This window comes from Acidovorax sp. FW305-C-20-28 (assembly GCF_058783375.1).
In genome coordinates, this window is sequence record NZ_JBYSYM010000023.1 from 1 (window position 1) to 56,775 (window position 56,775).

General features: G+C 66.3%; 50 protein-coding genes and 1 tRNA gene (1 of these 51 only partly in view). 32 read left to right on the forward strand and 19 right to left on the reverse strand.

The window, feature by feature from the left end; translation table 11 throughout:
* Positions 1–237: 237 nt before the first annotated feature.
* From AC3WOH_RS23465 to AC3WOH_RS23475, 3 genes are all read left to right on the forward strand, one after another.
* Positions 238–1,005, forward strand: a complete 768-nt coding sequence (locus AC3WOH_RS23465) for a GGDEF domain-containing protein (protein WP_184863674.1) — start codon at positions 238–240, stop codon at positions 1,003–1,005.
* Between the two features lie 10 nt (positions 1,006–1,015).
* Complete coding sequence (locus AC3WOH_RS23470) at positions 1,016–1,870, forward strand: MinD/ParA family protein (RefSeq protein WP_492231737.1); 855 nt, start codon at positions 1,016–1,018, stop codon at positions 1,868–1,870.
* Between the two features lie 284 nt (positions 1,871–2,154).
* A complete protein-coding gene (locus tag AC3WOH_RS23475; RefSeq protein WP_492231739.1) occupies positions 2,155–2,901 on the forward strand; it encodes a sulfurtransferase in 747 nt (248 codons plus the stop codon).
* 1 nt (position 2,902) lies between these two features.
* On the opposite strand, the gene AC3WOH_RS23480 is transcribed toward AC3WOH_RS23475, so the two are convergent.
* From AC3WOH_RS23480 to AC3WOH_RS23495, 4 genes are all read right to left on the reverse strand, one after another.
* A complete protein-coding gene (locus AC3WOH_RS23480; protein WP_492231740.1) occupies positions 2,903–3,799 on the reverse strand; it encodes a pirin family protein in 897 nt (298 codons plus the stop codon).
* Positions 3,800–3,875: 76 nt separating this feature from the next.
* On the reverse strand, positions 3,876–4,433 hold the full coding sequence (locus AC3WOH_RS23485) for a flavodoxin family protein (RefSeq protein WP_492231741.1): 558 nt from the start codon (positions 4,431–4,433) through the stop codon (positions 3,876–3,878).
* A gap of 51 nt (positions 4,434–4,484) precedes the next feature.
* Positions 4,485–4,898, reverse strand: a complete 414-nt coding sequence (locus AC3WOH_RS23490; protein WP_492231742.1) for a DoxX family protein — start codon at positions 4,896–4,898, stop codon at positions 4,485–4,487.
* A gap of 59 nt (positions 4,899–4,957) precedes the next feature.
* Positions 4,958–5,659 (reverse strand): pirin family protein, encoded by a 702-nt coding sequence (locus AC3WOH_RS23495; protein ID WP_492231743.1) that lies wholly within the window; start codon positions 5,657–5,659, stop codon positions 4,958–4,960.
* Between the two features lie 105 nt (positions 5,660–5,764).
* On the opposite strand from AC3WOH_RS23495, the gene AC3WOH_RS23500 reads away from it, so the two are divergent.
* The 5 genes from AC3WOH_RS23500 (at position 5,765) to AC3WOH_RS23520 (ending at position 10,682) form a co-directional block, all read left to right on the forward strand.
* Entirely contained in the window at positions 5,765–6,703 is a 939-nt protein-coding gene (locus AC3WOH_RS23500; RefSeq protein WP_184863687.1) for a LysR family transcriptional regulator, read from the forward strand.
* 210 nt (positions 6,704–6,913) lie between these two features.
* Positions 6,914–7,918, forward strand: coding sequence for an NAD(P)/FAD-dependent oxidoreductase (locus AC3WOH_RS23505; RefSeq protein WP_492231838.1), 1,005 nt, complete (start codon positions 6,914–6,916; stop codon positions 7,916–7,918).
* Positions 7,915–8,832 (forward strand): tRNA glutamyl-Q(34) synthetase GluQRS, encoded by a 918-nt coding sequence (gene gluQRS / locus AC3WOH_RS23510; protein ID WP_492231745.1) that lies wholly within the window; start codon positions 7,915–7,917, stop codon positions 8,830–8,832. Before AC3WOH_RS23505 ends, gluQRS begins: the two co-directional genes overlap by 4 nt.
* A complete protein-coding gene (trmB, locus tag AC3WOH_RS23515; RefSeq protein WP_492231746.1) occupies positions 8,790–9,599 on the forward strand; it encodes a tRNA (guanosine(46)-N7)-methyltransferase TrmB in 810 nt (269 codons plus the stop codon). Before gluQRS ends, trmB begins: the two co-directional genes overlap by 43 nt.
* 36 nt (positions 9,600–9,635) lie before the next feature.
* Entirely contained in the window at positions 9,636–10,682 is a 1,047-nt protein-coding gene (locus AC3WOH_RS23520) for a GGDEF domain-containing protein (RefSeq protein ID WP_492231747.1), read from the forward strand.
* A 39-nt stretch (positions 10,683–10,721) separates the two neighbouring features.
* On the opposite strand, the gene AC3WOH_RS23525 is transcribed toward AC3WOH_RS23520, so the two are convergent.
* Complete coding sequence (locus AC3WOH_RS23525; RefSeq protein WP_492231748.1) at positions 10,722–11,654, reverse strand: dienelactone hydrolase family protein; 933 nt, start codon at positions 11,652–11,654, stop codon at positions 10,722–10,724.
* A 53-nt stretch (positions 11,655–11,707) separates the two neighbouring features.
* Complete coding sequence (gene alaS / locus AC3WOH_RS23530) at positions 11,708–14,341, reverse strand: alanine--tRNA ligase (protein WP_492231749.1); 2,634 nt, start codon at positions 14,339–14,341, stop codon at positions 11,708–11,710.
* Between the two features lie 465 nt (positions 14,342–14,806).
* Here alaS and AC3WOH_RS23535 point away from each other — a divergent pair, with 465 nt between their 5' ends.
* From AC3WOH_RS23535 to AC3WOH_RS23585, 11 genes are all read left to right on the forward strand, one after another.
* Complete coding sequence (locus AC3WOH_RS23535; protein WP_184863702.1) at positions 14,807–15,721, forward strand: dihydrodipicolinate synthase family protein; 915 nt, start codon at positions 14,807–14,809, stop codon at positions 15,719–15,721.
* 48 nt (positions 15,722–15,769) lie between these two features.
* Positions 15,770–16,912, forward strand: coding sequence for a branched-chain amino acid ABC transporter substrate-binding protein (locus tag AC3WOH_RS23540; RefSeq protein WP_492231750.1), 1,143 nt, complete (start codon positions 15,770–15,772; stop codon positions 16,910–16,912).
* A 69-nt stretch (positions 16,913–16,981) separates the two neighbouring features.
* Positions 16,982–17,920 carry a 4-hydroxyproline epimerase gene (locus tag AC3WOH_RS23545; RefSeq protein WP_492231839.1) on the forward strand — a complete coding sequence of 313 codons (939 nt, stop codon included), beginning with the start codon at positions 16,982–16,984 and terminating at the stop codon, positions 17,918–17,920.
* Between the two features lie 4 nt (positions 17,921–17,924).
* Positions 17,925–19,046, forward strand: coding sequence for an NAD(P)/FAD-dependent oxidoreductase (locus AC3WOH_RS23550; RefSeq protein ID WP_492231751.1), 1,122 nt, complete (start codon positions 17,925–17,927; stop codon positions 19,044–19,046).
* Entirely contained in the window at positions 19,043–19,309 is a 267-nt protein-coding gene (locus AC3WOH_RS23555; RefSeq protein ID WP_492231752.1) for a (2Fe-2S)-binding protein, read from the forward strand. The genes AC3WOH_RS23550 and AC3WOH_RS23555 overlap by 4 nt, the downstream gene beginning before the upstream one ends.
* A complete protein-coding gene (locus tag AC3WOH_RS23560) occupies positions 19,306–20,622 on the forward strand; it encodes an FAD-dependent oxidoreductase (protein ID WP_492231753.1) in 1,317 nt (438 codons plus the stop codon). The genes AC3WOH_RS23555 and AC3WOH_RS23560 overlap by 4 nt, the downstream gene beginning before the upstream one ends.
* A 127-nt stretch (positions 20,623–20,749) precedes the next feature.
* Entirely contained in the window at positions 20,750–21,373 is a 624-nt protein-coding gene (locus AC3WOH_RS23565; RefSeq protein WP_492231754.1) for a TRAP transporter small permease, read from the forward strand.
* 15 nt (positions 21,374–21,388) lie between these two features.
* The gene (locus tag AC3WOH_RS23570) at positions 21,389–22,654 is read left to right on the forward strand and encodes a TRAP transporter large permease (RefSeq protein WP_492231755.1); all 1,266 of its coding nucleotides are present in this window, start codon (positions 21,389–21,391) and stop codon (positions 22,652–22,654) included.
* Positions 22,655–22,713: 59 nt separating this feature from the next.
* Entirely contained in the window at positions 22,714–23,712 is a 999-nt protein-coding gene (locus AC3WOH_RS23575) for a TRAP transporter substrate-binding protein (protein ID WP_492231756.1), read from the forward strand.
* A 57-nt stretch (positions 23,713–23,769) separates the two neighbouring features.
* Positions 23,770–24,447 (forward strand): GntR family transcriptional regulator, encoded by a 678-nt coding sequence (locus AC3WOH_RS23580; RefSeq protein ID WP_492231757.1) that lies wholly within the window; start codon positions 23,770–23,772, stop codon positions 24,445–24,447.
* Between the two features lie 8 nt (positions 24,448–24,455).
* Positions 24,456–25,454, forward strand: coding sequence for a hypothetical protein (locus AC3WOH_RS23585; RefSeq protein ID WP_492231758.1), 999 nt, complete (start codon positions 24,456–24,458; stop codon positions 25,452–25,454).
* An 8-nt stretch (positions 25,455–25,462) separates the two neighbouring features.
* On the opposite strand, the gene AC3WOH_RS23590 is transcribed toward AC3WOH_RS23585, so the two are convergent.
* Complete coding sequence (locus AC3WOH_RS23590) at positions 25,463–26,866, reverse strand: aminotransferase-like domain-containing protein (RefSeq protein WP_492231759.1); 1,404 nt, start codon at positions 26,864–26,866, stop codon at positions 25,463–25,465.
* 181 nt (positions 26,867–27,047) lie between these two features.
* On the opposite strand from AC3WOH_RS23590, the gene gabT reads away from it, so the two are divergent.
* The 4 genes from gabT (at position 27,048) to AC3WOH_RS23610 (ending at position 31,011) form a co-directional block, all read left to right on the forward strand.
* A complete protein-coding gene (gene gabT / locus AC3WOH_RS23595) occupies positions 27,048–28,340 on the forward strand; it encodes a 4-aminobutyrate--2-oxoglutarate transaminase (protein WP_492231760.1) in 1,293 nt (430 codons plus the stop codon).
* Positions 28,341–28,498: 158 nt separating this feature from the next.
* Complete coding sequence (locus tag AC3WOH_RS23600; protein WP_492231761.1) at positions 28,499–29,977, forward strand: NAD-dependent succinate-semialdehyde dehydrogenase; 1,479 nt, start codon at positions 28,499–28,501, stop codon at positions 29,975–29,977.
* 151 nt (positions 29,978–30,128) lie between these two features.
* On the forward strand, positions 30,129–30,485 hold the full coding sequence (locus AC3WOH_RS23605) for a hypothetical protein (RefSeq protein ID WP_492231762.1): 357 nt from the start codon (positions 30,129–30,131) through the stop codon (positions 30,483–30,485).
* A 172-nt stretch (positions 30,486–30,657) separates the two neighbouring features.
* Complete coding sequence (locus AC3WOH_RS23610; protein WP_007861428.1) at positions 30,658–31,011, forward strand: hypothetical protein; 354 nt, start codon at positions 30,658–30,660, stop codon at positions 31,009–31,011.
* Between the two features lie 7 nt (positions 31,012–31,018).
* Here the strand turns inward: AC3WOH_RS23610 and AC3WOH_RS23615 are convergent, their stop codons facing one another.
* The 4 genes from AC3WOH_RS23615 to AC3WOH_RS23630 all read right to left on the reverse strand — a co-directional run bounded on the left by AC3WOH_RS23615 (position 31,019) and on the right by AC3WOH_RS23630 (position 35,746).
* Positions 31,019–32,179: an ROK family protein gene (locus AC3WOH_RS23615; protein WP_492231763.1), complete on the reverse strand. Its 1,161-nt coding sequence runs from the start codon at positions 32,177–32,179 to the stop codon at positions 31,019–31,021.
* A gap of 106 nt (positions 32,180–32,285) precedes the next feature.
* Entirely contained in the window at positions 32,286–33,500 is a 1,215-nt protein-coding gene (locus tag AC3WOH_RS23620) for a YeeE/YedE family protein (RefSeq protein WP_492231764.1), read from the reverse strand.
* 74 nt (positions 33,501–33,574) lie between these two features.
* Entirely contained in the window at positions 33,575–34,468 is an 894-nt protein-coding gene (locus tag AC3WOH_RS23625) for a sulfurtransferase (protein WP_492231840.1), read from the reverse strand.
* Positions 34,469–34,732: 264 nt separating this feature from the next.
* Positions 34,733–35,746 (reverse strand): alpha/beta hydrolase, encoded by a 1,014-nt coding sequence (locus AC3WOH_RS23630; protein WP_492231765.1) that lies wholly within the window; start codon positions 35,744–35,746, stop codon positions 34,733–34,735.
* A gap of 123 nt (positions 35,747–35,869) precedes the next feature.
* On the opposite strand from AC3WOH_RS23630, the gene AC3WOH_RS23635 reads away from it, so the two are divergent.
* From AC3WOH_RS23635 to AC3WOH_RS23655, 5 genes are all read left to right on the forward strand, one after another.
* Positions 35,870–36,745, forward strand: a complete 876-nt coding sequence (locus AC3WOH_RS23635; RefSeq protein WP_492231766.1) for an AraC family transcriptional regulator — start codon at positions 35,870–35,872, stop codon at positions 36,743–36,745.
* Between the two features lie 59 nt (positions 36,746–36,804).
* Complete coding sequence (locus AC3WOH_RS23640) at positions 36,805–37,386, forward strand: DJ-1/PfpI family protein (protein ID WP_492231767.1); 582 nt, start codon at positions 36,805–36,807, stop codon at positions 37,384–37,386.
* Between the two features lie 62 nt (positions 37,387–37,448).
* On the forward strand, positions 37,449–37,814 hold the full coding sequence (locus AC3WOH_RS23645; protein WP_492231768.1) for a ribbon-helix-helix domain-containing protein: 366 nt from the start codon (positions 37,449–37,451) through the stop codon (positions 37,812–37,814).
* 35 nt (positions 37,815–37,849) lie between these two features.
* A tRNA-Gly gene (locus tag AC3WOH_RS23650) sits at positions 37,850–37,923 on the forward strand.
* 73 nt (positions 37,924–37,996) lie between these two features.
* Positions 37,997–40,003 carry a DUF6538 domain-containing protein gene (locus tag AC3WOH_RS23655; RefSeq protein WP_492231769.1) on the forward strand — a complete coding sequence of 669 codons (2,007 nt, stop codon included), beginning with the start codon at positions 37,997–37,999 and terminating at the stop codon, positions 40,001–40,003.
* 57 nt (positions 40,004–40,060) lie between these two features.
* On the opposite strand, the gene AC3WOH_RS23660 is transcribed toward AC3WOH_RS23655, so the two are convergent.
* The 7 genes from AC3WOH_RS23660 to AC3WOH_RS23690 form a co-directional block, all read right to left on the reverse strand.
* Positions 40,061–43,180: a type I restriction endonuclease subunit R gene (locus AC3WOH_RS23660; RefSeq protein WP_492231770.1), complete on the reverse strand. Its 3,120-nt coding sequence runs from the start codon at positions 43,178–43,180 to the stop codon at positions 40,061–40,063.
* A gap of 58 nt (positions 43,181–43,238) precedes the next feature.
* Positions 43,239–43,727, reverse strand: coding sequence for a DUF4411 family protein (locus AC3WOH_RS23665; protein WP_492231771.1), 489 nt, complete (start codon positions 43,725–43,727; stop codon positions 43,239–43,241).
* Entirely contained in the window at positions 43,727–44,875 is a 1,149-nt protein-coding gene (locus tag AC3WOH_RS23670) for an ImmA/IrrE family metallo-endopeptidase (protein ID WP_492231772.1), read from the reverse strand. Before AC3WOH_RS23670 ends, AC3WOH_RS23665 begins: the two co-directional genes overlap by 1 nt.
* Before the next feature lie 92 nt (positions 44,876–44,967).
* Positions 44,968–45,687 (reverse strand): hypothetical protein, encoded by a 720-nt coding sequence (locus AC3WOH_RS23675; protein WP_492231773.1) that lies wholly within the window; start codon positions 45,685–45,687, stop codon positions 44,968–44,970.
* 64 nt (positions 45,688–45,751) lie between these two features.
* The gene (locus AC3WOH_RS23680; RefSeq protein WP_492231774.1) at positions 45,752–46,636 is read right to left on the reverse strand and encodes a GIY-YIG nuclease family protein; all 885 of its coding nucleotides are present in this window, start codon (positions 46,634–46,636) and stop codon (positions 45,752–45,754) included.
* Complete coding sequence (locus AC3WOH_RS23685) at positions 46,633–47,952, reverse strand: restriction endonuclease subunit S (protein ID WP_492231775.1); 1,320 nt, start codon at positions 47,950–47,952, stop codon at positions 46,633–46,635. The genes AC3WOH_RS23680 and AC3WOH_RS23685 overlap by 4 nt, the downstream gene beginning before the upstream one ends.
* The gene (locus tag AC3WOH_RS23690; protein ID WP_492231776.1) at positions 47,949–49,694 is read right to left on the reverse strand and encodes a type I restriction-modification system subunit M; all 1,746 of its coding nucleotides are present in this window, start codon (positions 49,692–49,694) and stop codon (positions 47,949–47,951) included. Before AC3WOH_RS23690 ends, AC3WOH_RS23685 begins: the two co-directional genes overlap by 4 nt.
* A 321-nt stretch (positions 49,695–50,015) precedes the next feature.
* On the opposite strand from AC3WOH_RS23690, the gene AC3WOH_RS23695 reads away from it, so the two are divergent.
* The 4 genes from AC3WOH_RS23695 to AC3WOH_RS23710 all read left to right on the forward strand — a co-directional run bounded on the left by AC3WOH_RS23695 (position 50,016) and on the right by AC3WOH_RS23710 (position 56,478).
* Complete coding sequence (locus AC3WOH_RS23695) at positions 50,016–51,098, forward strand: GIY-YIG nuclease family protein (RefSeq protein ID WP_492231777.1); 1,083 nt, start codon at positions 50,016–50,018, stop codon at positions 51,096–51,098.
* 209 nt (positions 51,099–51,307) lie between these two features.
* Positions 51,308–52,090, forward strand: a complete 783-nt coding sequence (gene imuA, locus AC3WOH_RS23700) for a translesion DNA synthesis-associated protein ImuA (RefSeq protein WP_492231778.1) — start codon at positions 51,308–51,310, stop codon at positions 52,088–52,090.
* On the forward strand, positions 52,026–53,342 hold the full coding sequence (locus AC3WOH_RS23705; RefSeq protein ID WP_492231779.1) for a Y-family DNA polymerase: 1,317 nt from the start codon (positions 52,026–52,028) through the stop codon (positions 53,340–53,342). Before imuA ends, AC3WOH_RS23705 begins: the two co-directional genes overlap by 65 nt.
* Before the next feature lie 37 nt (positions 53,343–53,379).
* Entirely contained in the window at positions 53,380–56,478 is a 3,099-nt protein-coding gene (locus tag AC3WOH_RS23710; RefSeq protein ID WP_492231780.1) for an error-prone DNA polymerase, read from the forward strand.
* Positions 56,479–56,487: 9 nt separating this feature from the next.
* Here the strand turns inward: AC3WOH_RS23710 and AC3WOH_RS23715 are convergent, their stop codons facing one another.
* Positions 56,488–56,775 carry the 3' end of an HNH endonuclease gene (locus tag AC3WOH_RS23715; protein ID WP_492231781.1) on the reverse strand. Its footprint extends 336 nt past the window's final position, so the window shows 288 of its 624 coding nt (coding positions 337–624); the start codon falls outside the window, past its right edge; it ends in the stop codon at positions 56,488–56,490.

The window sequence follows — 56,775 nt, forward strand, 5'->3', positions numbered from 1 at the left end:
GGCGTCCAATCGCCCGATTTCGCCCCAACCCTTCGGGCAAGTGCCTTGCCGGGCGGTCTGCGGCGTTGCGGCGCTTGTTGGTAGCCGGGCTATCAACTGCGCACCGCGCCTTGCATCCCATCCCGGCAAGGCTCTTGCGCGGCCCTGAAAAAGCCGTAAACACGTTCTTGCAGCTATCCATAACCATCTGCAATCCCTATCCGCTGCTACACTCAATGAACTCTGCCTAATCCATTTGTGTCTGACTCTGCGGCCTCCCATCTCGTAGACCTGCGCGATCTGCGCCTGGACATTGCACACGCGCTCGTGGCGCAGGCAATCGGCAGCGAAGCGTCCCTGCAACGCGAAGCGCCGTCCCGCTACCTCCAAGGCCTGATCGACGGCCTGTGCGAGCTCTCCCTCAAGGACCCCCTGACCGGGCTGGCCAACCGCCGGCATTTCCGCGCCGTGCTCGAGCGCGAAATCGACCGCGTGACCCGGTCTGGCGAGGCCGCCCTGCTGCTGATGCTGGACATCGACCATTTCAAGGCCGTCAACGACACCCATGGCCACCTGGCGGGCGACGTGGTGCTGCAGTCGGTGGCGCGCACCCTGAGCGCCTGCGTGCGCCCCATGGACACCCTGGCGCGCTACGGCGGCGAGGAGTTCGCCGTGGTGCTGCCCGCCTGCCAGGCCGCCTTTGGCAAGGTGGTGGCCGAGCGCATCCGCCGCGCCGTGGCCAACACCCCCGTCAGGATCTCGCCCTCCGTGGAGCTGAACGTCACGGTCAGCATCGGCGGGGCCTTCGCCCTGCAGTGGATCCGCTCGACCACCCTGCTGTGGACCGACCGTGCCGACCACCAGCTCTACCAGGCCAAATCGTCGGGTCGCAACCGGGTGAGCATCGAAGAGCAGCCCGACAGCACCGTCAGTGCCGAAGAAAAGAGCCTGTTGTTCGGCCCCTTGTACACCCCCTCGGGCTGGGGTGACCTGCCCCCGCTGGACACAACAGGCAGCGCCAACTGAAAGTTAGAAGATGAGCGACGCGCTGTCCCCCCCACCCACATCCTCCGACGCCCCACCCTCGCCCGCGCTGCCACCCGGCGCGGCGGCCACCGGTGCGCGCATCATTGCCATCACCAGCGGCAAGGGCGGCGTGGGCAAGACCTTCGTGTCGGCCAACCTCGCGGCAGCCCTCACGCGCCGTGGCCAGCGCGTGCTGGTGCTTGACGCCGACCTGGGCCTGGCCAACCTGGACGTGGTGCTCAACCTGCACCCCAAGATCACGCTGCACGACGTGTTCACCGGCAAGGCCCTGCTGGAGGATGCCGTCATCCAGGCGCCCGGCGGCTTTTCCGTGCTGCTCGCCGGTTCGGGCATGGTGGAGTACTCGCGCCTCACGCCCGAGGTGCGCAACCAGTTCCTCAACGTGATCCAGGCGATCGCGCCCAACTACGACGTGATCCTGCTGGACACCGGTGCCGGCATCTCCGACGTGGTGCTGTTCTCGATTTCGCTGGCCTCCGAGGTGCTGATCGTGGCCACGCCCGAGCCGACCTCGCTGACCGATGCCTATGCCGCCATCAAGGTGCTGGCCATGCAGCAAAAGCGCCAGCATGTGCGCATGGTGATCAACCAGGCGGCCCGCCCGGGCGACGGCCGGGCCATCACCGGGCAGCTGCAGCAGGTGCTGGACCGCTTCGTGAGCACCGAGACCGGCCGTGGCGTGCGCCTGATCCACATGGGCGACATCCCGGCCGACCCGTCGGTGCGCGACGCGGTGATGCGCCGCCAGTTGCTGCTGCTGCAGACACCGGGCTGCCCGGCGGCACTGGCCATCGCCCAGCTGGCCAACAAGATCGAGACCACGCTGCTCGCCCCTGCAGCCTGAAGTAAAACACCCCCTGAGTCGCTTCGCGCCTTCACCCCTCTCTCATATTGCTTCGCAATCTGGGAGGGGGACGCCCCCAGCGCGGCGGGGCGGCCCTTGCGCGGGGGCACTGGCCTTGGGCGCGCCAGTTTCATGCGTCGCGGGCGGCGCGCAGCGCAATGAATAGCTGATACGAGCGGCCCACCAGCCCGGTTTGCGCGACAATCATGCCCGCCCGGAGCCCGCCTCCGGGCGGGCCATTTCTTTTCTGCCCAGCCCTTGCGAGCGCAACAGCGCCTATCCCCGTGAACGACGTCCTCAATATCTCCTGCTACAAGTTCGTGCCCCTGCCCGATGCCCAGGCGCTGCGCGACCTGCTGCACGAGCGTGCCGTGGCCGCGCAGCTCAAGGGCACCATCCTGCTGGCCGAGGAAGGCATCAACTTCTTCCTGGCGGGTCCGGCCGATGCCGTGCGCGGTTTCGTCGATGCGATGCGCAGCGATGCACGCTTTGCCGACCTCGCGCCCAAGGAGAGCTGGTCGGACACGGTGCCGTTTCGCAAGATGCTGGTCAAGGTCAAGCGCGAGATCATCCGCATGGACCACCCCACCATCCAGCCCTCCACCGGCCGCGCCCCGGCCGTGACGCCAGCCACGCTGCACCGCTGGCTGGCCCAGGGCCGTGACGATGAGGGCCGCGAAGTGGTGACGCTCGATACCCGCAACGCCTTCGAGGTGGACGAGGGCACGTTCGACCATGCCATCGACTGGCGCATCGACAAGTTCACCGAGTTCCCCCCCGCCCTGCGCGCCCACAAGGCCGAACTCGCGGACAAGACCGTGGTGAGCTTCTGCACCGGCGGTATCCGCTGCGAGAAGGCGGCCATCCTCATGCGCGAGGAAGGCCTCGACCACGTCTACCAGCTCGAAGGCGGCATCCTCAAGTATTTCGAGGAGACCGATGGCGCGCACTACCACGGTGGCTGCTTCGTCTTCGACGAGCGCCGGGTGCTGGCGTCCGACCTATCGACCGATACGCCACCCAAGGCCTGACTCAATCCGCGCGGAAGCGGTGCTCCGGCAGCGGGATGAATTCGGTCTCGCCGGGCACGGAGGTCATGCGGCCGGCCTCCCAGTCCGCGGCGGCCTGCACGATGCGTTCCTTGCGGCTGGAGACGAAGTTCCACCACATGTGGCGCGGGCCATCGAGCGCATCGCCGCCAATGAGCATCAGGCGCACGGCCTGCTCGCCCGCCTGAAGCCGCACAGGCGCAGCGGCACCGGCGGGCAGCACCGCCAGGGTGTGGTCGGGCAGCGGCTCACCATCGAGCAGCAGCGCAGCATCCACCGGGTAGAGCGCCATCTCCTGCGCCAGGGCCGGCGGCAGCTCCAGCACACCACCCGCAGGCAGTTGCACGTCCAGGTAAAGCGTGGGCGCATAGGTCGCCACGGGCGAGGTCTGGCCAAAGGCCGTGCCGATCAGCACGCGCACCACGGCATCGCCCACCCGCACTTCGGGAATCGCCGCGGCCGGGGTGTGCACGAAGGATGCGTCAACCTCCTCGGCCGCCACCGGCAGGGCCGCCCACAGCTGGATGCCATGGTTCACATAGGGCTGGTCCGCCAGCGACTCGGGCCGGCGCTCGGAGTGCACGATGCCGTTGCCGGCCGTCATCCAGTTGATGGCGCCGGGCTCGATCTGCTGCACATAGCCCAGGCTGTCGCGGTGCATGATGGCGCCCGAGAACAGGTAGGTCACCGTGGCCAGGCCGATGTGCGGATGGGGCCGCACATCGTGCGCGGCACCAGGCTCCACCGTCACCGGACCGAAATGGTCGAAGAAGATGAACGGCCCGACCGAGCGGCACTGCACGGCCGGCAGCAGGCGCCGCACGGTGAAGCCGCCCCCCAGGTCCTTGGCATGGCCGGACAGGCGCAGGACGGCGCTCATGGGCGTGCTCCAGCGCTGGAGGCGCAAAGGCGTTGGCATCGTTGCATGGTGGACTCCTGTGATCGTGGGGTTGGTGTCAGTTGGGTTGGAACCGGGCAGCCAGTTCGGCCACCCGCTGTCCCAGCACGCGGGCCGTGTCCAGATCGCCCCGTGCCATCTCGCCCGCGGAAGCGTCCGACGGCGACTGAGCCATGGCGCCGCTGTAGGCACCGAGCCAGTTCACGTCGTTGCGCGTGGCGGTCTTGGAGTTGGACGGCAGCACGCCCGCCCCCACCCACAGGCCGCCATGCTGCATGGCCAGGTGGAACAGGTAGTCGAGCGTGATCTGCTTGTCGCCATTGGTGGCGGCGCTGTTGGTAAAGCCGGCGAACAGCTTGTCCTTCCAGGCCTGGCTGAACCAGGGCTTGGACGAAGCGTCGGCAAAGCGCTTGAACTGCCAGCTCGGCCCGGCCATGTAGGTGGGCGAGCCGAAGATGATGGCGCTGGCGGCGGCCAGGGTTTCCCAGCCGCCCTCGGGCAGGCTGCCGTCCGCATCGATGGCGATCAGCTCGGCACCCGCACCATCGGCCACGGCCTGGGCCATGCGCTGGGTGTGGCCATAGCCCGAGTGGTAGACGACAGCGACGTGCGGCATGCGGCGTTTCCTTGAGAGTTCAAAGCGCCATCATGCCGCAGGATGGTGGCCTCAGCGCGAAGAACGGCGCGCGTCCACGCTCCAGCCGCCGGCTCCGAAGGCGGCCAGGGCCAGCAGGCCGCCGACGACGCCCACATTCTTGAAGAACATCAGCTGCTGCATCATCTGCTTGTCGGCCGGCAGGGCCCAGTAGGCATGGAAGAAGAAGCTCGCCACCAGCGTGAAGAACGCCAGGGCCAGGGCCGCAAAGCGGGTACCGACGCCGAAGATCAGGGCCAGGCTGCCCAGCACTTCCACGGCAGCGGCAATCGCAGCGGCCACGGTGGGCATGGGCAGGCCGACCGAGCTGATGTAGCCCACGGTGCCGGCAAAGCCGGTGAGCTTGCCGATACCGGCGGGCAGGAACAGAGCGGCCAGCAGCAGGCGCGAAGCCAGGGCCAGGGGGTTTTGCAGGGAATTGAACATGGTGGACTCCTTCAGGTGACAGGTAAAAAGCGGTGGATGGATGGATGGGAGAAAGCGGGTCAGGGTGCGAGATCGAATACCAGCACCTCGGCATCCTGGCCCTCAGTCAGTGCCAGGGCTGTTTCCTGCTCGATCAGCGCAGCGTCGCCTGCCGACAGGGCCTGGCCATTGGCCTTCAGGCTGCCGCGCACCAGGTGCACATAGGCCTTGCGCGCCGGGTCGAGCACCAGGCTCGCCGACTCGCTGCCGTCGATCAGGCCGGCATAGAGCGTGGCGTCGGCATTCACCCGGACGGAGCCCTCGGCGCCATCGGGCGATGCCACGCGCCGCAACCGGCCGCGCTTTTCGGCATCGGCAAAGGTCTTTTGCTCGTAGCCGGGCGCCACGCCCTGCACGTCGGGCAGCAGCCAGATCTGCAGGAAATGCGTGGTCTGGCCCTCGGCGTGGTTGAACTCGCTGTGCTGCACGCCCGTGCCTGCGCTCATGCGCTGCACGTCGCCGGGCGGAATGCCCTTGACGTTGCCCATGCTGTCCTTGTGGGCCAGCTCGCCCGACAGCACGTAGCTGATGATCTCCATGTCGCGGTGGCCATGGGTGCCGAAGCCCATGCCCGCAGCGATGCGGTCTTCGTTGATCACGCGCAGGTTGCCAAAGCCCATGTGCTCGGGATCGTAGTAGCCCGCGAACGAGAAGCTGTGGTACGAATGCAGCCAGCCATGGTCGGCATAGCCGCGGTCTTGGGATTTGCGAACAGTCAGCATGGTGTGTGCCCCTTTCAAGACTCGACTGTAGGCCTCTGCCCCGGGCACCGGGGGCTGGCGTATTGATGGCATGATTCAAAAAAATTGAATTAACATGGCAACACCATGCAAAACCCACGCGATGTGCTGACCCCGGACAGCCTGACCATGCTGCAGGTGATCGCCGAGGCCGGCAGCTTTGCCGCCGCGGCGCGGCAGCTCGGCCTGGTACCCAGCGCCCTGACCTACCGCGTGCGCCAGATCGAAGACGCGCTCGATGTGCTGCTCTTTGACCGCAGCGCGCGCCAGGCCCGCCCCACCGAAGCAGGCGCGGAACTGCTGCGCGAGGGCACGCGCGTGCTGCAGGAGATCGATGCCGTGGCCCACCGCGTGCGCCGCGTGGCCACGGGCTGGGAGCCGCAGCTCACGCTGTCGGTCGATGGCGCGATCTCGCCGCACACCATGATGGAGCTGGTGGACGCCTTCTACGCCATGGCCCCGCCCACGCGCCTGAAGCTGCGCGACGGCATCATGACCGGCACGCTGGAGGCCCTGACCTCGGGCCGGGCGGACCTGGCCATCGGCGTGACCATTGCCGGCTCCAGCGTGGCAGGCCTGCAGCAGGCGCCGCTGGGCGACGTGCTGTTCATCTATGTCGTGGCGCCCCACCACCCCCTGGCCAACGAACCAGAGCCGATCACCGACGCGACCCTGCTGCAGCACCGCGCCGTGGCCGTGGCCGACTCCGCCCTGCGCGGAGGCGCCACCATGGGCCTGCTGGGCGGGCAGGACGTGCTCACCGTGGACACCATGCAGGCCAAGGTGCGCGCCCAGCTGCGTGGCCTGGGCGGCGGCTTCCTGCCCGAGCCCATGGTCCGGCCCTACCTGGAGGCCGGGCGCCTGGTGGCGCGCAAGGTGGCCCGGCCCGAACGCCTGGTGCGCGTGAACTATGCCTGGGGCGGCCCGGGCTTCACCGCGCCCGGCCGCGCGCTGCAGTGGTGGCTCAACCAGCTGCAAAGCCCTGCCACGCGGCGCGCACTGCTGGAAAACCACCATCATTTCTGATGCGCAGCCCTGTGCCGGGCGTGTAGAGTGGTCCATGCCGGAGTTTTTCAGCCAACCGTTCCCGAAAGGCCTCCCATGAGCAAACCCATCTCCCGCCCCGCCAAACGGCCCCGACGCCCCGCAGCCGCCCCGGCCAAGGCAGCCACCCCCTCCTCCTCACCCGCTGCCGGCGCCCCATCTCCCCGGCATTTCGCCATCATCGGCGCCGGCATGGCCGGCATCGCCTGTGCCCGCACCCTGGTACAGGCAGGGCACCAGGTCACCGTCTTCGAAAAATCCGCCGCCGCCGGCGGGCGCACGACCACCATCGACTCGCCCTTCGGCGGCTTCGATGCCGGCGTGCAGTATTTCACCGTGCGCGACGCCCGCTTTGCGCGCGCCATCGACACCGTGCCCGGCCTGTGCAAGCGCTGGAGCGCCAATTCCGTGCGTGTGCTCGACGCGGCCGGCCGCGTGACCGCCGCCGGCCTGCCCACGCGCGAGGCCCACTGGGTCGCCAGCCCCGGCATGCAATCGCTGGTCACCGCCTGGGCCGAGCCGCTGGCCCAGGCCGGCCGGCTGCTCACCCACACCCGCGTCACGCGCATCGAGCACGACGCCCTGAATGCCACCGGCTGGCAGCTGCGCACCGAAGACCCCGATGGCGGCCAGCATGTGTACGCCGGCTTCGACGCCGTACTGCTGGCCCAGCCCGCCACGCCCGCGCAGGCCTTGCTGTCCACCTCGGGGATCGACAGCAGTCTGTCGCCGGCCCTCTCCAGTGTGGCCATCGCCCCCTGCTGGACGCTGATGCTGGCCTACCCGCAGGCCGTGCGCCCCGGCCTGACCACGCTGGGACCGCAGTGGAATGCCGCACGCAGCACACACCACCGCATTGCCTGGCTGGCGCGCGAATCCTCCAAGCCCGGCCGCCCCAGCGTGGAGCGCTGGACCGTGCAGGCCAGCCCCGCTTGGTCGGCCGAACACCTGGAAGACGATGCCGAGCGTGTGCAGGCCAAGCTGATCAAGGCCTTTGCCGAGGTGACCGGCATCCGCGCCCAGCCTGCACACGCTCAGACCCAGCGCTGGCGCTATGCGCAGACCACGCACCCCCTGGGCCGCAGCCATCTGTGGGATGCCCAGGCCGGACTGGGCGCCTGCGGCGACTGGTGCCTGGGCCACCGCCTCGAAGATGCCTTCGTGTCCGGACTGGAGCTGGCCCTGGCCGTGGCATGACGGGAGGTGGCGCCCCGGCGGGGACCTATGTCGGTCGTTTCGCCCCCTCGCCGACGGGCCCGCTGCATGCGGGCTCGCTGGTGGCCGCCCTGGCCAGCTGGCTCGATGCCCGTGCTGCGGGAGGCCGCTGGCTGGTGCGCATCGAGGACGTGGACACGCCGCGCTGCATCCCGGGCGCGGGCGAGTTCATCCTGCAGCAACTGGCCACCTGCGGCCTGGTGCCCGACGCTCCGCCGCTGTGGCAATCTGCACGCGGCACCATCTATCAGCAGGCCCTGGACCACCTGGTGGCCGAGGGCGCTGCCTACCCCTGCGCCTGTTCGCGCAAGGACATCGAGGAGGCCCAGCTCGCGCTCGGCCATGCGCGCGAGCGCCATGCGGCCCTGCCCTATCCCGGCACCTGCCGCCATGGCCTGAACGGGCGGGCAGGCCGCTCCTGGCGCTTTCGCGTCCCGGCGGGGCTGCCCCCGACGGAATGGACCGACCGGCGCCTGGGCGCCCAGCGGCAGGATGTGGCCTCGGACATCGGCGACTTCGTGCTGCGCCGCGCTGATGGCCTGTGGGCGTACCAGCTGGCCGTGGTCGTCGATGACGCGGCCCAGGGCATCACCCACATCGTGCGCGGGGAGGACCTGGCCGACAACACGCCGCGCCAGATCCTGCTGCAGCGTGCGCTCGGCGTGGCCACGCCGCAGTACCTGCATACCCCTTTGGTCTGCGGTGACAATGGCGAAAAGCTGTCCAAGCAGAACGGCGCCCAGGCCCTGGACCTGGGCCAGCCCGTGCGGGCGCTGGAGCAGGCTGCACGGGCCCTGGGCCTGCCTGCGCTGGCACATCCACACAACACTTGCAGTGGCGATGCGCTGGCGCAATGGGTCAGAGCGTGGTCCAGAAACTACAATGGCCCATCGTGACCGAACTGCAACCCCTTTCTCCCGCCGCTGACAAGGCGGCCCCCGCGGCCAAGGCGCCACGGCAACCCGGCGATGGCGCTGTGCCCGCCGGTGTGACCCACCCCAAGACCATCAAGAGCTTCGTGCGCCGCGCTGGGCGCACCACCACAGGCCAGGCCAAGGCCTTCGAAGACCTGGGCCCGCGCTTCCTGCTGCCCTATGCCGCCGCCCCGCTCGACGCCGCTGCCGCCTTCGGCCGCACGGCCCCGCTGATCCTGGAGATCGGCTTCGGCATGGGCGAGGCCACGGCGCATATCGCGCGCGTGCGCCCGGACGACAATTTCCTGTGCTGCGAAGTGCACGAGCCCGGCGTGGGGGCCCTGCTCAAGCGCATCGGCGAACAGGAGATCGGCAATATCCGCATCCTGCAGCACGATGCCGTGGAAGTCATCGACCACATGCTGGCACCGGCCAGCCTCGATGGCGTGCATGTCTTCTTTCCCGACCCCTGGCACAAGACCAAGCACAACAAGCGCCGGCTGATCCAGCCGCCGCTGGTGGCCAAGCTGGCCGCCCGGCTCAAGCCCGGCGGCTACCTGCACTGCGCCACCGACTGGGAACCCTACGCCCAGCAGATGCTGGAGGTGCTGGGTGCCGAGCCGCTGCTGGCCAATACCGCCGAAGGCTTTGCACCGCAGCCCGACTACCGCCCGCTGACCAAGTTCGAGAACCGCGGCCTGCGCCTCGGGCATGGCGTCTGGGACATCGTGTTCGTACGGCGCAACTAGCTGCGCCCCCTTTACCGGACCGCCACCACCCCGCCTATGAAGCCCATTCTGCAACACCTGGTTGAAATGACCGGCCACCGCGACCACTTGCGGCTGGAGGTGTCGGTGCTCTCCACCTTGCAAAAGCTCAGCGGCATCAAGGCGGTCCGGGCGCTGGAGCTGTTCACCGACAAGGGCGTGGCCCATGTGCGGCCTCGCACCTGGGTCGAAGAGGGGCAACTGGTCTCCACCGATTCCGAGGCCGCGGCCGACCCGCGGCGCGAACTGCTGGAGCAGTACTCCGAGCTGTGCGAATGTGTGAAAAACCAGGGCGACAGCGCGCTGGCGCACCGCCCCGGGCGCCACACGCTCTGGCTGCCGGTGTGGATGCACGAGAAGGTCAGCACCTGCCTGGAAGTCACCCAGTCGCGCCCCTTCTCGGCGCACAAGCTCGAGGTGATCAAGGGCGTGTTCCTGGTCTACCAGAACTACCAGAACCTGCTGGACTACAGCGAGCGCGACGCGCTCACGGGCCTGTTCAACCGCAAGACCTTCGACGAGCAGTTCTCGCGCAATGCCGCCAGCGGCCTGAGCAGCAGCCGCCCGCAGGGCGCCGAAGCGCTGGTCAACGAGGAAGTGACGACCGACAGCGAGCCCGCACAGAACTGGCTGGCCGTGGTGGACATCGACCATTTCAAGCTGGTCAACGACCGCTTCGGCCACCTCTACGGCGACGAGGTGCTGATCCTGATCGCCAACATCCTGCGCAGCTCGTTCCGCTCGCACGACCGCATCTTCCGCTTCGGTGGCGAGGAGTTCGTGGTGCTGCTGCGCAACATCACGCTGGCACGCGCGCACAAGGTGTTCAACCGCTTCCGCGAGACCGTGCAGGAGTACGACTTTCCGCAGGTGGGCCGGGTAACGGTCAGCCTGGGCTTCGTGGGCACCTCGCGCGGCTCGCCGGTCGAGATCCTGGGCCAAGCCGACCAGGCGCTCTACTACGCCAAGGAGCATGGCCGCAACCAGGTCTGCTTCTACGAAGACCTGGTGGCAGGCGGGCACCTGACCGCCAAAGTCGCCAACGACGACGTCGAATTGTTCTGACCGACCCGCCCGGCCCACTACAGGCGACCGGTGCACGCATCAACGGCTGAACGCCTTGTTCAACGCCGCCAGCAACTCCTTGCGCGACTGCTCGCGCGCTACCGGGTGGCCGCCCACATGCACGCCCTGCCCCGGATACACCCCATTGGGCACATCGGTGCGCAGGCGCAAGGGCACGGTGCTGTCGAAGCCGTGGTAGGCCCCGTCGTAGGCCACGACCCGCACCTCGCGGCCGCCCGAGGCATCGCTGCGCGGTGCGGCCAGGGCCTGGCAAGGGGCGGCGGGGGTCCAGTCGTCCGCCTTGCCCACCAGCATCAGCGTGTCGGTCGCCGGCCGGTAGCCGCCGCGCAGGTCGGAGCCGCAGCCCGGGTAGAAGGCCACCGACAGGCGCGGCAGCACCTTGGTGGCCGCCACGTCGGCATGGCGCAGGTTGCTGGCGGCCAGCACGGCACTGCCGCCGTGCGACCAGCCCAGCAGCGCCAGGCGCTGGCCGTCCACGCCCGGCTGGGCCGCCAGCCACTGCAGGGCGGCCAGGGCATCGCGCCGCCGGTCGTTTTGGTTGATCTTGCGCGTGCCCACGCGCTGGGTGCACAGCTCTTTTTCGCCGCGCGGCGTCAGGGAATCCACGGCCAGCGCATGCCAGCCCTGCTCGTTGAGCAGGGCCGCATACTCGCGCATGCGCTCGGCCGGCTGGCCGCGCCGGTTGAGCATGCCACCACAGCCGTGCAGCAGCAGCACGGCCGGCTGGGGCTTGAGGACGTCCTTGCCGCCCACCGGGGCCAGCGCCGCCGGCGGGCGGTACCACCAGGCCTGCAAGCTCACGGTGCCGCCGGAATCACCGGCGGGCGCCGGAAACTGCACCCGCTCGACCGCCTCCAGGGAAAGCTGCGCCCGGGCCGGCGATACCAGCCCCAGCAGGCCGATCAGCCCCAGTGCACCCGCACGCCAGGCCGCGATGAAAGGGGTTGGCACGGGGCGGCCCATTCGATGTGCCTGCTGTCCGTGCCCTGGCCCGGTCCGTGGCCTCAGGCGCGTTCGCGCACCCAGGCCTCGACGCTGGCCAGCGCGGCCGGCACGCCCGCAGCGTTGGTGCCGCCGGCCATGGCCATGTCGGGCTTGCCGCCGCCCTTGCCGCCGACCTGCTGGGCCACGAAGTTGACCAGTTCGCCGGCCTTGACCTTGCCCACGCTGTCGGCCGTCACGCCCGCAGCGATCTGTACCTTGTCGCCGTCGATGGCGGCCAGCACGATGGCCGCGGTCTTGAGCTTGTCCTTGAGCTTGTCCATGGTGTCGCGCAGGGCCTTGGCGTCGGCACCGGGCAGGGCCGCGGCCAGCACCTTGATGCCGTTCACGTCCACCGCCTGGTTCACCAGTTCGTCGCCCTGGCTCGATGCCAGCTTGCCCTTGAGCGCGGCGATTTCCTTTTCCAGCGCCTTGATGCTGTCCAGGGTCTGGCCAATGCGGCTGTTGAGCTCGGCCACGGGGGTCTTGAAGCTGCCGGCCGCCTGGGTCACGGTGTCTTCGAGCTGCTGCAGGTAGGCCAGCGCATTCGTGCCGGTTACGGCCTCGATGCGGCGCACGCCAGCGGCCACGCCACCTTCGGCCACCACCTTGAACAGGCCGATGTCGCCCGTGCGCTGCACGTGCGTGCCACCGCACAGCTCGCGGCTGGTGCCGATGTCGAGCACGCGCACGGTCTCGCCGTACTTCTCGCCGAAGAGCATCATGGCGCCGGTCTTCTGGGCCGATTCGATGTCCATCACGCGCGCCTGGGTGGGCACGTTGGCCAGCACTTCCTCGTTCACCAGGCGCTCGATCTCGCGCACCTGGGCATCGGTCACGGGCGCGTTGTGGGCAAAGTCGAAGCGCGTGCGCTCGGCGTTCACCAGGCTGCCCTTTTGCTGCACATGGCTGCCCAGCACTTCGCGCAGGGCCTTGTGCATCAGGTGGGTGGCCGAGTGGTTGCGCACCGTGGCGGCGCGCAGGGCCGTGTTGACCTCGGCCTGCACCGTGTCGCCCACATTCAGCGTGCCCTCTTCGAGCGTGCCGTGGTGGCCGTACACGTCGGCCTTGATCTTGAGCGTATCGCCCACCGCAAAGCGCGCCGAGCCGCTGGTGATGACGCCTTCGTCACCCACCTGGCCGCCGCTTTCGGCATAGAAGGGGGTGGTGTCGAGCACCACCACGCCATTCTGGCCGGCCTTGAGGGCCGCGGTGCTGGTGCCGTCCACGTAGATGGCGGTGATCTTGGCGCTTTCGGTCAGTTGCTCGTAGCCGGTGAAGCGGTTCACCTCGCCCGTGTACTCCAGGGCCTTGTCCATCTTGAACTTGCCGGCAGCACGGGCCTGGGCCTTCTGCTTTTCCATGGCGACCTTGAAGCCGGCTTCGTCCACTTCGACATCGCGCTCACGGCAGACGTCGTTGGTCAGGTCCAGCGGGAAGCCATAGGTGTCGTGCAGCTTGAAGGCCACGTCGCCAGGCAGCACCTTGGCACCGCCGGCCAGGGCGGCGTCGAGGATTTCCATGCCGTTGGCCAGGGTCTCGAAGAAGCGTTCTTCCTCGGCCTTGAGCACTTCGGTGATGCGCTGCTCCTGCTCGCGCAGCTTGGGATAGGCGTCACCCATCAGGCGCACCAGTTCGGCCACCAATTTGTGAAAGAACGGGGTCTTCTTGCCCAGCTTGTAGCCATGGCGGATGGCGCGGCGCACGATGCGGCGCTGCACGTAGCCGCGCCCTTCGTTGCTCGGGATCACGCCGTCGCTCACCAGGAAGGCGGTGGCGCGGATGTGGTCGGCGATCACGCGCAGGCTCTTGTTGTTCAGGTCGGCCACGCCGGTTTCGCGGCCGGCGGCCTTGATCAGCGCGTCGAACAGGTCGATCTCGTAGTTGCTGTGCACGTGCTGCAGGATGGCGGCCAGGCGCTCCAGGCCCATGCCGGTATCCACACAGGGCGCAGGCAGCGGCGTGACCGAGCCGTCCTCGGCCATGTCGAACTGCATGAACACGTTGTTCCAGATCTCGATGAAGCGGTCGCCGTCTTCATCGGGGCTGCCTGGAGGGCCGCCGGGGATGTGGTCGCCGTGGTCGTAGAAGATCTCGCTGCAGGGGCCGCAGGGGCCGGTGTCGGCCATCATCCAGAAGTTGTCGGACTTGTAGCGGCCGCCCTTGTTGTCGCCAATGCGGATCACGCGCTCGGGCGGCAGGCCGATTTCCTTGGTCCAGATGTCGTAGGCCTCGTCGTCCTCTTCGTACACGGTAGCCAGCAGGCGCTCGGCCGGCAGCTTGTACACGGTGGTCAGCAACTCCCAGGCCCACTTGAGCGACTCGCGCTTGAAGTAGTCGCCAAAGCTCCAGTTGCCCAGCATCTCGAAGAAGGTGTGGTGGCGTGCGGTGTAGCCCACGTTCTCCAGGTCGTTGTGTTTGCCGCCGGCACGCAGGCAGGCCTGCACCGACACCGCGCGGTTGTAGGGGCGCTTGTCCGTGCCCAGGAACACGTCCTTGAACTGCACCATGCCCGAGTTGGTGAACATCAGCGTGGGGTCGTTGCCGGGCACCAGCGAGCTCGAGGCCACGATGGTGTGGCCCTTGGAGGCAAAGAAGTCCAGGAAGGACTTGCGGATGTCGGCAACCGAGAACGATGGCGTGGTGTTGTTGGTCATGTGCGAAAAGGGGCAACAGGCCTGGATCAGTGAGGGGCCTCGCGCACGCGGCGCAGCCACCCGGTTTATGGGGAGAACCCACGATTCTATCGAGACCGCGGGGTGAAACGGCCTGCCAGGCCCAGAGACACCGCACGCCACTGTCGCGCGGGCGCGCCAGCGGAGCTTGCGGCGGCATTTCGCCCCCGGCATTCGGGCCTGCACCAGCCGCGCCTGCAACGGCATGCCCTGCCCCTCCTGCAGCGCTTCAGCATGGTGCCGGTTGCCCCGCAATGGGGCGAACGCTCCCGGGAATCCCGTCTTTTGAGGGCTTTTTGCACCTCCAAGCGCAAACCTGGCTGGCACGCAAGCTGCTAAATACCCTGACAAGATATTTCAAATATTTTCTTAATATATTTATTAACCCTCTCGCATCAGCTTTCTTCCCGTTCTTTGTCCTTCCTCTTTTTTCCCAGGAGTCCATCCATGAGCAATCCCCGCTGGCAAGGCATCTTCCCCGCCATCACCACCAAGTTCCACGCCGATGAGAGCATCGATGCCGAAGGCACGGCGCGCCACATCGACTTCCAGATCCGCAACGGCATCCACGGCCTGGTGACCTGCGGCTCGCTGGGCGAGGCCAGCACCCTCACGCTGGAAGAAAAGCTGCAGGTCGCCAAGATCGCGCTGGAAGCCGCCGACGGCCGCATCCCCGTGCTGGCCAACGTGTCGGAAACCAGCACCCGCGAGGCGCTGCGCTACATCGATGGCGGCAACAAGCTGGGCGTGGCCGGCTACATGGTGATGCCCTCGGTGATCTACGTGGCCGATGCGCGCGAGGCCATGGCCAATGTGCGCGCCATGGCCAAGGCGGCGCAAAAGCCGCTCATGGTCTACAACAACCCGGTGGCCTACCGCGTGGACCTCAAGCCCGAACACATGCTGGAGCTGGCCGACTGCGAGTGGATCGCCGCCATCAAGGAGAGCACGGACAACATCCGCCGCATCACCGACCTGCGCAACACCGTGGGCGACCGCTACCAGCTCTTCCTGGGCGTGGACGACCTGGCCTACGAAGGCCTGGCCCTGGGCTGCGATGGCCTGCTGGCCGGTGTGGGCTGCGCCTTCCCGCGCGAGACCGTGGCGCTGTACGACCTGATGAAGGCCGGCCGCTTTGCCGAGGCACTCAAGCTCTACCAGTGGATGACGCCCATGCTGCACCTCGATGTGTCGACCAAGCTGGTGCAGAACCTCAAGCTCATCGACCTGCTGGTGGGCGTAGGCACCGAACACATGCGCCGCCCGCGCCTGCCGCTGATCGGCGAGGAGCGTGCCTTCGTCGAGCGCATCGTGAAAAAGGCGCTGGAGACGCGCCCCACCGAGTACCAGTCGGTCGCCTGAGCGCCGGCTGTCCCCTCACCCCCCTCCCCTTCATCGAAAAGGCTTCCCATGACAGGTACATCGACTGGATTCATGACCCCCGTGGCGCTCGCAGCCGCATTGGCGCTGCTGTCGGCCCCGGCATCCGCGCAGGAGCAGGTGGTCAAGATCGGCCACAGCGGCCCGCTGTCCGGCCCCAACGCGTTCGCGGGCAAGGACAACGAGAACGGCGTGCGCCTGGCCGTGGAGGAGCTCAACGCCAAGAAGATCGTGGTGGGGGGCAAGACCCTCAAGTTCGAGTTGGTCTCGGAAGACGACCAGTGCGACGCCCGCACCGGCGTGAGCGTGGCGCAAAAGCTCGTGGACAGCGGCGTGAAGTTCGTCATGGGCCCGTACTGCTCGGGCGTGGCCATTCCGGCCTCGCGCGTCTACAACGAGGGCGGGGCCATGGTGTCCACCGTGGGCACCAACCCCAAGGTGACCGAGAACGGCTACAAGAACCTGTTTCGCATCATCGCCAGCGACACCCAGATCGGCTCGAACATGGCCGTGTATGCGGCCAAGGAACTCAAGGTCAGGCAGGTCGCCGTGATCGACGACCGCACCGCCTTCGGCCAGGGCGTGGCCGAGCAGTTCAGCAAGGAGGCGAAGAAGCAGGGCCTCACGGTGGTGGGCCAGGAATTCACCACCGACAAGTCCACGGACTTCCTGTCCATCCTCACCAGCCTCAAGGGCAAGCAGCCCGAGGCCATCTTCTTCGGCGGCTACGCCCCGCAGGCCGCGCCCATGGCGCGGCAGATGAAGCAGCTGGGACTGACGGCCAAGCTGCTGGGTGGCGACACCCTGTGCAGCCCCGAGGTCGGCAAGCTCGGCGGCGAGGCCGTCAACGACACCGTGGTCTGCGCCCAGGGCGGCACCATGCTCGACAAGGTGGCCGCGGGCCCGGCCTTCAAGGCCAAATACAAGGCACGCTTCAAGCAGGACGCCGATGCCTATGCGGCCTCGTACTACGACCAGGTGATGTTCATGGCAGAGGCCATGCAGAAGGCTCAGTCCACCGACCCCGCCAAGGTCGGCGCACAGATGGGCCAGCTGAGCCACCAGGGCGTGGCCGGCACCTACGCCTACGACGACAAGGGCAACCTCAAACAGGCGCCGATCACGGTGCTGACCTTCAAGAACACGGCCCCCGTCCCCCTCGCCAGCTATTGACACCGCGCGGGGATCGCTACGATCCCCGCATCCAACCCTCAGCGACTGACCATGACCCCCAACCGCGCCATGCAACGCATCCAGATCCTCGACTCCCACACCGGGGGGGAACCCACGCGCCTTGTGGTCGGCGGCTTTCCCGACCTGGGTGCAGGCAGCATGGCCGAGCGCCGCGCGCTGCTGGCCAGCCAGCACGATGCCTGGCGCGCCGCCACGGTGCTGGAGCCGCGCGGCAACGACGTGATCGTGGGGGCCTTGCTGTGCACTCCACAGGACCCGGCCAACGCGGCGGGCGTGATCTTCTTCAACAACACCGGGTACCTGGGCATGTGCGGCCACGGCACCATCGGCCTGGTGGCCTCGCTGGCCTACCTGGGCCGCATCCAACCGGGCGAGCATGGCATCGAGACGCCCGTGGGCACGGTGACGACCACGCTGCACGAAGATGGTTCGGTCAGCGTGCGCAATGTGCCGGCCTACCGGCTGCACCAGGGCCTGTCGCTCACGGTGCCGGGCATCGGCACCGTCACGGGCGACGTGGCCTGGGGCGGCAACTGGTTCTTTTTGATGAGCGAGCATGGCCAGCGCGTGGCCAGCGACAACCTGCAGGCCCTGACCGACTACACCTGTGCCATCCAGCAGGCCCTGAAGGACCAGGGCATCCGCGGCGACAACGGTGGCGAGATCGACCACATCGAACTGTTTGCCGATGACGAGGTGGCCGACAGCCGCAACTTCGTACTCTGCCCGGGCCGCGCCTACGACCGCTCGCCCTGCGGCACGGGCACCAGTGCCAAGCTGGCCTGCCTGGCGGCAGACGGCAAGCTTCAGCCCGGCCAGGTGTGGCGCCAGGCCAGCATCATCGGCAGCAGCTTCGAGGCCAGCTACCAGCCCGATGCCACGCCGGGCCGCATCATCCCCACCCTGCGCGGCAGTGCCCACATGAGCGCCGAGGCCACGTTGCTGATTGCACAGGACGACCCGTTTGCCTGGGGCATCCGTCTCTAAGGCCATGCTACAAGCTGCGGATGTGATCGTCGTCGGTGCCGGCATGGTGGGCGCGGCCTGCGCCCACCTGCTGGCCAACGCCGGCCTGTCGGTTCTGGTGCTCGATGCGCGCCGCGGCGGCGCCACGCAGGCCGGCATGGGCCACCTGGTGGTGATGGACGACAACGCCGCCGAGCTGGCGCTGAGCCAGGCCTCATTGGAACAATGGCACATCTGGGGCCCGCGCATGAATGCCGACCTGCCGGGCTGCGCGTATTCCAACTGCGGCACGCTCTGGATCGCTGCCAACGCCGAGGAAATGGCTGGCGCAGAAGCCAAGGCCGCGGGCCTGCGTGCGCACGGCATTGCCTGCGAACTGCTGGACGCCGCCACACTGGCCCGGCTGGAGCCGGCACTGCGCCCCGGCCTGCACGGCGCGCTCAAGGTGGGTGGCGACAGCGTGGTCTATGCGCCCAATGCCGCGCAATGGTTGCTCGCGCACGCGGCCCGGCCCATCACCGTCGAACATGCCCAGGTGGAGCGCATCGAGGGCCGGCGTGTGCACCTGGTCGATGGCAGCGTGCGCGAGGGCGGCACCGTGCTGCTGGCCGCGGGCATCCACGCCACCGACCTGTGCCCCGGCCTGCCGATACGCCCCAAGAAGGGGCACCTGGCCATCACCGACCGCTACCCCGGCACCGTGCGCCACCAGTTGGTGGAGCTGGGCTACATCATCAACGCGCACCAGAGCGATGGCACCTCGGTCGCCTTCAACCTGCAGCCGCGGCCCACGGGGCAGTTGCTCATTGGCTCCTCGCGCCAGTTCGACACCACCGACCCGGCCATCGACAACGCGGTGCTGGCACGCATGCTGCAGCGCGCGCTGGCGTATGTGCCGGGCCTGGCCGAGCTCAACGCCCTCCGCACCTGGACCGGCTTTCGCGCGGCCACGCCCGATGGTCTGCCCCTCATCGGCCGCCACCCCCACCACAGCGACCTGTGGCTGGCCGTGGGCCACGAAGGCCTGGGCGTGACCACGGCGCCGGCCACGGCCCAGCTGCTGGCCGCGCAGATCACGGGCGCCACGCCGCCACTGGACCCGGCGCCCTATTCCCCCGACCGCTTCGACCTGGGTACCCCGGCATGAGCACCGCCCCCACCCTCCAGATCCATGCCGATGGCGTGCGCCTGCAGGTCGCCAGCGGCACCAGCGTGGCGGCCGCGCTGGCCCAGGTGCCGCCCGGGCGCACACGCACCTCCGTCACCGGCCAGCCGCGCGCACCGCTGTGCGGCATGGGCGTGTGCCATGAGTGCCGCGTGCGCATCGACGGCCACGTGCGCCTGGCCTGCCAGACCCTGTGCACCGAGGGCATGCAGGTCCATACCGATACCGGAGCCCCCAGGCCATGACCGCTTGCACTCCACTCCAGGCGCCCACGCGCTGCGACATCCTCATCATCGGCGCCGGCCCTGCGGGCATGGCGGCGGCGCTGGCCGCCGCCCCCAGCGGCGCAGCCATCACCCTCGTGGACGACAACCCCGAGGCCGGTGGTCAGATCTGGCGCGATGGCCCGGGCGCCAGCCTGCCCCCGCTGGCCCGCGCGCACCGCGAGGCGCTGGCCCGGCACGCCAACATCACCCTGCTGCTCGGCACGCGCGTGGTAAGCCTGGGCGATGCGCCAGCCCATGGCGAGGCCCCCACCCTGCTGCTCGAAGATGCCGAGCGTGGCTGGGCCCAGCACAGCCACAGCCTCATCCTGTGCACCGGCGCGCGCGAGCTGCTGCTGCCTTTTCCGGGCTGGACGCTGCCGGGCGTGACCGGCGCGGGCGGCCTGCAGGCCCTGGTCAAAGCCGGTCTGCCGGTGAAGGGCCAGCGCATCGTGGTCGCAGGCACCGGCCCGCTGCTGCTGGCGGCGGCCGCCACCGCCGCCAAGGCGGGCGCCCAGGTGGTGCGCGTGGCCGAGCAGGCGGGCTGGCGCGCACTCGCGGGCTTTGCTGCGCAACTGCCGCGCTGGCCCGCCAAGGCCGTGCAGGCGCTCACGCTGCTGCAGCCGCAACTGCGCGCAGGCAGCCATGTGCTCGAAGCCCAGGGCGATGGCCAGGTGCAAGCCGTGCGCCTGCGCATGCCCTCGGGCGAGGAAAGCATCGCCTGCGAGCGCCTGGCCTGCGGCTTCGGCCTGGTGCCCAACACCCACCTCGCGCAGATGCTGGGCTGCGCTTTGGGCGGGCCACTGAGCCATGGCCTGGGCCTGCAGGTCGATGCCCAGATGCGCACCAGCGTGGCCAATGTCTACGCAGCCGGCGAATGCACGGGCTTTGGCGGCAGCGAGCGTGCACTGGCGCAGGGCGCCCTCGCCGGCCATGCCGCTGCGGCTGACACCACGCCGGTGCACGCGCTGCAGGCCACGCTGCGCCGCTGGGAAGGCTTTGCCCGGGCGCTGCAGCATTCCTTCGCACTGGACGAGTCCCTGAAAACCCTGGCACGCCCAGACACGCTGGTGTGCCGCTGCGAAGACGTACCCCATGCAGCGCTGGCCGGCTGCGGCGGCTGGATCGACGCCAAGCTGCACACGCGCTGCGGCATGGGCGCCTGCCAGGGCCGCATCTGCGGGGCCGCCACGCAGCAACTCTTCGGCTGGACACCGGCGCCAGCGCGCCACCTGCTCGCACCAGCACGCATCGCCACGCTCGCCGCGGCCCCTGGCGGCGACCCGCCGGGCTGACGCACGCCCTTGGTGGGCGCTTACGCCCCCAGGCCCGGCATCCATTTTGCTTCTACATATATCAGCAGCATATTTATCGCACCCGTTCCGGTCTCCCGTTCACAAGCATCCACAACAAACCGACGCCATGGCCACTGATTTCACCCTCCCCGCCTCCCCGCGCGCGCCCGTGCGCTGGCTGCTGGATTTCTCCGGCTGGCTGCTGCGCATGGAACGCCATGCGCTGACGGCCCTGATGGCGCTGTTGATCCTGCTGATCCTGCTCAATGTGGTGACGCGCTACACCGGCATGCCCATCTACTGGGTCGACGAGGCGGCGGTGTACACGGTGGTGTGGCTGACCTTTGTGGGTGCCTCGGTCATGACGCGGCTGCGCATGGACTTCGCCGTGACCATGCTCACCGACCAGTTGGGCGCGCGCGGCGCACGGGTCGCCAAGTCGGTGGCCACCCTGGGCGTGACGGCCTTCGGCGCGGCCATGCTGTGGATGTGCTGGCTGTGGATGGACCCCATCGGCATCGCACGCTACGGTTTCGATGCCAAGGAGTACGCGGCCGAGAGCTTCAATTTCCTCTACACCGAGCGCACGCAGACGCTCAACTGGCCCACCTGGGTGCTGCAGCTGATCCTGCCGGTCTTCTCGGCCACCTTCAGCGTGCATGCGCTGGCCAACCTGCTCGAAGACCTGGGTGCGGCCGAGCGGCGCACGCACCCCGGCTTCGACGTGGTCAACGCCGACGCCGTGAACTGACCCCGGAAGCGCCCCATGATCACCACCCTCTTCTTCACCATCGCGCTCCTGGTGGGCGTGCCCATCGGCGTGTGCCTGTGCCTCTCGGGCATCGTCTACATCGTCGCCACCGGCGGCACGGTGCTGTTCCAGTCGTTTCCCATGCAGATGTTCGCGGGGGTGGACAGCTATGGGCTGATCGCCATCCCGCTGTTCATCCTGATCGGCGAGATCATGAACAGCGGCGGCATCACGCGCCGGCTGGTGGACCTGTCCATGGCCTTCATCGGCTCGGTCAAGGGCGGCCTGGCCTACGTGAACATCCTGGCCAACATGCTGGTCTCGTCCATCATCGGCTCGGCCACGGCGCAGGTGGCCATCATGTCGCAGGTCATGGTGCCCGAGATGGAAAAGCAGGGCTACGACAAGACCTTCGCGGCCGGCCTCACGGTCTACGGCGGCATGCTCGGGCCCATCATCCCGCCCTCGGTGATGTTCGTGGTGTTCAGCGTGCTGGCCCAGGTGGCCGTGGGCGACATGCTGATCGCCGGCATCCTGCCCGGCGTGCTGCTCACGCTGCTGTTCTTCATCGTGATCGCCCTCATGGGCTTCATCTACGACTACCCGCGCAGCGAAAAGCGCACGCTGGCCCAGCGCGCACGCACCATCGTGCAGGCCAGCCCCACGCTGCTGATCCCCATCGTGATCGTGGGCTCCATCCTCGGTGGCATCGCCAACCCCACCGAGGCTGCGGCCGTGGGCGCCCTGGCGTCGGCGCTGGTGGGCCGCTATGTGACCAAGGAATTCCGCTTCAACGCCATCCCGGCCATCCTGCTGCGCTCGGCCATCTACTCGGCCATCGTGCTGTTCCTGGTGGCGGCGGCAGCCGTGTTCTCGTGGCTGCTGATCTACGGCAAGGTACCGCAGATGGTGGCGGCGTGGATACAGACCGTGGCGCACGACCCCGTCACCTTCCTGCTGCTGGCCAATGTGATCCTGCTCATCATCGGCACGGTGATCGACGGCATTCCGGGTCTCATCATGACCGTGCCCATCCTGCTGCCGATCGCCACCGAGGTCTACCACATCGACCCGCGCCACTTCGGCGTGGTGGTGGTGGTCAACCTGGTGCTGGGCCTGATGACGCCACCCGTGGGCCTGAGCTTCTTCGTCGCCTCGGCCGTGACCGGGGCCAAGCCCGGAAAGATGTTCATCGTCACGCTGCCCTTCTTCCTCATCAGCTGCGTGGCGCTGGTGCTGCTGTCGCTGTTCCCCAGCCTGTCGCTGGCGTTGCTCGAGTAGCGCCGCCCTTCCCCCATCCCGTTCCCGCCTGTCCCTTCCCCGACCAAGGAGAGTCCACCATGACCACCACCCGCCGCCAGTTCATCCAGCGCCATGCCGTGGCCGCTGCCGCCACCGTCGCCGCCCCGCTCGTGTTCGCACAGGGTGCGGGCGCCAAGGAATTCCGCCTGGGCCTGATCACCCCGGCCGGCCACTCATGGAACCGCGCCGCGCTGCAGTTCGGCGAGGCGCTCAAGAAAGAAAGCGAAGGCCGCCTGAGCGTGACCGTGTTCCACTCGGGCCAGCTCGGCAACGAGGCGGCCATGATGCAGCAGCTGCAGTCGGGCGCGCTGGACATGGGCTGGATCCAGGCGGCCGAACTGGGCTCGCGCGTGGCCAGCGTCGCGGCCATCAACGCGCCCTACCTGGTGCGCTCCACCCCCAGCGTGGCCAAGCTGGTCAAGCACCCGGCGGCCACCAAGCTGCTGGAGGTGCTGCCGCGCGAGACCGGCACCATCGGCCTGGGCTGGGGCATTACCGGCATGCGCGCGGTGTTCTCCACCAAGGACATCGCCAGCCCCACCGACCTCAAGGGCATGAAGCTGCGCATCAACCCCACGCCGGTGTACCGCGACTTCTACCAGATGCTGGGCGCCGCGCCCACGCCCATCCCCACGCCCCAGGTGTTCGACGCCATGAGCAACGGCCAGGTGGATGGGCTAGAGGCCGACATCGAGTTCTCGTGGAACCAGCGCTTCGACAAGGTCGCCAAGACCCTGCTGCAGATGAACGCGCTGTTCATGCCCTTCGCGCCGCTGGTCTCGGGCCGCATCTGGCAGGGGCTGGACGCCAAGGACAAGGAGCTGATCCGCAAGCTCGTGGCCCAGTCGCTCGATGCGCAGATCAACGACATCGTGACCACCGAGGCCGGCCTGATCGACAAGTTCAAGGGCACCTCCATCGCGTTCAAGACCGCCTCGTCCTTCAACCCCGATGCCAGCATCCAGGAGTTCGACAAGCTGTGGCTGCCCAAGGCCCCGCAGATCGCCGAGTTGCGCAAGGCCGGGGCCACGCTGTGAATTAAGATCGGCACAGGGCGCCCTGCCATGGGACCGCCTCCCACCTGAACGCCCCCGATGACCTTGAGCAGCAGCCCCTCCTCCCGCAAAGACACCGGCCCCAAGCGGCGCGCGGCGGACGTGGCCTACGAAGCCATCGAGGCCATGATCGCCACCCTGCAGCTGCAACCCGGCAGCCCGGTGGTGGAGGCCGAGATCGCCGAGAGCACGGGCCTGGGCCGCACGCCCGTGCGCGAGGCCCTGCTGCGCATGGTGTCCATCGGCCTCATCGTGCAGCAGCCGCGCCGCGGGCTGCAGGTCTCCAACATTGACCTGGCGGACCACCTGGACGTGATCCAGACGCGCCGCGTGCTGGAGCGCCTTATCGCATCCTGCGCCGCGCGGCGCGCCACGGCGCCGCAGCGCCAGGCCATCGTGCGCTGCGCCGAGGAGATGGTGCGCGCCGCCGAGCGCGGCCACCTGGACGGCTACATGCTGGCCGACCACGAACTCGACAAGATCGTGCACCTGGCCAGCCAGAACCAGTCGGCCGTGAAATCCGTGGCACCGCTGATCGTGCAGTGCCGCCGCTTCTGGTACGCCTACCAGCACGAGGGCGATGTGAGCGAAGGCGCACGCGCCCACATGCACCTGGCCCAGGGCATCGCCAGTGGCGACGAGGACCATGCCGTGGCCGGTGCCAACCAGCTCATGGACTACCTGGAGCAGTTTGCGCGGCGCATCATCGACCGGTGAGCGCGGCCATGTTCACCCTCACCACCATCGCGCAGCTTCCCGGCGCCTTCACCGCACCATCCTGGCTGCGGCCCACAGACCCGGTGCTCCTGCACACGGGCGACCTGGCGATGGAGGGCGACCTGCCGCTGGACTGGAGCGCCGGTTGGGAAAGCGGCAGCATGGCAGCTGCCCTTGCAGGCCTGCCAGGCCAGGCCCTCTGCGGCCTGTGCGTGCAGGGCGACCTGCACCTTGCCGGCGCGCTGGTGAATGCCGATGGTGACTCCGGCGCCCTGCTGCTGGTGACCGGCGCGCTGCATGCGCGCCAGACCAGTTGCGGCGGCGCCTACATCCACGTGGGCGGCGATCTGTGCGTGCAGGAAGTCGTCTACGGCCACTACAACCATGGCCAGCTGGTCGTGGGCGGGCAGGTCATCGCCCAGGCGCTGGTCAACGATGACCATGGCATCGACGTGCGGGGCCAGCCGGCCAAGGGCGGCAAGCTGATGCGCATCGACCTGTCCGAAGGCCGGGACCCCGACGACCCGGAGACCCTGCCCGCTGCGCTGAAAAAGCTGCTCAAGAAGTCGCCCCTGTCGCTGGAATCGGTGCGTGCCGGCCTGCGCCAGGGGCACAGTCTGGCGTCCATGGCCACGCCGCAGACGGTGCAGGAGTGGCGCGACGTGGTCTGGAACGACTATTCCCGCATCGCCAAGATCCCCAAGGAGCTGCGCACCGAGGCCATGTACCTGGCCCTGCTGGCGCCCGGCTGCCCCCTGCCGCGCCCCGAGGTGCACGAGCTGTTTGCCAAGATCCCTGCCAAGGAGCTGACGCCTGCCGTGCGCCAGGCGGCCTTTGCGCTGGCGCCCAAGAGCCTGTTGATGCTGCCGCCGAAGTTCGACCTGCAGCGCGAGTACGAAGCCTGCTTTCTCGCACTGGACGATCCGCAGATGCTGGCAGCGGAGATTCCGACGCAGTTCATGAGCCCGGCCATGGTGGCGCACCTGGAGGCGCACGGCGCTGCGTAAGTAAACGTCTACGGGCTGCCCAGCGCGATGCGCTGCTCCAGGAAGCGCCACAGGCGCTCATCGCCGCAGAATGCCACGTTGAAACGCAGCCAGCCCGTGGGCCGCGGCTCCACCAGGAACAGGGCGCCCGGGCCGAGCATGATGCCCTCGCCCGTGGCCTCCCGGGACAGCTCGGCACTGTCGGGCAGGTCGGGATGCCGGGCCCACAGGTACATGCCGGCCTCGGGCTCGTGGAACAGTTCGAAGCCCAGGGCCTGCAGACGCCGGCCCACCGTGCGGTGCGCCTCGGCCAGGCGCTCGCGCAGCGACTTGAGGTGCTTGCGCCAGCGGCCGTCGGTCACCACGCCGAAGGTGATGCGCTCGGTGATGTCCGAGGAGGTCAGGCCCGAGACCATCTTGAGTTGTACCAGCTCGTCGAGCAGGTCGCGCCGCGCCGCCAGGTAGCCGGTGCGCAGGTTGGGCGAGATGGTCTTGGAGAAGCTGCCCAGGTAGACCACGCGGTCGAGCTGGTCCAGGCTGGCCAGCGAGGGGCGCGCGCCGGCCTCCATGTCGGCGTAGATGTCGTTTTCCACCAGCATGAAGCCATGCTGCCCGGCCAGCTGCAGCAGGCGGTGCAGTTGCGCCATGGACGCCACCGAGCAGGTGGGGCTTTGCAGGCGCGGCTGGGTGAAGAACACCGTGGGCCGGTGCTGCGCCAGCAGCGCCTCCAGCGCGGCCAGGTCGTAGCCCGTGGCCGTGCGCGGCACGCCCAGCGCATGGGCGCCGGCCAGGCGCAGCATGAAGTGCAGATTGGGGTAGCCCGGGTCGTCCACCAGCACCAGGTCGCCCGGCTTGACCAGGCGGCGCATGACCAGGTCCAGCCCCTGGCTGGAGCCCTGGGTGAGCATGATGCGCTCGGCATCCACGGTGATGTCGCGCTCGGCCATGGCCTGGGCCACCACGGTGCGCAGCTCCAGATAGCCGTGTGGCAGGCCGTAGCCGTCGAGCTCCGCCCCCTCGGCGGACAGGTGGCGCATGCTGCGGCGCAGGGCGTCGCCGAACAGCCAGTCCTGCGGCAGCCAGCCGCAGCCCGGCTTCATGGGCAGGTTGCGATTCTCGAAGATCTGCTTGAGGTACCAGCTTGCGTCGAAGGTGGGGGCGGGCTTCTCGGGCGCTGAAGCACCGGGCATGGCCGCGTCGCGCCGCTTCACAAAAAAGCCGGCGTTGGCACGCGAGACGAGCCAGCCCTGCGCCACCAGCCGGTCGTAGGCCTCGACCACGGTGAAGACGCTCACGCCATGCGTGGCGGCAAAGCTGCGGATGGAAGGGAGCTTGCTGCCGGGCTTGAGCGCCTGGCTGGCGATGAGGCCCCGCAGGCCTTCGACGATCTGGCTGACCAGGGGGGTCGCCAGGTCGGGGCGGAGTGTGAGCATCACGTGGGCGAAAGGGGCACGCAGCAGGCGCCCCGGAGGTGGGTGGAATGGCGTGTACTGGATTCTAGACCTGCACAGTGCACCCAAAACAGCAGGCCGGTGTACATGGACGCTGCGCGGGCCGGCTTCCAGAATGGCGCCATCCTTTTCTTCCCCATCACCACGCTTGCATTTCCACACCATGCAGAACGACCGCCACTTCACCAATGCCGCCCTCCTCGCCCGCCGCCATGCCGCCATCGCCCGAGGCGTGGGCCAGACGCACGAGATCTTCGTGCAGCGGGCCCGCAACGCCGAACTGTGGGACGTGGAAGGCCGCCGCTATATCGATTTCGCTGGCGGCATCGCCGTGCTCAACACCGGCCACCTGCATCCCGGCGTGGTCGAGGCCGTCAAGGCCCAGCTCGACCTGTACACCCACACCTGCTTCCAGGTCGTGGCCTACGAGCCTTACGTGGAAGTGGCCGAGCGCCTCAACACCATGGCACCGGGCGCCTTTGCCAAGAAGACGCTGCTGCTCACCACGGGCGCCGAGGCGGTGGAAAACGCCGTGAAGATCGCGCGCGCCCACACCGGCCGCCCAGGCGTGATCGCTTTCACGGGTGGCTACCACGGCCGCACGAACATGACGCTGGGCCTCACGGGCAAGGTCGCGCCCTACAAGATCGGCTTCGGCCCCTTCCCGGGCGAGGTCTACCATGCCCAGTTCCCGAACGCACTGCATGGCGTGAGCGTGGAAGAGGCCCTGCACTCGGTGGAGCTGCTCTTCAAGAACGACATCGAGCCCCAGCGCGTGGCAGCCTTCATCGTCGAGCCCGTGCAGGGCGAAGGCGGCTTCTATATCGCGCCACCCGAATTCATCAGCGGCCTCAAGGCGCTGGCCGACCGCTACGGCATTTTGCTGATCGCCGACGAAGTGCAGACCGGCGCCGGCCGCACCGGCACCTGGTTCGCCTGCGAGCAGTGGCCTGTGGCGCCCGACCTGATCACCACCGCCAAATCGCTGGCCGGCGGCTTCCCATTGGCCGGCGTGGTGGGCCGCGCCGAGGTGATGGACGCCCCCGCCCCGGGCGGCCTGGGCGGCACCTATGCCGGCAGCCCCGTGGCCTGCGCTGCGGCGCTGGCGGTCTTCGAGGCCTTCGACAAGGAAAAGCTGCTGGCGCGCAGCCAGGACGTAGGCGCCCTGCTGGTGCGCGGCCTCAAGGACATGGCGGCCAAGGTGCCCGCCATCGGCGACGTGCGCGGCCTGGGCGCGATGGTGGCCATCGAGCTGTTCGAGGGCGGCGACCTGCAGCGCCCCGATGCCGCACTGACCAGGAAGGTGGTGGCCGAGGCCGCACGCCGCGGCCTGATCCTGCTGTCCTGCGGCACCAACGGCAATGTGGTGCGCATCCTGGTGCCGCTCACGGCATCCGACGAGCTGCTGCAGGAAGGCCTGGCCCTCCTGGCCGACAGCTTCGCCGCCGTTGCGTGACTGTAGTAACCCTTCGATACCGATGACGCTGTCAGGGAGGTGACTGCGCTGTGTGCAGCGCAGCCACCCCACGTGTATATTCATTTTCGACATCCCAAGTCCCGCCGGCACAGCGCGGGCCCGCCCCTCACTACCGGCACTCCGACGAGACAAGCACCATGGACATGAAGACCTCCCCCCTTTCCCTGCTCAACGACCCCAGCCTTCTCAAGACCGACGGCCTCATCAATGGCCAGTGGGTGGCGGGCAGCAGCCGCTTCGACGTGAACGACCCGGCCACGGGCCTGAAGCTCGCCGACGTGGCCAACCTGGGCCCGCAGGATGCCGAAGCCGCCATCGCCGCCGCCAACGCCGCCTGGCCCGCCTGGCGCAGCAAGACGGCCAAGGAGCGCAGCATTATTTTGCGCAAGTGGTTCGACCTGCTCATGGCGAACCAGGACGACCTGGGCCGCCTGATGACCGCCGAGCAGGGCAAGCCCCTGCCCGAGGCCAAGGGCGAGGTGGCCTACGGTGCGAGCTTCGTGGAATGGTTCGCCGAAGAGGCCAAGCGCATCAATGGCGAGACCCTGCCCCAGTTCGACAACAACCGCCGCCTGCTGGTGCTGCGCCAGTCCATCGGCGTGTGCGCGGCCATCACGCCATGGAATTTCCCGCTGGCCATGATCACGCGCAAGGTGGCGCCGGCCCTGGCCGCAGGCTGCCCGGTGGTCATCAAGCCGGCCGAGCTGACCCCGCTGACCGCGCTGGCGGCGGCCGAACTGGCGATCCGCGCCGGCATCCCTGCGGGCGTGTTCAACATCCTGCCGGCCGACAGCGACAACTCGATCGCCATCGGCAAGATGCTGTGCGCGAGCGACGTGGTGCGCCACATCAGCTTCACGGGCAGCACCGAGGTGGGCCGCATCCTGATGGCGCAGTCGGCCCCCACGGTCAAGAAGATGTCGCTGGAACTCGGCGGCAATGCGCCCTTCCTGGTGTTCGACGACGCCGACATCGACTCCGCCGTGGAAGGCGCCTTCGCCAGCAAGTACCGCAACGCCGGCCAGACCTGCGTGTGCACCAACCGCTTCTACGTGCAGGAAGGCGTGTACGACGAGTTCGTCGCCAAGTTCGCCGCCAAGGTGAAGACGGCCAAGGTGGGCAACGGTTTCGAGGACGGCGTGAACCAGGGGCCGCTGATCGAGGAAGCAGCACTCGTGAAGGTGCAACGCCATGTGGACGACGCCCTGGCCAAGGGCGGCACCGTGGTGGCCGGCGGCAAGCGCCTGGCGGGCCAGTTCTTCGAGCCCACGGTGGTGGCCAACGCCACGCCCGACATGCTGTGTGCACGCGAGGAAACCTTCGGCCCCTTCGCCCCGGTCTTCAAGTTCAAGACCGAGCAAGAGGCCATCGACGCGGCCAACGCCACCGAATTCGGCCTGGCGAGCTATTTCTACACCCGCGACGTGGGCCGCATCTTCCGCGTGAGCGAGGCACTCGAATACGGCATGGTGGGCGCGAACGTGGGTCTGCTGGCGACCGAGCATGTGCCGTTTGGCGGCGTCAAGCAGTCGGGCCTGGGCCGCGAGGGCTCGCACCATGGCATCGACGATTATGTGGAAATCAAATACCTGTGCATCGGAGATGTTCAGAAATAAGCAGCTGAACCCATGGAAGGCAGGGCAAAATCCCTGCTCCCAGCCGACATGCACAAGCAGCCCCCACGGGGGCTGCTTTGCTTTTCAATCAACCAGAGGCGCGCATTCCGAGCGGGCCCACCGGCTGTGCACACAGAGGGAACCAATTCACATGAAAGCCTTGATCCTTGCGTTGCTGACCGCAGCGACTTCTACCGCGCACGCCCAAACACTGGAGGTCTTCGAATCCCACGGCAACATGCACTACGCCATGGTGCCCACCGACAAGGCCCGGGACACCCAGTACATGGAAAGAGCGGCCTACAAGTTCTGCCAGGACCAGAACAAGGGCAGTTGCAGGGTGATGATCTGGTCCGACAGCCTGGACAAGCCCACGGGCAACCCCTTCCACACACGGTACGACGAGAACAAGCTGGCCGAGTACATGCGCAACTACAGCGGCATCGCCGATGGCATCCGTTTCAATTGCAAGCTCGTGACCACCGCCAGCCGCTGCTACCAGCAGTGAGCGGCCGCCGGTGGCCGGTGGACAATTCGTCCAGTCGGGCAGCACTTCATCAATGCAGAATCCCCGAGGCCGGCCGGCCACCGTGCGCAGCCCACAGGGGGTTGCGCGCATCCATCACCGCGGCACGTGGCAACTTGCCCGCCGGCCGCGAGCACACTGGAGAGAACCCACCATGAAAGCCTTGATCCTTGCGCTGCTGACCGCAGCAACCGCAGTTGCCCACGCACAAACGCTCGACGTCTTCGAGACCCACGGCAATACGCACTACGCCATGGTGCCGACCGACAAGGCACAGGACACCGACTACATCGGCCGGGCCGCGTACAAGTTCTGCGCCGACCAGAACAAGGGCAGCTGCCACATCAAGGTCTGGTCCGACAGCCTGGACAAGCCCACGGGCCAGCCCCACCACACTCGCTACAACGACAACCAGCTTGCAGACTACACCCATGGGCCCATGGGCGTCAGCGCCACCCTCTTCAACTGCAAGATCGTGAAGAACGCCAGCCGTTGCTACCAGCGCTGAAGGTTCTTCACTCCTGCCCTGGCGCGTCGCGCCGGTTGGTGAAGCTGGCATTGCCCAGCCCCGTGCCCACGGTAAGAATGGCCCAGCGCTCCACGTCGTTGGTGAAGGGCATCTCCGAGAGGCCCTGCACGACGGCGTCGTTGTGCAGGCAGACCTGGGTGCGGCCATCGCCGATGTGCGGCAGGCGCTCGCACAGGTCGCGCGGCAGATGAAAACGCGTGCTCTCCCAGTTGCCCGGCAGGTTCTGCGTGCCACCGGCGAGCGAGCCGTCCTCCACGATCAGCCCCGGGCAGGCCACGCCGATGTAGGGCGCCAGGCGGATCTTCTTTTTCTCGGCGTGGGCGATCAGGTCTTCGAGGATGGTGGCGATGCCCTCCACCAGCTCGTCGCGCTTGGGCTCGTCGTCGGCATGGGCCCACTTCTCGCGGCGCGGCACCTCGGCCAGTGACATGTCGGGCGCCTTGTGCAGGTGTGTCTGCACGATGCCGCAGCGCACATTGGTGCCGCCGATGTCCACCGCAAGGATGGCGTCGTAGCTCTGCAGCAGGGCCGGCGGCGCCAGGTGCACCCAGCCGATCAGGCCGCCCTCGTCCGCATGGTGGTGCAGGGTGCGCAGCTGCACGGGCACCTTCTCGGCTTGGAGGATCTTGCCGGCGCGCGCGATGGCCATGCCGCCGACTTCGCTCTGGTGGAAGCCCCCGCCGATGATGATGCGCTCCACGCCCTTCCAGGTCTTGTGCTTGAGAAAGCGCTGCACCACATGGGCGAGCTGCAGCGCATAGTCCTCGGTGGCCGCTTCGATGGCCTGGGCGGCGATGCCGTCCTTTTCGAGCATGGCATCGAGCTGGTGCTTGCTCAGCTCGCGCGTGGATTTGCGGCCCATGGGGTCCTTGCCATCCATGGCAGTGAACAGCTTGCGCCAGGCGTCGAGCATGTGGCGAAAGGCCGTGCGGCTGGCCACGTCGCCCACGAAGCCGTCACCATCGCGCAGCTCCAGGCTGTAGCCCTCGATCACGACCGAGGCCAGGCGCATGTCGCCATGCGGGCCGACGATGCCCAGCTCGCGCTGGGCCTTGGCCTCCTTGTCCTCGCGCGCAGCGCTGGGCTTGGCGGCGTCGGCCTTTTTGCCGGCTTTCTTCGTGTCCTTTTCCTTGTCCTTGGATGCCATGCAGTCCCTCGTGCGATGAAGGCCCGCAGACGGGACCATCGCTGCATGGTGCCGCAGCCGGCGCGCAACCGGCGTCAGCCAATGCCTTGACATGGCCCCACGGTGCTCAGGCCTTTGGCGTGAACCAAGCCTTGGTCCGCAAGCCGCCCCACACCGCAAAGAAGAGAGCCGCCGCGAACACCCAGCCCGACAGCGCCCCGGCCATGCCGCCCGACAGCAGCGTGCCGATGGTGCAGCCCAGCCCCGTCATCGCACCCCAGCCCAGCAGCACGCCGCCCGAGAGGCCGCGCACGGCGTCGCGCCAGGTTGGCCAGCGCGGCGCGAACTGCCGGCTGGCCAGTGCGGCAATGAAGGCCCCGGCCACCAGGCCCGCTAGCAGCAGCGCATTGGGCGTGAACCAGGTGGACTGCGGCACCGTGGCGCAGCCCGCAAAGCCGTCGAGCCCGTCGAGCCGCTCGGGGATCCAGCCCTGGCCTTGCGCCCACTGGCGCGCCGCACTGCCCAGCGTGGCCGTGACACCCAGCGGGCGCATGCGCACGATGGCTAACGCACCGATGAGCCCCACGGCCAGGCCCCCGATCCAGTAGCTCCAACGACCTACCCACAGCTGGCGCCACACGGCATGCAGGCCGGGAACGCCCGTTGCCGGGTTCCCCGCCTTGGCGGAGTCGCGCGCAAACCCGCGCCACAGCCAGGCCGCCACAACGGCCAGCGCGGCCAGTTGCACCAGCAGCGCCCCGCCATAGCCCAGGTGCGCGGGCAGCCAGACCACCGGGGCATCGGCCACGCTCATGCTGTACAAACCGTTCCAGGTCTTGAACCCCAGAATGAAGCCCAGGGCCGATCCCAGCAATGCGAAGGGCGACACGGCCGAACCTTCGGCCAGCCGGTACCAGTGCGCGCTGATGCACGAGCCCGAGACCACCATGCCCGCGCCAAACGACAGGCCCGCCGCCACCAGCACCCAGCTCACCGGGCCGATGTGCATGTCCGGCGGCAGCTTGCCCGGCTGCGGCACCGGCAGCCAGCCGCCCAGCACCACGGTATACCCCACCAGGCCCACGGCCAGCGCCAGCACGATGGCCAGCAGGCCGCGCGGGTTGCCGCCCTCGAACCAGTCGCGCGCATGGCAATAGAAGCAAAAGCGCGAGCGCTGCAGGACCAGGCCCAGCACGGCGCCGGTCACCAGGGCGAACACCAGCGTGCGGCCACCGGCCAGGGTTTCGATCCAGCGCGTGGACAGGGCCAGTGCGGCCAGCAGTGCCACGGCGGCTGCGGGGGAAAGGTAGTTGCGAAGTGGATGCTGCTGTGTCGTCGCCATGGGCTGCCCAACGAAAAAAAGCCCGCCGAAGCGGGCTGTAAATGAGACCCCCTACCAAAAAACTGCGCGCCCGGCTACTTGGCGGCCCAGACGGTGCCGGCCGGGTTGTTGATGGGCACGCCCACGGCATTGCCGTATTCGGTCCACGAACCGTCGTAGTTCTTCACGCTGTAGCCCAGGATCTTGGACAGCGCGAACCAGGTGTGGCTGGAACGCTCGCCGATGCGGCAGTAGGTGATGACCGGCTTGCTGCCGTCGATGCCCACATTGGCATAGAGCTTCTTCAGGTCTTCGGCCGACTTGAAGGTGCCGTCTTCCTTGACCGCCTGGCCCCAGGGCACATTGGCGGCGCCGGGGATATGGCCGGCGCGAATGCTCAGCTCGGGCACACCGGCCGGCGCAAAGATCTTGCCGCTGTACTCATCGGCCGAGCGGATGTCCACCAGCTTGGCATTGCTCTTGCCCTCGGCCGCGGCCAGGGTGTCGGTGAGGCGGGCACGCAGCTGGGTGTTGACCTGTGCGACCTTGTAGCTGGTGGCTGCGAACTCGGGCACGCGGTTGTTCAGCGGCTGGTTCTCGGCCTCCCACTTCTTGCGGCCGCCATCGAGCAGCTTGACGTTCTTCACGCCGTAGATGTCAAACACCCAGGCGCCCCAGGCGGCAAACCAGTTGTTGGTGTCGCCGTAAAGCACCACGGTGGTGTCCTGGCCGATGCCGGCCTTGGACAACAGGGCCTCGAAGGCTTCCTTGCCGACGATGTCGCGGCGCACCTTGTCGTTGAGGTCCTGGTGCCAGGAGAAATTCACGGCGCCGGGCACATGGCTGCGCTCGTACAGGCCCGGGTTCACGCTGACCTCGACGATGCGCACCTGGGTGTTGTCCAGGTTCTGCGCCAGCCACTCGGTGCTGACCAGCGGGCCCGCCGGGATGGGGGTGGCGGCCCAGGCCAGAGATGCGCCCAGCGCCATGCCGGCGCCCAGCACCCATGCGCCGAGGCGGCGGCCCAGGGACTGGGTGGGGTGGATCGTCGTCGTGTGCTGTGGCTGGCTCATGCGGGTCATCCTTTCATTCGGGTGGCCGGTGCTGCAACCATTGCGGCAACCGATGGAAGAAATTTACGGGCAGCCGGGAGCCAGCGGAACAAAGCAAAACGCGCTTGGATATGCGAAAAAGGCGCGAGCATGACCGGATGGACCGAATGGGATTTGCCGGCCCGCGCGCGCCCCGCCCAATCAGCGCAGGCGCAGCTTGAGTTCCTCGCTGGCCTGGTGCAGCGCCGCGCGCGTGGCGGGCAGGTCGGCCAGCGCGTTGAGCAGGCCGAAGTCGTGGATCATGCCGTTGTAGCGCGTCACGACCACGTGCACGCCCGCCGCGTCGAGCTTGCGCGCATAGGCTTCGCCCTCATCGCGCAGCACGTCCTTCTCGGCCGTCTGGATCAGCGCAGGCGGCAGGCCCTTGAGCTGCTCGGGCGTGGCCAGCAGCGGCGAGGCGTAGATCTGCTGGCGCTGCTGGGCGTCGGTGGAATAGGCGTCCCAGAACCACTTCATCATGCCTTTGGTCAGGAAGTGGTCGTTGGCGAACTCATCGTAGGAGGCGTTCTCGAAGTTGGCGTTGGTCACGGGCCAGAACAGCACCTGTGCGCGCAGCGCGGGCGTGCCCTTGGCCTTGGCCATCAGCGCCACGGCGGTGGCCATGTTGCCGCCCACGCTGTTGCCCACGATGGCCAGGCGCTTGCCGTCCACCTGGATCTGCGCGCCGTTCTCGGCCACCCACTTGGTGGCACCATAGATCTCGTTGATGGCCACGGGGTAGCGTGCTTCAGGCGAGGGCGTGTAGTTCACGAAGATGGCGGCAGCGCCGGAGTCGGCCACCAGGTCGCGCACGAAGCGCTCGTGCGTGGGGAAGTCCCCCAGGATCCAGCCGCCGCCGTGCACGAAGACAAAGGCCGGCAGCACACCCTTGGCGCCGGCCGGGCGCACGATGTGCAGGGCGACGGGCTTGCCGTCAACGGTGATGGTCTTTTCGCTGACATCGGCAGCGGGCAGCCGCGCGCCCTTTTGCGCGCCCACGAGCACCTGGCGCGCATCGGCCGGCGACAGGGTTTCGAGCGGCTGGCCGCCGCCCTTGGCCAGGGCTTCGAGAAAGGCCTGGGTGTTGCGCTCGACCCCGGGGCTGCCGGCGGCCAGGGACAGGGTGGACGCCAGGGCCAGGGCGGAAGCGGCGGCGAGACGGTGCGTGAACTGCATGGTGTGGATCCTGGGTAACGAGGTGGGTGGAGTGGACTTGCCGTGGAGGCAGAACGAACTTTAGGCCCCGCATAAAAACTATTTATCACTTAAAATTTTAAATACTTGATTGAAAGTATTGAATTGAACGCCTCCTGCCCTGACCGCCTCGATGCCTTGCTGCAGCATTTCCCGATCCGGGCGCGCATGTTCCAGGCCGGTGCGCTGTGCGGCATCACGGACTTTGCGGGCGCTGGCGAGGGCGGCCAGATGCACCTGGTCCGGGCCGGATCGATGGAGCTCATCCACCCCGGGCGCCCTGCGCTGCGGGTGGAGGAGCCGAGCCTGCTGTTCTACCCACGCCCCATGGCGCGCCGCTTCGTCACCGACGCCGAGCGGGGCGCCGACCTGGCGTGCGCGGAGGTGCGCTTCGAGGGCGGCGCCGACAACCCCTTTGTGGCGGCACTGCCCGACTTCGTCTGCCTGCCCCTGGCCCGGATCGACGGCGCCGAACGCGTGCTGGCGGTGCTGTTCGAAGAGGCCTTCGGCAGCAACTGCGGCCGCCACGCGCTGATCGACCGGCTGTTCGAGGTGGTGGTGATCCAGCTGCTCAGGCAGGTGATGGTGGACGACCAGGTGCAGGGCGGCATGCTGGCCGGGCTGTCGCACCCACGGCTGCGCAGGGCGCTGGTGGCCATGCACGAGCGCCCTGCACAGGATTGGCCGCTGGAGGCCCTGGGCGAGCTGGCGGGCATGTCGCGCAGCGTGTTCGCCAACACCTTCCGCGATGTGGTGGGCTGCACGCCGGGCAGCTACCTGCAGGGCTGGCGCGTGCGGCTCACGCAGCAGGCGCTGCGCCAGGGCCGGCAGCTCAAGATGATCGCGGTGGACGTGGGCTATGGCAGCGAGGCGGCACTGTCCCGGGCGTTCAAGTCCCAGTGCGGGGTGACGCCGCGCGAATGGCGGCAGGCCCGGGCCGCTGGCGATGCCGATGCATCGGGGCATGTAGTAGCCGGCTAACACCCACCGCCGCCAGCACCGCCCAACAATGCGCTCTCCCAACCCCCAAGGAGACAAACATGGCGGCAAAAAAGATACTCATGCTGTGCGGTGACTACTGCGAGGACTACGAGACCATGGTGCCCTTCCAGGCGCTGCTGGCCGTGGGCCACACGGTGCATGCGGTGTGCCCGGACAAGAAGGCTGGCGACCACATCAAGACGGCGATCCACGACTTCGAGGGCGCACAGACCTACAGCGAAAAACCGGGCCACAACTTCACGCTCAACGCCACGTTTGCCGACCTGGAGGTGGCCAGCTACGACGCCCTGGTGATCCCCGGCGGCCGCGGCCCCGAGTACCTGCGCACCTACCCGGCCGTGGTGGCTGCGGTGAAGCATTTCTTCGACACCCACAAACCCGTGGCCGCCGTGTGCCATGGCGCGCAGCTGCTGGCCGGTGCCGGTGTGCTCAAGGGCCGCACCTGCTCGGCCTACCCGGCCTGCCGGGCCGAGGTGGAGCTGGCGGGCGGCACGTACGCCGAGATCGCCATGGACGCCGCGGTGACCGAAGGCAACCTGGTGTCGGCCCCCGCCTGGCCGGCGCACCCGGCCTGGATTGCGCAGTTCCTGGCGCTGCTGGGCACGCGCATCAGCCTGTAAGGCAATTTGACGCGGCCGGGGCGGTCCCCGATGATGGGGGCTGCATCCGAAAGGCCAGAACCATGTGCGAGGTATTCATCAGTGCCGACCCCACCCTGTACGAAAGCCGCGCCCGCTCGGTGCGACTGCATGGGGTGGCCACCAGCATCCGGCTCGAAAACCTGTTCTGGCAGGTGCTCGGCGAGATCGCCCGGCGCGACGGCATGGGCGTCCCCCAGCTGTGCACCAAACTCTATGACGAGCTGGTGGCGGAACGCGGCGAGGTGGAAAACTTCGCCTCCTTCCTGCGCGTGTGCTGCGGCCGCTACATGGCCCTGCAACTGTCCGGCGGCATACCGCAGGATGCGTCCATTCCCATCCGCAGCCTCAATGCCCAGCAGGTGCTGGCCACCGAGGGACGCCGCACGGTGCTGGCACGGGCGGCATAGTACCCCTCGGCTCTGCCCCTATAATCCTGCGCAACGCGGGTGTAGTTCAATGGTAGAACGGCAGCTTCCCAAGCTTCATACGAGGGTTCGATTCCCTTCACCCGCTCCATAGTTTTGTAAGTGGTTGATCCACCTACAATCGCATCCCAAGCTTGAGCTTGGCACGCAGACCCACTACGAAAGTGTGGTACGACGTGTCAGGCTCTTTGTATTTGCAGCGTCGCAACAGCGGCGTGTACTTTATCCGTCTGTGCGTGCCCCGGCGCCTTCAGGAGGCGGTCGGGAAACGCGAGATCCATCGAAGCACTGGCTGTCGAGACCTGCGCGCCGCCAAGATCGTGGCGGCGGACCTGGCGGCTGAGTGGCACCGGGCCATCGAGACGGTCGATCTCATGGACTTATCTGCCATTGCCGCCGGGTCTCTCCAACTGCTAGGAGATGGACACCTCCCGCTTGTCGAAGCCGCGCTCGCCCTGGGTACGACCCCTGTTCTGCTCGCCGAGCGACTGATCACGCGCCGCGCGCCATTCTTCGTGCATGCAGATGGATGGCTGGGCTGGCAGGTACACGACTATGAGCAGCAACTCGAACACTTGCGCGACGTGCAGGGCCTTGTCGAGGTTGTCATCGACGAACACAAGCTGGGAGGTCTCGCTGCACGCACGCGGTACACCGGCCGCCTACGCATTCGCTTTGACGAGGAGATTGGAGCCATCGCACGCGCCGATGCGGCCGTACCGGTGAGCCAGTTTCTTCACTGGCCCTCTACCGAGAATGGCTTCGTATGCGATGTTCCGGGCCCGGGCATCACAGCAGCCATGCTGGAAGTGCGTCGAGGGGATGTTGAGGCTCTGCGGACTTCGCTTGCAGCGTTGCTGGCCCCCGAGGTGCGTGCCGCAGCTACCCTGGGCGCGGTGACGAAGGCGGCGTCAGCTCCCCTTCCACCAATGGGCAAGGAGAGGACGGTGACAGACTTGACGGTTGAGTACCTCCGCAGACACGAGGGCGCATGGAAGCCAGACCAATTGCGACGGCGCAAGGACCAGTGCGACTTGCTCGTCGAGCTTGTCGGCGATGTCCCGCTGGCCAAAGTAGATCGTCTTGCGCTGCGGGAGCTCGCCGACCAGATTGCACGCATTCCGGACGAACGCCACAACGTCCGGAGAAAGTACAAGAGCCCTGCCGCTAAGTTCCCCGAACTCATTGCATTGGCTGACCAACATGATCTGCCTCGCCTGACCACTCAGGCCCAGGCACGACTGCTGGACAGCCTGGCAGAGATTTTCGCCTGGGCCGTGCGCGAGACGATGATGATTCAGAACCCGGCGACGGGGCTCGGCGGCGAGTTGCTGAAGAAGGCAGGTGGGCCCAAAGCAAAAGCCAGTCAACAACGCGATGCATTTTCATCCGCGGAGTTGGACCTGATCTTCAGCGTGCCCTGGTTTCAGAACGGTGTGGGGCAGCGCACGCCCAAGGGCAAATTTTACGCCTACCGACCCCACTACTACTGGCTACCGTTGCTCTCGCTTTTCGGGGGTGGCCGCCTCAACGAGCTGTCGCAGTTGTACCTCAACGACATCCGACTGGACGAATCTGGCATTGCCTACTTCGACTTCAACCTTGAAGGCGAGGGCAAGATGGATCTGGACGGCATGGAGAAATCTGCCGGCACCGACAAATCGCTGAAGACCATCAACTCCCAGCGCATGATCCCAGTGCACGCCTACCTTCTCGAACGTGGATTTATGGAGTACGTGAACGCGCTACGAGACGCGGGGCATACCAGGCTGTTCCCGGAATTGAGCTTTGACGAAACCAAAGGCTATGGAAAAGCAGCCGGCAAGTGGTTCAACGAGCGCTATTTGGGAACCGAGCTGAAGATCCCCCGTGATGGCCGCAGAACCTTCCACTCTCTACGCCACAATTTCGCCACTGCACTCGGCGCATCAGGTCTCCGAACGACACTCAAGTCGGACTTAATGGGCCACTCGCGTTCAAAGACGTTGGTCGAAAGCCGGTACGACAAAGGCGCATCGATGAAGGTACTCGCGGATAGCATCAACGGGCTTTCCTACCCCCTCCCATCCATTGCAACATTCAAGGTCCAAGACGGCCTTGAGGCCATCCAGCACGCGCTGGAGCTGAAGGCGGTGCATGGGAAGAAGCCCAGGCTTGAGGCGTCGATCTAAGCTGACGCAGCCGCCGGCAGGAGCTCGAATGCGCGGAGACCAGTTGGATAGCTACGCTTAGCCTCCGCGCTCCCTCAATGCCTCGTAAAGCTGCCCCGGCCCCAGCAGGATGGACTTGAGCCCCGCGCGCACGCGATCACTGTCCAAGGCCTGCTTGCTCATCGACGTGTACGCATCGAACGCATCGATGATGGCGTCAGTCAGCGCGCTGTCCAGGTCAGGGGAGTTGTCGAACTGCCCCTTGCTGTTGCTGCTGGCCTGTTGCACCAGAATTTCGGACTCCAGCAGCTTGCCCTTGACGTGGTTTACGTAGACCAGCCGGTCGTCGTCGCTCAACTCGCCGTCAAACAGGTCATTCACCTTCGCTAGGATCTCTGACAACAGCACCTTCTGCTTTTCTTGCACTGCGCCGCCGCCGGTATCTGTCAGGGGCTGCAGCTTGTACTCGGCACCAGCCTCGTGCAGCGGCAGGTGGCGCAGCCCCTGGTCTTTCAGGCGGTGGTGGGTCAGCACCACCTTGGACAGATCCACCCCCTCGCGCTCGCGCCCAAAGTCCAGCAGCGGCAACAGGCGCTTGAAGAACAGGGCGCGCTTCTCGATGGCGGTGTTGCCGTAGTCGAACACCTGCCCCAAGAATGCGTACACCCGAACGAAGGTGCCCACATCGCGCTTGAAGAGCAGCAGCGCCTCCAGCTCGTCCTTGGCAGCCTGGGTTACCGGCCCCTGCGATGCGGATGCCAGCGCGAGCTGCGCCGCCTTGTAGCGCTTGAGCAGCCGGTCCGCCACGGGCTCGATGGCGGCAGCCAACATGGCTTGCGTGGCCTTGAGGTTCATCTCGGCCAGCACCACGCGCTCTACCTCGAACTCGTCGTAGTGACCTGCACCATCGAGCTTGGCACGCAGGTCGTACACCAGGTTCGGGTCGGTCACGCCGGCCAGTTCGGCGGTTTCGTAGTAGGTCTTGAACGCCGCCAGCACATCGTCCGGCTCGTTCACAAAATCGAGGATGTACGTGGTGTCCTTCAACCCAAACGAGCCGTTGTAAGCCCGGTTCAGCCGGCTCAGCGTCTGCACCGCCTGTATGCCGCCCAGCCGCTTGTCCACGTACATGCCGCACAAGAGCGGCTGGTCAAACCCGGTCTGGAATTTGTTGGCCACCAGCAGGATCTGGTACTCGTCGGTCGCAAAGGCCTCGCGCATGTCGCGCCCCTTGAGCAGGGGATTGAGCCGTGCGCTGTTCTCCGTGAGCGATTCGTCCACTTCCTCTGGGTCCTTCACCTCGCCAGAGAAGGCCACCAGTGAGCCCAGCGTGTAGCCGTTCTCCCCGATGTACTTCTGCACGGCCAGTTGCCAGCGCACCGCCTCCTGGCGGCTGCCCACCACCACCATGGCCTTGGCATGCCCCTGCAGCAGCGGCTGCACGTTCTCGCGAAAGTGTTCCACCACCACAGCCACCTTCTGGCTGATGTTGTAGGGGTGCAGGCGCACCCAGCGCATCAGGCCCTTCATGGCCTCGCTGCGCTCCACGGCCTTCTCGTCCCACTCCTTGCCGTTGTTCGCCAGCTTGAAAGCCAGCTTGTACGGCGTGTAGTTCTTGAGCACGTCGAGGATGAACCCCTCCTCTATGGCCTGGCGCATGGAATAGACGTGGAAGGGCTCCGGGTAGTTGCCCGGCCCGGCGGGCTGCTCGGGCTGCGGGCGCCTGCCAAACAGCTCCAGCGTCTTGCCCTTGGGCGTGGCGGTGAAGGCCACGTAGGTGATGCCGACATCGTTGGCGCGCGCCGCCATCTGTGCGGCCAGCAGGTCTTCGGTGCCTACTTCGCCGCCATCGGCCAGGTCCTTCAATTCCTCGGCGCTCAGCAACTGCTTGAGCTTGGAGGCTGCCTCGCCCGTCTGGCTGCTGTGCGCCTCGTCGGCAATCACGGCAAAGCGTTTGCCCTGCGTGGCTGCCAGTTCTTGAACTGCCTTGAGCGCGAATGGAAAGGTCTGGATGGTGCAGACCACGATCTTCTTGCTGCCCCCCAGGGCCTCGGCCAGCTCGCCGCTCTTGCTGCCGCCTTCGCCCTTGATTGTGGCCACCACGCCCTTGGTGCGTTCAAAGTCAAAGATCGCTTCCTGCAACTGGGCATCCAGCACATTGCGGTCGCTCACCACCAGCACAGTATGGAACAACTTGTTGTTCTGCGCATCGTGCAGGTCGGCCAGGAAGTGCGCCGTCCACGCAATCGAATTGGTCTTGCCCGAGCCCGCGCTGTGCTGTATCAGGTACTTCTGGCCAGCTCCCTCCTTGAGGACAGCGGCCTGCAGCCTGCGCGTGGCATCAAGCTGGTGGTAGCGCGGGAAGATGAAGCCCGTCACCTTCTTCTTGCTGTCGCGCTGCGTGACAAGGTAGCGCCCCAGAATCTCCAGCCAGCTGTCGCGCTGCCACACTTGTTCCCACAGGTAGGCCGTGCGGTGGCCTGCCGGGTTGGGCGGGTTGCCCGCACCGCCGTGGTCGCCCAGGTTGAAGGGCAGGAAATACGTGCTCGGCCCCTGCAGCCGGGTCGCCATCATCACCGTGCGGTTGCTCACCGCAAAATGCACCAGCGCGCCACGCGGAAAATCCAGCAGCGGCTCGGCAAACGGCCGGCCCTTGGGTTTGGGAATGCGGTCAAAGCGGTACTGGTCCACCGCTGCGTTGATGTCCTGCGTGAAATCGGTCTTGAGCTCCGCCGTCGCCACCGGAATGCCGTTGAGGAACAGCACCAGGTCGATCACATCGTCATGGTTGGTGCGGCACTGGCGCACCACGCGCAGGCGGTTGGCCGCGTAGCGGGCCTGCAGGTCCGGGTTCATGGCCAGAGCGGGCTTGAACTGCGCCAGCTTGAGCGGCGCCTTGAGCCCCAGCAGGTCAATGCCCACGCGCAGCACCTCCAGCGTGCCGCGCTCGTCCAGCGCCTTGCGCAGGCGGTCCAGCAGCATGGCCGGGGCAGCGGCGCCGTGGTTCTTGGCAAGGGCCTCCCAAGCCTCTGGCTGGGTGGCCTGCACCCAGGCCAGCAGGTCGGCGGGGTACAGAGCGCGCGGGGTGTCGTAGCCGCTGGCGTCACCTTCGCTGCCCACGGGGCCATACAGCCAGCCATGGGCGGCCAGGTGGTTGCAGATGTCGAGCTCGAATTGGACTTCGTTGTGCAGACTCACCGCTTACTTCCTCCCTCAATGCGATCAATTCTTTTGTTTGTATTGGATGGCCTGTCAGTCACACCTGCAAGACAAATCGTGCCCTCTCCTTGCGCAACATCTGGTAGGGGTTCACAAACTCGACCCCCAACCCGACGCACACATTGGGAATCTTGATGCGCTTGAGCGTGGGCGACGCGACCTCATGGGTCACCACGGTGTGATGGCCCGCCAGTGCAGCCGCGATAAGCCAGAAATCGGCGACCTGTAGAAAGGTATTGATGGCCGCCGGCTCGAAGCCTTGCTGCAGAACCCAGGCGCTCACTGCCGGGGCTGCCGCGAGCACGCCCGCATCGGTTGGCACAAAGAATCCATCGCCTTGCGCATCGGCCCAGGCCGCCAACTCGTCGGCCCCTGACGTCAACTCGTCGCCCACCTGCCGGATGCTGCGCAGCTTGCCTGCGCCGTGAGCCACGCCAAGCCAATCCCAGAATGCCGGGCAGAAGTCGAACCCGTACTGCAGGTTCTTGGCCTGGATAAACACATTGGCGTCAAGCAGGTAGGCCATCAGGTAGGGAACCCCAACGTTCTGCCCAACTCATTGAACGTGCCAGGCTTGGCAATGCCCAGCATGCGGAAGGCATCACGGTACAAGGTGCGCCCCTCCAGGGTGCTGGCCACCAGCGTCTGCGCAAACCGCTTGCTGACACGGGCGACCGTGGTGCGGTAGAAGTCCCCCCCACCCGTGGCGCGCGCGGCCAGTGCCTGCAACCGGGCTTCCTCCGCGCGATAGGCCTTCCAAAACGCATCCCTGTCGAGCCAGCCCACGTCCAGCATGCGCCGCAGCAGCACCAGCGTGCTCACCTTGAAATGCCGAGCCAGGCGCTGCAGGGCCACGTCCAGCGCTTCGTCGCGCCGCAGCGCTGCGCGAAAGTCCGTCTGCGGTACCAGCAGCTCTGCTGCCACCTGATTGCACCAGGCCTCCGTTGCGTGGTCCGATGCCTGGGCCATCGCCGCATCGGACAGCGCCGTCTGCCCCAGCCAGAGGTGCGCCAGTTCATGCGCGAGTGTGAACATCTGTGCCGCCTTGCTGTCAGCGCCATTGATGAACACCAGCGGGGCAATGGCGTCGGCCAGTGCAAAGCCCCGGAACTCCTGCGGGTCCAGCAGGCGATTGTTGTTGTTCAACACCACCCCGCTGACCATCACCATCATGCCCGCCTGCTCCGCCTGCGCGATGAACATGCGCAGCGCATCCGCCCAGCTCGGGCACTCCCGCCGCGCCTCTACACTGAAGCCGAGCTTCTGGCGAATGGCGTCTGCCACATCTTTGGGTGGCGTGGCCAGCGTTGTACTGCCGATGAAGGGCAGCGGCGTTTCGCCGTTCACCAGCGCCTCATCCCGGTACCAGGCCTGTCGATTCAGGCAGGTGTAGATGACATCAAGCAAGTCCGCACTCAGCCGCGGCACACCCTGGCCCATCGTCCGAAAATCGGGGATGGGAACGGCCTCTTGCGGTGGTGCAGGCAGAAAGAAATAGCCCATAGGGGCATGGGTTGCCTGGGCAAACTGCTCCAGTTGCCGCAAGGTAGGCTGAACCTCACCAGCCTCCCACTGCGCCAGATGGGGGAACCGCGCCGCCAACGCAACCGTATCCAGCCGGGCGCGCTGGCGGGCCCATGTGAACAGTGCGGGTTGGACGGGGACGCGGGTCATGGTGGTAGAGCTTATCGCAGGGATCGTTTGTGCGCGCCGTTGTCAACCCTCGGTGCGTACAGTCTCAACACCTGCCATGCAACATGCCCTTGTCACGCGAGCTTTGCGATCGCCGCCCGCAGCGCCATGGACGCAACGGCCGCGTCACCCTCACGCATGACGATGGCCAGCTCATGGGCGACTTGATCGAAGTCCTTGGCATGGCGGAAGCTGAGCAGAAACTCATCTTCGTCCTGCAGCAACCGGGCCTGCTCCACCGCTCCCCGCCAGAACGGCTGCTCGTGCCATTGCGGCTCCGTACCAGGCACCACATAGCCAGGAGGTGGGAGCAGTGTCTCACCAAGCTGTCCTCCTGTCGCCCATAGATGCCATTGCGAGTAGTCCTCGGTCTCTGCATCGAAAGCGGCGGGCAACGCCCCCCGTTCAAGCTGGGCACTGAGCCCATCAAGCCACCGCTGCAATTCTGGTGAACACCGCCCCTGGCATTGCTCGCGCACCTCATCGGGTACTGATTTGACGATAGCCCGAGCCAACTGTTCTGCCTTCATATTGCGCCGGACGCTGCCACCGCAGTGGTTCTCCAGGAAGCGAAACACGGAGCTGCTGGAGTACCGAAAGAACTCGCGGCTCGGCTTGCCGAGCGGATGGAACGCACAACGCCAATGCCCGCTGGGCGCGATGTACGGGAGCATGAGCATATTCCCCCAGCCGTTGAGCATGAGCCAGCGCCCAGCTTGAAGAACCGACCTGGCCGCAGCAAACATCTCCGCTTGAGCGTCAACCTCCTGCACATCCACCGACTCTTCCATCATGTATCCCCCTCGCATCACCCGTTTTGCCGGGCTCTTGTTCTGTACCCAATCTGCGAATTGTTGATCAAGCCCCAATCGCCTGGCGCTTCACCGCATCCAGCGTCTTGCCGTCCTTGTCCCTCCATTCCAGCCAACCATTGGCCGTGCGTCCCAGCACTGCCACAGCCGCCGTGCTCGGCGAGCGGAACTGGTGGTCCTTGGTGAACACCACCGTGGCCCCATCGACTTTCATCACGCCATCGCTGATGAGCTTTTCGCGGAAGTTGGCATCGCTGGTGTCCACAATGGACTGCACGTTCTCCCGACGCCCCACGGAGCCTGCCAGCACCACAAAGCCCTCGGTGGTGTAGACCCCCCGGGCGTTGGTGCCACCAGCGGTGCAATGGAAGACCTCCGCCGGCTGGGTGGCTTCCACAGCAGCCGGTGCCATGGCGTTGAACAGCGGGTGCCCCAAGGTAGCCAGCAAGGCCTTGCCAGTCTCGAAGATCTCGTAGCAGTCTGCCTCCATGGGCGCGGGCGTGTAGGGTCGGCTGCCGCTGTTGGCATTGGCGTCCTGGTAGCGCCCGGCCTGGCGCGTGGCCTGGATGCTCAGCCACTCCAGAAACAGCGCATGGGTCTGGGTCAGCGTTTGGGTACGCGAGATTAGCACCAGCGCACGCTCCCAGAACTCCTTCTTGCTGTCCGCGTCGTGTTGCTTCAGGCGCCCGCGCAGGTCGCCCGTCTGGCCGATATAGACCTGGGGCTCGCCGCCATCCTCAGGCACAGCCACCAGGTAGTACACCCCCACCTGCGTGCTCTCGGCCATGGCAAAAAACTCGGGCAGCAGCTTGCGCGGCACATCGATGACCTGGACGATGCGCGTGGTGATCTCGGCCACGCGGATGCCGGTGGGGTCACCACCGGGCAGGAAGATCTGGATGGTTTTGGGTGTGGAGGCTGTCGTGGTCATGCTGCTTCCATGGGGAAAAGACCGCGCACGTCGATTTGGCCGGTGACAGCGGCGGAGATCAGAGCAGTGCGGCGCTCCTGCAGGAGGGTGATGGCACGGTCGAGTTCGCCTCTAGAGGCGTCCAAGTCATCGCAGACTTGCCGCAGGTGCGCCGCGATTTCCTTTTGCTCTTCAAGTGGAGGAACGGGGAGCAGCATCGCGCCCCATGCATCCATCCGGAGAGCTTTTGTGCCGTGGCCGGCCTCGTCAAGCCGGTTCAAGGTTTCAACTTGCGATCCTCGAAGCAGGGCCGCAAGGTAGTCAGCCCTTACACCCTGTCGGGGTAACAAGGCTTTGAGGTCCTGATTGATTGCCATGGGCACGCGCGCGGTCACAACCGGAAATGTGCGCGCCAGAATCATTCCCCGCACTACCACCAAGACCGAGCCAGCCGGCATCAGCGAAGCAGCTCCAGCCTCAAGCGCCCAGTCAGTGATGTGGTCTACGGTGTCATGGAGATCTTCCACTTTCAGGTCCTTGGCAGACGCCCATGGCACTTCGCCATCCCAATAGTCGAGTGACCCTTTGTTGGGCGTGCCCCCGCTGCGAAACTCGGCCAAGTGTTTGAGAGGACGAACCTCCCAATGCGCCGGCACCTCCCCCAGCCACTCCGCCCGAGAGTCCTTCATCGGCACACTCGGGTCCAGCCCCTTGGTCACGGCGTGGGAGATGACCGCCTGGCGCTTTTCCTGCAGCAGGGCGATCAGCTTTTCCTGTTCTGCCACCAGCGTGTCGATCTTGGCGGTTTCGCGGTCGAGGAAGGTGGCGATGGCAGTTTGTTCTTCGGATGGCGGGATGAGCGTTGGCAATCGCCTCATGTCCGAGAACTTCATCGATTGCCGGAGCCCTCCCCCCATCGAATAGAACACCTTTGTGGTGTCATAAAACCTGTAAAGATGACTAAGGTAGCGTGCGTTGGCAAGAAGTGGTCGAATCGCGACGTATGCCGATGTAATGATCCCATCTTGGGTTACCAAGGCGGACCGTAAGCTACGTTTATCGTTCTGGAGATCAGTGAGGCGAAAAACAATGTCGTCGCTTCGTACTATTTGGTAAGTTTCAAACGATTCTGGCAACAACCCATCGTTGGAACTAATGTCCTTGTTGACTATGCGCCCGTAGCTCAGCGACAAAAGATTATCCTCAAGCATTCCTGCATTGGATTCGTTGCGCTCTACTGCAATAGAGTACAAGGGCATGATTTTCCAATGCGCTGGAATCTTTCCCATCCACCCTGCCTCACTGTCCTTGTACTCCGGATACCGCGCAAAGCTCATGCCGACAGCCCCTTGATCATGTCCAGAATGCGGTCGGTGGTCTGCTTCAACTCGGCATCAATCTCCGCCAGCGGGCGCGGCGGCTTGAACACATAGAAGTGCCGGTTGAACGGAATCTCATAGCCCACCTTGGTCTTGTCGGGGTCGATCCAGGCATCGGGCGCGTGGGGAAGCACCTCGCGCTCAAAATACTCGCCCACGTCTTCGATATAGGGCACGTTCTCGATGTCGCGCAGCGCGCTGTCGGGCTGGGGCTTGCCCTTTTGCTTGCCCTTGGCGCCCAGCACCGGGTTGCCGGCTTCGTCGCGCAGTGGGCGTTCCACGGTGATGCTGTGGTAGCCGAAAGCCTCGTTGTCGAAGATGCGGCTGATGGGCGCGCCGTCGTCGTTCTGCGCCTCCACAAAGCTGCCGAACAGGTGGGTGATGCGTTCGATGTGGGCGTCGCTAAGTTCCTTGCGCTTGCTGCCCAGGCTCTTGCGCATCTTCTGCCACATGCCGCTGGCGTCGATGAGCTGCACCTTGCCCTTGCGCGCGGCGGGCTTGCGGTTGCTGATGATCCAGACATAGGTGCTGATGCCGGTGTTGTAGAACATGTCGGTGGGCAGGCCGACAATGGCTTCGAGCAAATCGTTTTCCAGCACGTAGCGGCGGATCTCGCTTTCGCCGCTGCCCGCGCCGCCCGTGAACAGGGGTGAGCCGTTGAGCACGATGCCGAAGCGGCTGCCACCCTCGGCCACCGGGCGCATCTTGCTGAGCAGGTGCAGCAAGAACAGCATGGAGCCGTCGGACACGCGGGGCAGTCCGGGGCCGAAGCGGCCGTTGTAGCCCTGTTGTTCGTGCTCCTTGCGCACTTCCTTCTCGACCTTTTTCCACTCCACGCCAAAGGGCGGGTTGGAGAGCATGTAGTCGAAGTGCCTGGGGCCATGCCCGTCGTCGCTCAGGGTGTTGCCAAAGGCGATGTTGGCCACGTCCTGGCCCTTGATCAGCATGTCGGCCTTGCAGATGGCGTAGGACTCTGGGTTGAGCTCCTGCCCAAACACGGTAAGGCGGGCCTTGGGGTTGTGTTCGGCCAGGTACTCGCCCGCCACGCTGAGCATGCCCCCGGTGCCGGCCGTTGGATCGTAGATGGTGCGTACCACGCCTGGCTTGCTCAGGATGTCGTCGTCTTCAATGAAGATGAGATTGACCATGAGGCGGATGACCTCGCGCGGGGTGAAGTGCTCCCCGGCGGTCTCGTTGCTGATTTCTGCAAACTTGCGGATCAGTTCCTCGAACACCAAGCCCATCTGCATGTTGCTGACGGCCTCAGGGTGCAGGTCGATGTTGGTGAACTTTTCGGTGACCCGGTACAGCAGCCCGGCCTTGGCCAGGCGTTCCACCTGGGTGTGGAATTCAAAGCGCTCGAATACATCGCGCACTGCGGGCGAGAACGCCTGCACATAGCTGTAGAGGTTCTGGGCAATGTGGTCGGCGTCGCCCAGCAGCATGGTCAGGTCGAGCGGGGAGGCGTTGTAGAAGCCAAGGCCCGTGATCTTTTGCACAAACTGGTCTGGATTGATCCCCTGCTTTTCTTTCGCAGCGAGTTCGGCCAGCACGGCCGGCTTGGTAGCTTCGAGTACGCAGTCCAGGCGGCGCAGCACGGTGAAGGGGAGTATGACTTTGCCGTAGTCGGACTGCTTGTAGTCGCCGCGCAGCAGGTCGGCCACGGACCAGATGAAGGCAGAGAGGGCTTGTTGGTTCATGCAGGCGGTGTGTCGCGATTTGTTATCGCCGGAAGTATGCCAGCGAGCCAGTACATCAAGACGAGTTGCGCGTGACCTTGCTTGCATCGCAACCAAGACGGTCATGTGGCTGGAAAAAGCGCATCCAAGTGGTGTCCTGGTTCCAGTCTTGCGGGGCCTGCTGAGACGAATTGCTGCCAGCGTTGATTGCACCAACAGGCTGCTGTTCTTGGGGGCTGGACATGGCCAACCAGTGTTTTCGGGCCCACAGTAAGTGCCCAATTATTTTTTACACTGGATGTTTTCAGGCATGGCACCGTCTGACTCTTTTGGGAGCAACGGATGCGCAAATCAAACATTGGCCACATCAGCTTCAAGCAGCGATGCAACCAGCTGGGAGTGAATTACTGGAGGGCGCTGAAACGCAGGGAAGCGGGAATGCCCGAGGAAAAAATTTTCTTGAAAGAGTACGTCCGCTCGAACAAAGCGACAGTCACGGCGATGACTGTATTTGGCATCTCCTACCCGAACCTCAGGGCTGCCTGTAGAGCACTTCAGCCCCTGGCCCACGAACTAACGATCAAGCGGTGGATTAAAAATGGAATGCGTCCAGAGGAAGCGTTCAATCGCATCCCCAATCCCGGCTACCAGCACGGAGTCATCTATGTCGTAACGCACAAAGACAGCGGTCGTCAATACGTCGGTCTTACCGTGCAGACGATGGAACGACGTTGGCTCTATCACCAAGAGCAGTCTCGGGCGGGATGGATCAGAAGCGAATGCTCTTTGCATGCGGCCATTCGTAAATATGGAGCCTCGGCCTTCGAGATCTCGGTCATCGATCACGGCACGGCCAAGATGGATCTGGAGGCCAAGGAGCGCAAATGGATCAGAGAACTGGGAACCATGGCTCCCCATGGCTTCAACATTGACCCTGGTGGTGTAAGCGGTGGATCAAATGCCAAGCCACAGGTGTTTGACGGCATTGCCTTTCCGAGTATCAGATCGAAAATTGCCTACATCTCTGGGAGGTTCGGCATTTCATACAGTGCTGCAGCCAAAAGGCACCAGACTGGGCGCATTGATGTCCGAAAGCCTGCCAGGGCGGGCGAGAGTCTTGTGAAGAGCAAGCCATACAAGGCGTGGAGCGCAATCGTCCATGGCTCAGTGAACCCTAACTCCAAACACTACAAGCCTGGCCTGGAGGTGCATCCCTGTTGGCTGAAGTTTGAAGATTTCCTGCGCGATGTCGGCTGGGTGGATGACCCGAGCCTGGCGTTCGCACGGGTAGACAAGTCCAAGGGGTATGTGCCGTCCAACTGTCGCTGGATGACCAAGAGCGAAGCGAGTCAGATCAACGCTGCCTACATGAAAGCCAGTGGCCGTCTGACCGGTCGATCCAAGGCGACGCGCACGAGCCGCTGAGACTTACGCACTTTTGCCACGCCAGTCCAGAAGCATTCTTCGCAAATTTTTTCCGCCCCAGTCGTTCCATTGATCCTCCCGCACCGGCCCTGATTCCCCCGCTATCGTTTTCAGTGCGAACCGCGCGCAATGGCCTTCAACTGCCGTCGGCGACCTCTTTTCTGTCAGTAGGCCTGTCCGTATACTGGGTTTAATCACAGTATTTGGACATGCCAGCCGCCGCCCGCTCCTTCGACACCCAGCACCTGCCCATCAGCGTGCGGGAGGCCGTCTGGACCGGTGACGACCTGGCCCACCAGAACCATCCCACGATCCCCACGGGCTTTGACAGCCTGGACGCCTCCCTGCCCGGGGGCGGCTGGCCAACGCGGTCCCTGACCGAGGTGCTTTCGCCCCAGGCGCCCTTGTGCGAGTGGAGCCTGCTGGGAGGCTGCATCCCGTCATTGATGGAGGGCGACGGCCAGATCCTGCTGGTTTCGCCCCCGCTGCCCCCGCACGCCGGCGGCCTGGCCCAGCGCGGCGTGCACCCGGACCGCCTGGTGTGGATCCGCGCCAAGGCGCCTGCAGACCGGCTTTGGATCACCGAGCAGTTGGTCAAGTCCAACCCGCGGGGCGCGGTGATGGCCTGGCTGCCTCAGGCGCGTGCGGACCAGATCCGCCGCCTGCAGGTGCACGCGCAGTCCTGCCAGTCACCGGTGTTCCTGTTCCGGCCGACAGGCGCGCAGCGCGAGGCATCGCCGGCGCCGCTGCGCCTGCTGGCATCCCTGGGCTCTGGCTGGAACATCCACGTGCAGATCCTCAAGCGCCGCGGCACGCCGTGCACTGACGCCCTGGAGCTGGAGTCCATTCCCCCGCAGCTGCGCAAGGTGCTGCCACCTCGCCTGCTGCGCTCCACATCGTTTTCTTTTTCGCGCGAGGAGGCCCCCGATGCTCGGGATCTGGGCCGCACTGCGACCATCCAGCACCCACAGCGCATCCTGCATCCCCATTGACCTGCCGTCCCTCGCCGTATGGGCGTTGCAGTTCTCGCCGCGGGTGGCAGTGCTGGAGGAGGCTGTGCTGGTCGAGGTGGGAGCTAGCGCGCGCCTGTTCGGCGGCCTGGAGCAACTGCGCCAGCGGGTTGAGGTGGAAGGCACGGCGTTGGGTGTGGAGTGCATCGCATGGGCACCTACGGGCACGGCTGCGCTGGCGCTGGTGCGAGCGGGCGTGCCCGACGGCTTTGCAGGCCCGCTGCCCTCAATCCTGGACAAGCTCCCGCTGGAGACCATCACCGCCGTGGCCTCCCACCTGGGCACGCTGCAGCGCCTGGGCTGCAGGACCCTGGGCGATGTGCGCAAGCTGCCGCGCGGCGGCCTGAGCCGGCGTTTCGACAAGGAGCTGCTGACCCGGCTGGACCAGGCGTATGGCCTGCGGCCCGAAGCCTACGAATGGGTGCAGTTGCCGGAGACCTTCAGCGCTCGGCTGGAATTTCAGTTCAGGGTGGAGCATGCCCCCGCGTTGATGTTCGGCGCCCGCCGGTTGCTGCTGCAGATGTCCAGCTGGCTGGCGGCCCGGCACATGGGCGTCACGTCATTCACGCTGCGCTGGTGGCACGACGTCATGCGCGCCAAGACAGCCGGCACGGGCGGCGAGCTGACCGTGGGCACGGCTGAGCCCACCCAGTCGGTAGACCACCTGAGTCGGCTACTGAACGAACACCTGGCCAAGGTGGAGCTGCAGGCGCCCGCGGGAGACATCGAACTCGTCGCTGCCCGCACCTTCCCGATCCAACAGGAGAGCAAGTCGCTGCTGCCCGACACCATCCGCCAGGGCGAGGCGACCTGGCTGGTGCTGGAGCGCGTGCAAGCGCGCATCGGCAAAGCCGAGGTGGTGCGGCCATTGCTCGCCGAGGACCACCGGCCCGAATGGATGCAGCGCTGGCCTGGCGCAGAGGAGCCACGACCGCGTGCTTCTCCTGGCCCGTGCCAGCTCCCAGTGCCGGACTGGATCTTCGAGGAACCACTGCGCCTGGCCGAGCGCGACCACCGTCCGATCTACCAGGGCCCCTTGGTGATGCTGCTCGGCCCCGACCGCGTCGAGGGTGGTTGGTGGCACCGCGTGGGCGAAGGGGCGGATGCGCAGCAGACCAATGTGCAGCGCGACTACTGGGTGGCCCAGAGCCAGCATGCGGGGCGGCTGTGGATCTACCAGCAACGCCTGGCGAACGACGAGACCGGCTGGTTCCTGCACGGGCGCTACGCCTGAGCGGCCTACTCCCTATCCGCACCCGTGAGCAGGCTGTATGGCGCTTCCCCTGTATGCAGAGCTGCTCTGCGTCTCCAACTACTCGTTTCTCATCGGCGCCAGCTGGCCCGAGGAGTTGGTCGAGCGCGCAAAGGAGCTGGGCTACAGCGCTATCGCGATCACCGATGAATGCACGCTGGCCGGCGTGGTGCGCGCGCACATGGAGGCCAAGAAGCAAGGCATCCAGCTGTTAATCGGGTCGCAGTTCAAGGTGCAGGCGGACCTGCCTTTCACCCTGGTGGCGCTGGCCCAGAACATGAACGGCTACGGCAACCTGTGCCAGTTCATCACACGCCTGCGACGCTCGTCCGAGAAAGGCACCTACCTGCTCCATCAGACGGACATCGAGGGCGACACGCTGGCCGACTGCCTGCTGGTGGTCTCGCCCTGCCGGGAAGCCAGCGATGCGCAGTTGGAGGAACTGGGCCAGTGGACCTTGACGCATTTTTTGGGTCGGGCCTGGCTGGGGGTGGACCTGAACCGCCGCATCGACGACGAGCTGTGGCTGCACCGTGTGCGCGAACTCTCGGCCCTGACCGAGCTGCCCCTGGTGGCCCTGGGCGATGTGCTCATGCACCTGCGCAGCCGCAAACCCCTGCAGGACGTGCTGACCGCGACCCGGGTGGGCAAGCCGCTGACCGAGTGCGGCTACGAGCTGCAGCGCAGCGCGGAGCGGCACCTGCGCAGCCGGGTGCGGCTGGCACAGACCTACCCCGAGGAACTGATGGCCGAGACCGTGCGCATCGCCGAACGTTGCACCTTCAGCCTGGACGAGATCAAGTACCAATACCCCGATGAGGTGGTGCCCGACGGGCACACGCCAGCCAGCTTCCTGCGCCAGGCGACGTACGAGGGTGCGGGCCGCCGCTGGCCCAATGGCATCCCCGCCAAGGTGCAGTCCCAGATCGAGCACGAGCTGGAGCTGATCTGCGGCCTGCGCTACGAGCACTATTTCCTGACCGTGTTCGACATCGTGAGCTTCGCGCGGTCGGAGCACATCCTCTGCCAGGGCCGCGGCTCGGCCGCCAACAGCGTGGTGTGCTACTGCTTGGGCGTGACCGAAGTGGACCCGGCGCGCATGTCCATGCTGTTCGAGCGCTTCATCAGCCGGGAGCGCAACGAGCCGCCGGACATCGACATCGACTTCGAACATCAAAGGCGCGAGGAAGTAATCCAGTACCTGTATCGCAAATATGGGCGCGACCGGGCAGCCCTGGCGGCCACGGTGGTGACCTATGGGCCGAAGTCCGCGATCCGCGATGTGGGCAAGGCCCTGGGTTTCAGCCTGGAGACCGTCGATGCGCTGGCCAAGGGCCACCAGTGGTGGGATGGCGATGGGGTGCGGCTGGAGCGCTTCGCGGAACTGGGGCTGGCAGAGAACGACCTTGCCGTGCGGCAGCTGATCCTGCTGACCATGCAGCTGATTGGTTTTCCCCGGCATTTGTCGCAGCACACGGGTGGCTTTGTGCTCACCAAAGGGCTTCTGAGCAGGCTGGTCCCCATTCAGAACGCCAGCATGGAAGACCGCACCGTGATCGAGTGGGACAAGGACGATCTCGATGCAGTGGGCCTGCTCAAGGTCGATGTGCTCGCCCTGGGCATGCTGACTGCCATCCGCAAGGCGCTGGATCTGGTGGGCACACGCAAGGGCTACGACTTCGGGCTGCAGGACATTCCGGCCGAGGACCGAGAAACCTACCGGATGATCTCTCGCGCCGACACCGGGGGAGTGTTCCAGATCGAAAGCCGGGCACAGATGTCCATGCTGCCGCGGCTACGGCCCCGGTGCTTCTACGATCTGGTCATCTCCGTCTCGATCGTGCGCCCGGGGCCCATCCAAGGCGGCATGGTGCATCCCTACCTGAACCGCCGACAGGGGCTGGAACCGGTGACCTATCCCAGCGAAGCTCTCAAGCAGGTGCTCAGCCGCACTCTGGGTGTGACGCTGTTCCAGGAACAGGTCATGCAGGTGGCCATGGTTGCTGCGGGCTTCACCGCGGGCGAAGCCGATGACCTGCGAAGGGCCATGGCGGCTTGGAAGAAGCGTGGTGGGTTGGAGAAGTACGAGAAGAAGATCATCGATGGCATGACGGAGCGCGGGTACACCCCCGCCTTCGCACAGGCCACCTACCAGCAGATCAAGGGGTTCAGCGGGTATGGGTTTCCGGAAAGCCATGCCGCCAGCTTTGCCTTGTTGGTCTACGCCTCCTGCTGGCTCAAGCGGCACGAGCCGGCCGCCTTCTTGGTTGCCTTGCTCAACTCGCAGCCCATGGGCTTCTACACCCCGAGCCAGCTCGTCCAGGATGCGCGCCGGCACCGCGTGGAAGTGCGTGGCGTCGATGTCATGCACAGCGCAGTGGAATCGACGCTGGAGGATCTGCCTGCGATCCCGGCCGTGCGAATGGGCCTGCACATGGTCGCTGGACTGCATGCGACATCGGCCGCACGCATCGTGCAGGCCCGCGAGAAGCACCCCTTCGACAGCGCTGAAGACCTCGCCATACGAGCCGGGTTGGAGCAACACGAGATGAAGCTGCTGGCTGCGGCGGACGCGCTGCTGGGGTTGTCTGGCCACCGGCGCCAACAGGTGTGGGACGCAGCGGGGCTGCACCGAACGCCCGAGCTGCTGCAGGAGGCACCGGTCAACGAGGACTACCTGGAGCTGCAGGCCGCCCCCGAGGGCGAGGAGATCGTGTGGGACTACGCGTCCACCGGGCTCACGCTGCGCCGGCATCCGCTGGCGCTGCTGAGGCCGCGCATGGCAGCCAAGAAGCTGCTGTCTTCGCGCGACCTGCGGCACATCCCGGATGGCCGGGTGATCCGCACGGCGGGGATAGTGACCTTGCGGCAGCAGCCGTCCACGGCCAAGGGGACGATCTTCGTGTCGCTGGAGGATGAGTTCGGCGCTGTGCAAGTGATCGTGTGGTCGGCGGTGCGGGATGAGCAGCGGCAGGTGTTGCTGGAGTCGCGACTGCTCGCGGTCAAGGGGGTGTGGGAGCGGCGGGGGCCGGTGGCCAACTTGATTGCGCACCGGCTGGTGGATCTCACGCCCTGGCTGGGGCGACTGGGGCGGTTGGAGAGCCGGGATTTCAAATGACCCTGAAAGCTAAATTCTCCACCCTCCTTCTGCATACCAAGGGGAAATCGCTAGCGCGTCGTAGAGGGCTGCTTTCCATGTATTTCTTTCACGCGCTCGTTCGGCATCTGCCACACCTCGAAGATAAATGCCAACCATATTCTTTTCAGCAAGAATATTCAGATAATCCGACAGCGAGACCAATTCACTTGCCGATTCGACCGCAAACCTGGATGCGAGCTTGAAATCCCTGAAATAATTTTCCACTCGAGACACCAAGTCAGGCGGCCAGCTCTCAGGAAATTCAGCATAAAATTC

Excerpts from the sequence above, each read along its gene's own strand:
- AC3WOH_RS23470 (WP_492231737.1), top strand. The coding sequence starts at position 1,016 with ATGAGCGACGCGCTGTCCCCCCCACCCACATCCTCCGACGCCCCACCC.
- AC3WOH_RS23480 (WP_492231740.1), bottom strand. The coding sequence starts at position 3,799 with ATGAGCGCCGTCCTGCGCCTGTCCGGCCATGCCAAGGACCTGGGGGGC.
- AC3WOH_RS23485 (WP_492231741.1), bottom strand. The coding sequence starts at position 4,433 with ATGCCGCACGTCGCTGTCGTCTACCACTCGGGCTATGGCCACACCCAG.
- AC3WOH_RS23490 (WP_492231742.1), bottom strand. The coding sequence starts at position 4,898 with ATGTTCAATTCCCTGCAAAACCCCCTGGCCCTGGCTTCGCGCCTGCTG.
- AC3WOH_RS23495 (WP_492231743.1), bottom strand. The coding sequence starts at position 5,659 with ATGCTGACTGTTCGCAAATCCCAAGACCGCGGCTATGCCGACCATGGC.
- AC3WOH_RS23500 (WP_184863687.1), top strand. The coding sequence starts at position 5,765 with ATGCAAAACCCACGCGATGTGCTGACCCCGGACAGCCTGACCATGCTG.
- AC3WOH_RS23505 (WP_492231838.1), top strand. The coding sequence starts at position 6,914 with ATGGCCGGCATCGCCTGTGCCCGCACCCTGGTACAGGCAGGGCACCAG.
- gluQRS (WP_492231745.1), top strand. The coding sequence starts at position 7,915 with ATGACGGGAGGTGGCGCCCCGGCGGGGACCTATGTCGGTCGTTTCGCC.
- trmB (WP_492231746.1), top strand. The coding sequence starts at position 8,790 with ATGGGTCAGAGCGTGGTCCAGAAACTACAATGGCCCATCGTGACCGAA.
- AC3WOH_RS23520 (WP_492231747.1), top strand. The coding sequence starts at position 9,636 with ATGAAGCCCATTCTGCAACACCTGGTTGAAATGACCGGCCACCGCGAC.
- alaS (WP_492231749.1), bottom strand. The coding sequence starts at position 14,341 with ATGACCAACAACACCACGCCATCGTTCTCGGTTGCCGACATCCGCAAG.
- AC3WOH_RS23535 (WP_184863702.1), top strand. The coding sequence starts at position 14,807 with ATGAGCAATCCCCGCTGGCAAGGCATCTTCCCCGCCATCACCACCAAG.
- AC3WOH_RS23540 (WP_492231750.1), top strand. The coding sequence starts at position 15,770 with ATGACAGGTACATCGACTGGATTCATGACCCCCGTGGCGCTCGCAGCC.
- AC3WOH_RS23545 (WP_492231839.1), top strand. The coding sequence starts at position 16,982 with ATGCAACGCATCCAGATCCTCGACTCCCACACCGGGGGGGAACCCACG.
- AC3WOH_RS23550 (WP_492231751.1), top strand. The coding sequence starts at position 17,925 with ATGCTACAAGCTGCGGATGTGATCGTCGTCGGTGCCGGCATGGTGGGC.
- AC3WOH_RS23555 (WP_492231752.1), top strand. The coding sequence starts at position 19,043 with ATGAGCACCGCCCCCACCCTCCAGATCCATGCCGATGGCGTGCGCCTG.
- AC3WOH_RS23560 (WP_492231753.1), top strand. The coding sequence starts at position 19,306 with ATGACCGCTTGCACTCCACTCCAGGCGCCCACGCGCTGCGACATCCTC.
- AC3WOH_RS23565 (WP_492231754.1), top strand. The coding sequence starts at position 20,750 with ATGGCCACTGATTTCACCCTCCCCGCCTCCCCGCGCGCGCCCGTGCGC.
- AC3WOH_RS23570 (WP_492231755.1), top strand. The coding sequence starts at position 21,389 with ATGATCACCACCCTCTTCTTCACCATCGCGCTCCTGGTGGGCGTGCCC.
- AC3WOH_RS23575 (WP_492231756.1), top strand. The coding sequence starts at position 22,714 with ATGACCACCACCCGCCGCCAGTTCATCCAGCGCCATGCCGTGGCCGCT.
- AC3WOH_RS23580 (WP_492231757.1), top strand. The coding sequence starts at position 23,770 with ATGACCTTGAGCAGCAGCCCCTCCTCCCGCAAAGACACCGGCCCCAAG.
- AC3WOH_RS23585 (WP_492231758.1), top strand. The coding sequence starts at position 24,456 with ATGTTCACCCTCACCACCATCGCGCAGCTTCCCGGCGCCTTCACCGCA.
- AC3WOH_RS23590 (WP_492231759.1), bottom strand. The coding sequence starts at position 26,866 with ATGCTCACACTCCGCCCCGACCTGGCGACCCCCCTGGTCAGCCAGATC.
- gabT (WP_492231760.1), top strand. The coding sequence starts at position 27,048 with ATGCAGAACGACCGCCACTTCACCAATGCCGCCCTCCTCGCCCGCCGC.
- AC3WOH_RS23600 (WP_492231761.1), top strand. The coding sequence starts at position 28,499 with ATGGACATGAAGACCTCCCCCCTTTCCCTGCTCAACGACCCCAGCCTT.
- AC3WOH_RS23605 (WP_492231762.1), top strand. The coding sequence starts at position 30,129 with ATGAAAGCCTTGATCCTTGCGTTGCTGACCGCAGCGACTTCTACCGCG.
- AC3WOH_RS23610 (WP_007861428.1), top strand. The coding sequence starts at position 30,658 with ATGAAAGCCTTGATCCTTGCGCTGCTGACCGCAGCAACCGCAGTTGCC.
- AC3WOH_RS23615 (WP_492231763.1), bottom strand. The coding sequence starts at position 32,179 with ATGGCATCCAAGGACAAGGAAAAGGACACGAAGAAAGCCGGCAAAAAG.
- AC3WOH_RS23620 (WP_492231764.1), bottom strand. The coding sequence starts at position 33,500 with ATGGCGACGACACAGCAGCATCCACTTCGCAACTACCTTTCCCCCGCA.
- AC3WOH_RS23625 (WP_492231840.1), bottom strand. The coding sequence starts at position 34,468 with ATGGCGCTGGGCGCATCTCTGGCCTGGGCCGCCACCCCCATCCCGGCG.
- AC3WOH_RS23630 (WP_492231765.1), bottom strand. The coding sequence starts at position 35,746 with ATGCAGTTCACGCACCGTCTCGCCGCCGCTTCCGCCCTGGCCCTGGCG.
- AC3WOH_RS23640 (WP_492231767.1), top strand. The coding sequence starts at position 36,805 with ATGGCGGCAAAAAAGATACTCATGCTGTGCGGTGACTACTGCGAGGAC.
- AC3WOH_RS23645 (WP_492231768.1), top strand. The coding sequence starts at position 37,449 with ATGTGCGAGGTATTCATCAGTGCCGACCCCACCCTGTACGAAAGCCGC.
- AC3WOH_RS23665 (WP_492231771.1), bottom strand. The coding sequence starts at position 43,727 with ATGGCCTACCTGCTTGACGCCAATGTGTTTATCCAGGCCAAGAACCTG.
- AC3WOH_RS23670 (WP_492231772.1), bottom strand. The coding sequence starts at position 44,875 with ATGACCCGCGTCCCCGTCCAACCCGCACTGTTCACATGGGCCCGCCAG.
- AC3WOH_RS23675 (WP_492231773.1), bottom strand. The coding sequence starts at position 45,687 with ATGATGGAAGAGTCGGTGGATGTGCAGGAGGTTGACGCTCAAGCGGAG.
- AC3WOH_RS23680 (WP_492231774.1), bottom strand. The coding sequence starts at position 46,636 with ATGACCACGACAGCCTCCACACCCAAAACCATCCAGATCTTCCTGCCC.
- AC3WOH_RS23685 (WP_492231775.1), bottom strand. The coding sequence starts at position 47,952 with ATGAGCTTTGCGCGGTATCCGGAGTACAAGGACAGTGAGGCAGGGTGG.
- AC3WOH_RS23690 (WP_492231776.1), bottom strand. The coding sequence starts at position 49,694 with ATGAACCAACAAGCCCTCTCTGCCTTCATCTGGTCCGTGGCCGACCTG.
- AC3WOH_RS23695 (WP_492231777.1), top strand. The coding sequence starts at position 50,016 with ATGCGCAAATCAAACATTGGCCACATCAGCTTCAAGCAGCGATGCAAC.
- imuA (WP_492231778.1), top strand. The coding sequence starts at position 51,308 with ATGCCAGCCGCCGCCCGCTCCTTCGACACCCAGCACCTGCCCATCAGC.
- AC3WOH_RS23705 (WP_492231779.1), top strand. The coding sequence starts at position 52,026 with ATGCTCGGGATCTGGGCCGCACTGCGACCATCCAGCACCCACAGCGCA.
- AC3WOH_RS23710 (WP_492231780.1), top strand. The coding sequence starts at position 53,380 with ATGGCGCTTCCCCTGTATGCAGAGCTGCTCTGCGTCTCCAACTACTCG.